This window comes from Brevundimonas sp. SL161, from assembly GCF_049896985.1.
In the GTDB taxonomy this organism is placed as follows: domain Bacteria; phylum Pseudomonadota; class Alphaproteobacteria; order Caulobacterales; family Caulobacteraceae; genus Brevundimonas.
In genome coordinates, this window is the sequence record NZ_JAFCVJ010000005.1 from 55476 (window position 1) to 110525 (window position 55050).

Here is a 55050-nt window from a genome sequence, read left to right on the forward strand (position 1 = left end):
CTCCTTTTCGATGGCGGCGAAGTCGTCGGTCGAGAAGGGCTGCTCGCGGAAGAAGTCGTAATAGAACCCGTCCTCGATGGCCGGACCGATCGTGACCTGGGTTCCGGGGAACAGCGTCTGCACCGCCTCGGCCAGCACGTGGGCCGCATCATGCCGGATGGTGTAGAGCGCCTCCGGGTCGTCGCGCCTGATCAGGCGGAAGTCGCCGCCGGTCTCCAGCACGCGGTTCAGGTCGCGCTGCTTGCCGTTCAGTTCGGCCAGAACGGCCTTCTTGGCCAGCGAAGGCGAGATAGCGTGGGCCACGTCCCAGGCGGTCGATCCGGCTGCATACTCGCGCACGGCGCCGTCGGGGAATTTCAGTTCGATCATCATGGGGTGTTCGTCACTTTTCGCTTTCGCGCGTCGGGGCGACGACGCTGCGTGGCGGAACCGGATCATATCCCGACCCGCCGAAGGGGTGGCATTTACAGAGCCGACGCAGGGTGAGCCATCCCCCCTTGCGTAAACCATGCTGGATCAGGGCGTCGCGGCCATAGTCCGAACAGGTGGGCAAGAACCGGCACGACTGGCCGAAGAAGGGGCTGAGCGTCACCTTGTAGCCCCGATGGGCCGCGCGGACGCCGCGTTCGTAGAGAGTGCCGGGCGCCATCAGATTCTACCGCTCATCCCGCGAGGGCGAGACGAGTTCGTGCATCTAACGCCTGTGAGACCGCGTCCAGCGTCGCTTCAATGGCGACCATGGTGGAGGCATGCCGCGCCGGATAGTCGGCGACCTGCTTCAGGGCGCGCAGGCCTTCGAACCGGCCGTCCGGGCCTTCGCCGCCGGATTTCAACATCGACAGCATGGCGTCGCGGGCGGACTGCAGCTCTTCGGTCGTCGCGCCGATGACGACCTCGCCGACCACGCCCGCCGCAGCCTGGCCCAGCGCACAGGCCTTCACGTCCTGGGCGAAGTCGGCGATGCGGCCGTCCGCATCCAGCACGACATCGACCGTCGCCTTCGATCCGCACAGCTTCGCGACCCTCTCGCCCGTGCCTTCGGGCTCGGCCAGCCGGCCGGCGTGCGGCAGGTTGGCCGCCAGCGTCAGGATGCGCGTGCTGTAAAGATCGTCGATCATGCCCGCGATATAGGCGCTGGACGCCACGGGGAGAAGACGGCGACATCACGCCGACGTCAGACCGGGTGATTTGCCACCGGAACGATTGCCGGGTTACCGTTCTTTCCGTCCCCGACGCTTATGTCTTCAGATTGCCAAGGATTTTTCATGCGCCTGACCCTGATCGCCGCCGTTTCCGCCGTCGCCTTGCTGGGCGGAGCCGCCCAGGCTTCCGCCGCCGCGTCGTTGACGACCGCAACCCGGGCGACCGAATATTCCGACGCCCAGCTTCAGGCCTTCAGCACAGCCATGGTCACCGTGCGCGCCGCCGCCCCGACCGACGGTACGGCGCCGAACGCTGACCAGCAGGCCGCCATGGCCGCCGCTATCGAGGCCGCCGGCATGGACATCACCTCGTTCAACGCCCTGGCCACGGCGGTCTCGACCGATGACGTGCTGAAAGCTCGTCTGGCCGTCCTCGCCACCCCGGACTCGCCGGCCGGTTCGGTCGCCGCCTCGGTGACCGACGCTGAGGTCGTCCAGTTCGGGGCCGCCATGGTTCAGGTCCGCGCGGCGGCTCCGTCCGGCGGCACGGCCCCGACCACGGAACAGCAGGCCGCCATGGCCGCCGCCGTCTCGGCCTCGGGTCTGGCCCTGGATCGCTTCAATGCGATCGCCGGCGCCGTCTCGACCGACGAACGCCTGCGCGCCCGTCTCGAGCTCGCCGACGCCAAGGGCGGCTGAAGCCTATTGACCCTGTAGCGAGGACCAGGTCCGGACCAGGGCGGGGGAGGCGGTGTCGGTTTCGCCCCCCGCCGTCGCCGGCCGGACCTGGTTCCTCAGCCATTCCAGATTGCGCTCGGCGGCTTCGGGCGGCAGGTCGCGGCGGATGATCTGTTCGGCTTCCGGGATCCTGCCCTGAAGTCCCAGGGCCATGGCGAGGTTCAGCCGCATCTGCAGCGAAGCGCCCGGCTGCGCCACCGCTCGACGCAGCAGCGTCTCGGCGCCGGCCGGATCGCCGCCGGTCATCTGGGCCATGGCGGCGTTGTTCATCACCTCGGCATTGTCCGGCGACAGGCGCAGGGCCTCGTTCCAGACGGCGCGCGCGTCGTCGGCGCGCCGCACCTGCTGATAGGCGACGCCCAGCAGCGACAGAGGCCGCCAGTCGTTGGGCGCCAGAGCCTTCGCCTGTTCCAGGGCCGCTATGCCGTAGAAGGCCTGACCCCGCGCGATATGGGCCCGCCCGATCTCCAGCATGGCGTCGACGTTCTGCGGCTGGGTCACCAGCACCTGCTGGGCGACGGTCGCGGCCTGTTCGTGCTGGCCAAGCTGACGCAAGGCCTCGGCCAGTTTCACCCCGGCGACCGGATCGGCCGGATTGACCTCGACCTCTCGCGACCAGAAGACCGAACGCGCCAGCGGATCGAGCCGGCCGTAGGCGGCGCGCTGCTCGGCCGTGGCGGCCACGCGCGGGGCGGCGGCCTGTTCGGCCTGGGCCGAGGCGGGGCCGGTCAGGGCCAGGCCACCCAGGAGGGTCAGGGCGATCAGTGCGATTGAGCTTGAGGCCCGGGTGCGCGACATGGGACGATCCGATCGGATTTCTGCCCCTCAAGAATCGGCGCTTCGCGTCAAGCATTGGTTAATAGTCGCCCCATGTCCGTGATCTCGCCCGACGCCCTCGTCCCCTCCGACAGCCCCAGCGCGGCGACCGCCACACCCGTCCGTTTCGTCGGGCCTAAGGCTGCGCTCGACGGCCCGGCCCAGGCCTGGGCCGCGCGGATGGGGTTCAGGGGCAAGGCGGGCGAGGTGCTGGTCGTACCCGGCGCGGACGGCGGCATCGATCACGTGCTGGTCAGGGCGGGCAAGACCTTCGATCCGATGAGCGCCCGCGCCCTTTCGGCCAGACTGCCCGAGGGCCTCTATCGGCTCGAGGCGGAACCCGAAGACGCCCGCGTCGCGGCCCTGGCTTTCCTCCTCGGGCGCTACGTCTTCGATCGTTACAAGACCCGGGAGCGGCCCGAGGTGCGGCTGGTCGCGCCGGACGGGCTGGATGTCGCCGAGGCTCTGCGCATCGCCTCGGCCTGCGCCCTGGCCCGAGAAATGGTCGATACCCCGCCCGCCGACATGGGCCCGCTGCAGATGGAGACCATCGCCCGCGAGATCGCCGAGGCCCACGGCGCCTCGATCTCGGTCATCACCGGCGATGACCTGCTAGAGGAGAACTATCCGGCCATTCACGCCGTCGGCCGCGCCGCCGCCCCGCATCGTGCGCCCCGGATCATCGAGATCGGCTGGAATCTGGACAAGACGGACCGGCCGTTGGTCGCCCTGGTCGGCAAGGGGGTGGCGTTCGATACCGGCGGGCTCGACATCAAGTCGGCGGCCGGCATGCGCAACATGAAGAAGGACATGGGCGGCGCGGCCCATGCGCTCGCGCTGGCGCGACTGGTCCTGCAGGCGGGCCTTGATGTGCGCCTCGTCGTGCTTGTCGCAGCGGTCGAGAACGCCATCTCCGGCGACGCTTTCCGGCCAGGCGACGTGCTGCAGAGCCGCAAGGGCCTGACCATCGAGATCGGCAATACGGACGCCGAGGGTCGGCTGATCCTCGCCGACGCCCTTGCGCGGGCCGGCGAGCACGATCCCGACCTGACCCTGGACTTCGCCACCCTGACCGGCGCGGCGCGCATCGCGCTCGGCCCGGAGTTGCCGCCCCTCTACACCGACGACGAGGCGCTGGCGGCCGACCTCCTGGCGGCGGCGGACGCCGTGCGCGATCCCCTGTGGCGGATGCCGCTGTGGCCCGGCTATCGCGCAGCGATCGACTCGGACATCGCCGATGTTCGCAACGACTCCGCGGCCTGGGCTCAAGGCGGGTCGATCACCGCCGCCCTGTTCCTGCAGAAATTCGCCCCGACCAGCGGTGCCTGGGCCCATCTGGACGTCTTCGCCTGGAACAGCCGTGGCCGCCCGGGTCATCCCGAGGGTGGAGAGGCGCAGAGCCTCCGTGCCGCCTACGCCATGCTGAAGGCGCGGTACGCGGGCTGACCCGCCCATCCCGGGCCGTCCTCGTCGGCGGTCGTTCCGGTCGGACGTGATGACGGCCTGATGGCCCGGCGGGCTCGGGCGGCGCGCCTGCGCAGGAGCGCCAAAACCTGTCGGGGCAAGGCGGTCGCCTGCGCCCGGATCGCTCTGAGCCCGTTCGTGGCCAGAATCGCGCCCGTGATCAGCAGGGCGTCGACGAACACCCCCACGTCAAACATCGCGAACCAAACCAGCGTATCGGGCAGCAGGAAGCCGAACAGCCGCATCCCGTCCGCCTCGAACAACAGGACCAGGACGAAACCGATCACCGCCAGCACGGCATAGAAGGCGGCCTTGCCGCGATGGATCCGGTTCAACCGCCGCGCCGGCTCCTCGACCAGCCAGCGTTTCAGACCTCGCCCGATCCCGGTGTCCGGAAACGCGAGCATCACGATGACCACCGCCGACATCAAACCCAGCACCAGCGGCATCGGCCCCTCCGCCATCACGTCGAACTGAACTGGCGTTCCTGGCCCGCGATTCAAGATGTCCACGGATCGGGCTCAGGCCGCGAGCCGGCGCCTGTCCTCCGGCCGATCGGAGATCGGACCGCGGCGCGGCGAGCGGTCGCGCACAAAAAAGCGTGCCATTAACGGGACTTTTGCCTTCGTCTGGCAGACGTATGGGCCAACCGTCAGGGCCTTCGCTTGAACGACCTCCCGACCGACTTCGACGCCCGCACCACCCTCGCCCGGCCCGATCTGGCCGCGCAGGCGTTGGAAGGCCGCGTTCGGGCCGAGACCTTCCGCGCGACCGAGCCGATGCGCGGCGCCGTTCCGGTCGCGGATATCCACGCCGAGCCCGACACCGCCTCCGAACGGATCGACCAGCTTCTGCACGGTGAAATCTTCGACGTCCTCGACCGGCGCGGCGGACGCGTCTGGGGCCAGGCTCGTCGGGACGGGACCGTGGGCTGGATGGACGCCTCGGCGCTGGTTCCGCATGTCGGCCTTCCGACCCGACGGATCGCTTCGGCCACGGCCGCCCTGCCGCTCAATGCCCTCGTCGACGACGCCTCAGCCGAAAGCGCGCCCATCGGTGAGTTCGAGACCGATCCCGTCGCCGTGGCCGAACGCCTGCTGGGCGTGCCGCATAGCCTCGGCGCCCGCTCGTCTCTGGCCACGGATTGCTCCGGCATGGTGCAGCAGGCCCTGTTCGCCTGCGGTCTCGCCGGTCCGCGCCATTCCGACGGTCAGGCCCAGCTCGGCGTCGCGGTTTCACGTGACCAGGTCCGGCGTGGCGACATCGTCGTCTGGCTGAACGTCTCCAGCGACCACAGCTGGACCGGTCATTCGGCCTTCCTGCTGGACGAGACCCGCGTCATCCACGCCACCGGCTTCCACGGCGCGGTGACGCTTGAGGCTTTCGCCGAGGCCGACGCCCGCTATCTGGCCGACGGCTTCGAGCCCGCCGTCTTCCGGCGTCTCTGATCCAACGTCGGCGCACCCCGGCGAGAAGGGTGTCCCGAACGAAACAGGCGGCCCCGGAGGACCGCCTGCTCGAAGCCTGAATATCCGACCGGCTTACTGCGCTGGAGCGCTCGTCGCGGCCGGCGGAGCGACCGGGGTCGCCTGGGTCGGCGAAGCGCCTGCGGCCGTGGCGTCGGTCGGAGCCGCGCCGGCGGGGCCGCCCGATCCGGCGGTGGCCGTTTCGGCGCCCGGGGCGACGGCGCCCTCGGCGGGAACTTCACCCTCGGCCGGCGCGGCGCCGGGCTGACGCGCGGGATCCGACGCGGGGATCGCAAAGCCGGCCGAACCCTGGCTGCGCAGATAGGCGATCAGGTTGATACGGGTTGGGGTGTCGCGCAGGCCTGCGAACGACATCTTGGTGCCCGGGACATAACGGTTCGGCGCGGTGATGAACTGGTCCAGCTGGTCGTAGCCCCAGTTCGGAGCCTCGGCCTTGTGCGCGGCCATGGCGTCCGAATAGGCGAAGCCGGCGCGGTGCATGACCGGACCACCCACGACGCCGAACAGGTTCGGGCCGATGCCGTCGGGACCGCCCGCTGCGATGTTGTGGCAGGCCTGGCAGCGCGCGAAGGCGGCTTCACCGGCGGCCAGGTCGGCGGCCGGCAGGACCATGCCCCAGTCCGGCGCCAGCTCGACCTCGGCGGGGCCGCTGGCGGCTTCTTCGGGCGCGTCGACGAAATAGCCCATCTTCTCAGGCGCGTGCGTCGTATAGACCGCGCTCGAAACCTGCTGGACCACCAGGATGGCGAACACCGTCCCCAGGCCCGCACCAAATATCTTGTTCAACTTCAGATCGCCGCTCATCGCGTCGTCGCATCCCGCTTCTAGAGGCCCGGCCGGCTCGGCAAACCGGGCGAAATCTTGATTGGCGGTCTCTTACACGCTAGCGCCGCCTTCGCAACCGGCCCCGGACCTCACTTTGAGCGTCCGGACGCCGCATGACCGGAAGGCCTGCCGTGACGCCTTTGATACTGATACCGACTCGCATGTCAGCGACCCGCCTTCCGGGCAAGCCGCTGGCCGATATCGGCGGCAAACCCATGGTGATCCGGGCCTGGGAGCAGGCCGTCCTGTCCGGGCTGCCGGTCGCCGTGGCGGCGGGGGATCAGGAGATCGTCGATGTGATCGAGGCCGCGGGCGGTCGCGCCGTCCTGACCGATCCCGACCTGCCGAGCGGCTCCGACCGGGTGCTGGCGGCGCTGGAGACACTGGATCCCGACGGCGAATATGATTCGGTCATCAACCTGCAAGGCGACATGCCGTTCGCGGACCCTGGCATCGCCACCGCCTGCGCGGCCCTGCTGCACGGCGAGCCGAGCTGCGACATCGCCACCCTGGTCGCGCCCGAAGCCGATGTCTCGGACCGGTCCAACGTCGATGTAGTCAAGGCGGTGCTGGCGATCGTGCAAGGCGAGAAACATGGTCGCGCCCTGTATTTCACCCGCTCGATCCTGTTCGGCGACGCGCCGGTCTGGCGCCACATCGGCGTCTATGGCTACCGCCGCGAGGCCCTGAAACGCTTCTGCGCGGCCCCGCCGTCACCGCTGGAGCAGCGCGAGAAGCTGGAACAGTTGCGGGCGCTGGAGCTGGGCCTGTCGATCTGGGCCGGGGTGATCGACGCGGCGCCGATCTCGGTGGACAATCCGGCGGATCTCGAGGCGGCCAGAAGGTTGGTCTGAGACGCAGTTTTCTCCCTCCCCCTCGGGGGAGGGTGGTCGGAGCGCAGCGGAGACCGGGTGGGGGCGGCAAGGCAATCCAGCCTTGGCCGGCACTCGCATCGCCGGCCCTTCCCACCCCGTCGCTGCGCGACGCCCCTCCCCCGAGGAGGAGTGAGAACGCGGCGCCCTATTCCACCTCGAACCCGTCCACCCAAGCCTGGATCAAGGTCCGGGCGATGGCGAATTTCGGCGGCGTTTTCACCTCGTGAGCGCCGGCCAGCACCGCTCGCGCCTCGTCCTTCGTCAGCCAGCGGACCTCTTCCAATTCGGTCATGTCCGGGGTCGCGTTCGCGTCCGACACTTCGGCGATCAGGCCGATCATCAGCTGCGACGGAAAGGGCCAGGGCTGGCTGGAGTGATATCGGACGGCCGTCACCGTCAGCCCCGCCTCCTCCTTGATCTCGCGGGCGCAGGCCTCCTCGATCGTCTCACCAGGCTCTAGAAAGCCCGCCAGAGCCGACATCCGTCCCGCCGGCCAGGCCGCCTGACGCCCCAGCAAACAGCGCCCCTCGAACACCGGCAGCATGATGGTCACCGGATCGACACGCGGGAAATGCTCGGCCGTGCAGGCCGGACAGACCCGTCGCCAGCCACCGGCCGTCGATTTCGTTTCATGCCCGCAGTTGGCGCAGAACCCGTGCTTCCGCCGCCAGTCGAACAGGGACTTGGCCCCGCCCGCCATGGCCGCCTCGGCGCCTGACAGGACCGCCGCCGCCTCCCGCATCCCGGTGAAGGCGCCCAGCCCCTTGATCGGCCCCTCGGCCGGATCCGACGGTCCCTCGAACTCGACGGCGAACACCGGCGCCGATTTCCACAGCCCCAGGAAGACCTCGCGATCGGCGTCGCGGATCACGTCGCGCGCATGGGTCAGGGCCAGCCAGGCCAGGCGCGGCCCGTCCGCATGATCCTCCAGCAGCGGCTGCCCCTCCCAGAACACCATGGCGAGCGCATCCGCGCTTTCGCCCTGTTCGACCAGCCATTCGGGCGTGTTGCGGAAGTCTCCGGCGCGGTCCAGCGGATTGCCGGCGAAGGTATTGAGGAGAGGGAGGGCCATGGCGGCTTCCTACTCGCCTTCTTCGCCGCCGGGGAGAGGCGCCTTGATCTCGCCGTCGCGATTCGCGATATGGACCTCGGAGATCGCGGGCGAAGGCTTCGCCAACCTGGTCAGGGCCGGAAGGCAGCAGCCACAACGAATTCCCCTTCGGGTCGCGGTCTCCACTCTCCCTCACTTTACAGTGCGCTAACGCTCGACGCGCGGCGTCTCGCTGCTTGAGCAGCATTATAGTGCGCTAACGCTCGCGACGCGGTCGCTTGCTGCTTGAGCGCGGGAACCTCTGCCGGTCCCGCTCGCTCCCTTGGCCAGTTCAACCGGAGCGACCCCATGAGCATTCTCGGCAATATCCTCGGCAAGATCTTCAACCGCGACAAGCCGGCGCCCAGCGCTCCACCCCAGCCCGCCCCGACCGCGACGCCCGTCCAGCCGCCGATCACGACCGCCGCCGCCGTCGCACCCCAGCCCGCCGAGCCCGTCGATGTCGCCGGCATCCTCGACTGCAAGAACAGCGTCCGCGACGAGACGCTGAACTGGCGCACCTCGATCGTCGATCTGATGAAGCTGCTGGGGATGGAAAGCTCGCTGGCCGAACGCAAGGAACTGGCCGACGAGCTCGGCTACACCGGCGACACGTCTGACAGCGCGACCATGAACATCTGGCTCCACAAGCAGGTGATCCAGAAGATCGTCGACAACGGCGGCCAGCTGCCCCGCGATATGACGTCCTGATCGCACAAGGACTCTACGGACCGTCTTACACGCGGTAAGACGGTCCCATGACCGACGTCGACCTTGATTCCGGAGATCCGCCTTGGGCGGATGACGACGCTCCCGAGCGCGACGAGAACACCGACGACATGTTCGGCGCCCCCGCGCCTGCGCCCGAATCGAAGCCCGCCGCAGAGGCCAGGCCGGTCGAGCCCATCCCCGTCTCCACCCCCGCCGCGGTCGAGGGGGACGGCGAGGCCTACACCGTCCTCGCCCGCAAATACCGGCCCAGGACCTTCGAGGACCTGATCGGCCAGGAGGCCATGGTCCGCACCCTGACCAACGCCTTCGCCACCGGCCGCATCGCCCACGCCTTCATGCTCACCGGCGTTCGCGGCGTCGGCAAGACCACGACAGCCCGTTTGCTGGCCCGGGCCCTGAACAACGAGACTGACGTCATCGACAAGCCGTCGCTGACCCTGACCGCCTTCGGCCGCCACGACGCGGCGATCATGGCCGGCCAGCACATGGACGTCATGGAGATGGACGCGGCGTCCCACACCGGCGTCAACGACATTCGCGACATCCTGGAGAGCGTCCGCTACGCGCCGGTCGAGGCCCGCTACAAGGTCTATGTCCTCGACGAAGTCCACATGCTGTCGAACCAGGCCTTCAATGCGCTGCTGAAGACGCTGGAAGAGCCGCCGCCCCACGCCAAATTCATCTTTGCCACCACCGAGATCCGCAAGGTCCCGGTGACGATCCTGTCGCGCTGCCAGCGTTTCGACCTGCGCCGTGTCGAGCCGGAAATCCTGGTCGAGCACCTCGCCCGGATCGCCGGCAAGGAGGGGATGAAGGTCGAGGACGACGCCCTGGCCCTGATCGCCCGCGCCGCCGAGGGCTCGGTCCGCGACGGCCTGTCTCTGCTGGACCAGGCCCTCGTCCAGGGCGAAAAGGGCGAACCGGTCGCCACCGATGTCGTCCGCGACATGCTGGGCCTGGCCGATCGCAGCCAGACCATCGTCCTGTTCGAACAGATCATGGCCGGGCGCACGCCCGAGGCCATCGAGACCTTCCGCACCCTCTACGGCTACGGCGCCGACCCGGTTCAGGTGACCAACGACCTGCTGGAACACTGCCACGCCGCCTCGGTCGCCAAGATGCTGGGCCCCAACGCCACCCGCCTGCCCAATGATCAGGCCCAGCGTCTGGCCGCCATGGGCGCGGCGGTCTCGGCCGGGACCCTGTCGCGGACCTGGTCGATGCTGCTGAAGGGGCTTGACGAGGTGCGCCGCGCACCCTCGCCCGCCGATGCGGTGGAGATGGTGATCGTCCGCCTCGCCTACGCCGCCGACCTGCCCGGCCCGGAAGAGGCGCTGAAGAAGCTGCAGAACGGCGAGGCTCCAGGCGGCGGTTCAGGCGCGCCGCGCGGCGGCGGGGGAGGGGGCGGCGTCTCGGCCCAGCTGGCCATGCGTCCGGCGGCCCAGCCCAGCCTGCCGGATCCCCAGACCTTCGAGGCCGTCGTCGCCCTGATCGGCGAGAAGCGCGAGATCGCCCTGCAGATGGACGTGCAGCGCTACGTCCGTCCCGTGTCGTTCAAGCCCGGGACCCTGACCTACGAGCCGGTTGACGGCGCCCCGGCCAACCTCGCCACCCGCCTGTCGTCGCGGCTCAAGGACTGGACCGGCCGCCAGTGGTTCGTGGTCGCCAACGGCCAGGGCGGCGGCGAGACCCTGATCGAGGTCGAGAAACGCGGCCGCGCCGAGGAGCGCGCCGAGGTCGAGGCCGATCCTTTTGTCATGGCGGTGCTGGCCGCCTTCCCCGGCGCCGTCGTCGGCGAGATCAAGACCCTGGCGCCCTCCGTCGAGATGCCGGCCATCCCGGATGAGGCGGACGAGGACAACGACTGACCCCTGTCTCTTTCCGTCATCCTCGGGTTCGCTTCGCGCCCCAAGGATGACGGAGGTGATAAAGGTCGGGGTGAAATCGCGAGTGAAAGGTCCTATCTAGAGCCTATGAAAGATCTCAACGCCCTGATGCAGCAGGCCCAGGCGATGCAGCAAAAGCTGCAGGACGCCCAGGCGAAAATGGCCGAAACCACTGCGGAGGGGACCTCCGGCGGCGGCCTCGTCACGATCGCCCTCAAGGGCGCCGGCGAGGTGACCTCGGTGAAGATCGACGACAGTCTGATGGTCCCGGGCGACACCGAGATTCTGTCCGACCTGATCGTCGCCGCCCACGCCGACGCCAAGCGCAGGCTGGACGCCGTCAATGGCGAGCTGATGCGTGAGGCCGCCGGCCCGATGGCGGGGATGAACATCCCCGGCATGCCCAAGCTGTTCTAGACCTTGGCGGGGATGAGCCGAGTTTGTGGTTCGGCCACGACTGGAACGGGACAGGTCTGAGTGGCCGCCTCCGCCGGACCCGAGATCGAGCGACTGATTTCGCTCCTGGCCAAGCTTCCGGGGCTCGGGCCCCGTTCGGCCCGGCGCGCGGCCCTGGCCCTGTTGAAGAAGCGCGAACAGCTGCTCGAACCCCTCGCCGCCTCTCTGGCGGAGACCGCGGCCAAGGTCGTGTCCTGCTCGGTCTGCGGCGCCCCCGACACCCGCGACCCCTGCTCGATCTGTTCCGACCCGGGCCGGGACAACGCCCTGATCTGCGTGGTCGAGGAGGCGGGTTCGCTGTGGGCCATGGAACGGTCCGGCGCCTTCCGCGGCAAATATCATGTGCTGGGCGGGCTCCTGTCGGCGCTCGACGGCGTCGGCCCCGAGGCCCTGCGCGTCTCCGAACTGGTCGGCCGGGTGAAGGGCGGCGAGGTGCGAGAGGTCGTCCTGGCCCTGCCCGCCACCGTCGACGGCCAGACCACCGCCCACTATCTCGCCGACCGGATCGGGGCGACGGGGGCCGGGAACGCGGTCGAGATCACCTCCCTGGCTCGAGGCGTCCCCGTCGGCGGCGACCTCGACTGGCTCGACGACGGCACCATCGTCCAGGCGCTGCGGGCGCGACGACCGGCGTGACGAAACGCGGGGGTTGAACGGCCCTGCCAAACACGCTCTGATCCAGTCTGGGGAGGGCCGTGCGATGGGACGTGAAATCAGGGTGGCCCTCGGAGCCTCCGCCGGCATCGCCGCCCTCGTGATCGGCTTCATCTTCCTGATCCGCTACGCTGTGCCGGCGATCCTGGAAGCCCATTTCGCGGGCAGTCTGATCACCGCCTCGATCGTCGGCATCGCCGGGGTTCTGGCCCTCGTCTGGGCCGCATGGAAATTGTTCGTCTGGGCGTCGCGTGCGCTCGGCGCTGGGGGAAGCGACCAATGACATTCGGCGCCGGCGTGACCCGCTTGAAGCCCTCTCTCCCCGGCGCATCGGCGGGGCGGACCATCGCCCTGATCGTCCTGATCCTCGGACTGATAACGGTTGGCGGCATCAGCGTTTCATCGTGCAGCGTCACGGTCGAGAGCGGCTATATGGGCATCAAGACCACCAAGTTTGGCCCCAACCCCGGCGTCCAGCGCGATGAACTCGGCCCGGGCTTCCACTGGGAAGGCATCGGCGAGAAAATCCGCACCTACCAGACGCTCCAGCGCACCTATTCCTACACGCGCGAGGCCAATGCCGACGGGCGCGAGAACGAGGAGATCATGTTCTCTGACGTCCTTGGCCTGCCGATGACCGCCGACGTCGCCCTGACCTTCAAGGTCCGTGAAGACAAGGCTGCGGACCTCTATGCGACCTGGCGTCAGGAGTTCGACGCCTTCATCGACGGGCCCCTGCGGACCTCGGTGCGCGCCGCCATCGCCCGCGAGACGGAAAAGCTTCCCGTCGCCTGCAACGCCGAGATGGGGGCTCCGGGCCGCGCGCCCATCGTCGCCGTCGCCCCGGTCGAGGGTGCGCCTCTTCCTGTCGGAACCCAGGACGCCGAGGACTGCCCCGGCCAGCTGATCGGCCCCGGCCGCCAGATCGTCCTGCAACGCGCCATGGAGGCGCTCCAGCGGGAGTGGACGCCCCAGGGGCTCGACATCATTCGCATGGAATGGGTCGGTTCGATCCGCTACCCGGAGAGCGTGGTCGCCGCCATCCAGTCGCGCACGACGGCCGAACAGAACACCCGCGCCGCCCTCGAACGCGTGAACCTCGAACGCGCCAATGCCGAGGCCCGCATCGCCCAGGCGCGCGGTCAGGCCGGGGCCAACCGCCTTCTCGCCGAATCCATCCGTTCCAACCCCGAGGTGGTGCGACTGCGCGAGGTTGAGCGGACGCTCGGCATCTGCCCTCTCAGCGCCGACACCTGCGTGGTCGGGGCAGACGTCAACATCTCCGCCCTGATCGCCTCGCGCGACGGTGCGGCGGCGGCGCAATAGGAAATATCGTTCCGGAGAAAACCTGCGTCCGATTTTGACGCAGGGGCATGTCAGGATCGGCCGTGATGCTCCACGCTCTCCTGATACCAAACCCGACTCAACAGACTATCTCGACTCCCGTTTTCCGGAACCGGGTCAGGCCGATCGGGACTCAATGGACTATGTGGACTCTGTTAGTCGGAGTCGGCTGGTCCTCGGCTCGGAGCGACTCTGTCGACTCTGTCGAGTCCATTTCTGGAGTCGCTCCGATCTGTGGCCTACCTCGGCGACTCCCGCTAAGGAACGGAGCATGAACACGCTTTCGATCGTCCTCGCCATCGTTTCGCTGGCTCTCGCGGCCGGTTTCCTGTGGGCCTTTCTCGGCTGGCAGAAGGCGATGGGCGCCCTGTCTTCGGCCCACGAGAAGGTCGCCCTGATCGAGGAAAGCCGCACCACGATGGGAGACCTGTTGCGCGCCCAGGCGGCCCAGTCGGCCCAGGTCATCGCCGACCAGATGGTCACCCGCGCGACCGAGACCTTCCAGGCCCAGGACCGCGTCGCCCGCGAGCGGATGGAGGCCCAGCTGAAACCTGTCGCCGAGACCCTGGCCAAGTTCGAAACCCAGGTCGCCGCGCTTGAGAAGGCGCGGGCGGAGGAGACCGGCACGCTCAAGGAACAGCTCTCGGCCCTGATGATCGCCTCGACCGCCACCCGCGACGAGGCCAAACGGCTCACCGAGGTCCTGCGCGGCAACACCGGCCGGCGCGGCCGCTGGGGCGAACAGACCTGCCGCAATGTGCTTGAGGCCGCGGGTATGGCCGGCCGGTTCGATTTCACCGAACAGTCGTCCAGCGCCAATGACGAGGGTCGCCAGATGCGGCCGGACTTCCTGGTGCGTTTGCCGGGCGGGGGCCTGTTCGTCATCGACGCCAAGGTGCCGCTGGCCTTCCCCGACGCCGCCGAGCCGGACGACGAGGCGCGCGATGCAGCCATGTCGGCGCGCAACGCCGCCAGCATCAAGAACCATGTCAGGGATCTGGCGGCCAAGGCCTATCAGGACCAGTTTAAGCCCAGCCCCGACTTCGTCGCCCTGTTCGTACCCTCTGACGCCTTCCTGTCGGCGGCGCTGGATCGCGAGCCGGAACTGATGACCGACGCCATGGCCCGGCGCGTCATCATCGTCACACCCTCGACCCTGTTCGCCCTGTGCAAGGCCGTCGCCTATGGCTGGCGGGCCGAGGAGCAGTCGAGAAACGCGGACGAGGTCGCGAAACTGGGCAAGGAACTCTACAAACGCCTCTCGGTCATGGGCGGCCATGTCTTCGGCGTCGGCCGGGCGCTGGAACAGGCCGTCGGCAAGTACAACCAGTTCGTCGGTTCGCTGGAGAGCCAGGTCATGGTCTCGGCCAAACGGTTCGAGGATCTGCAGGTCGATCACGAGGGCAAGGAACTGCCCCAGTTGACCGCCATCGACCAGGCGCCGCGCGCCCTCAGCCGTCCGGAACTGATCCACGACAAGGCCGCCGGGGCCTGATTCCGCCGGCGCTCTGACGTCTGACAAGGTCGCTTGACATCCACGGCCGCGGGTGTAAAACAGCCTTGTCATATCGACAAGGATGCGTGTCTTGGCTCTGGAGGCTCGAGTGTCGGAACATCCCTTGAGGCGCTACGGGGCCGTCATGGGCATCTGCGTCCTGGCAGGCATGGCCGCCGGCGCAGTGGCCGGCGTCGTCAGCGCGACCTCCGACGAGGCCAGCCTCGGCGGCGCGGCCATGGCCACGGCCGTCGCCCTGGCCATGGCCGCCGCCCTCTGGGCCTGTTTCCGGTGGTGGAAGGGTCTCGATGAAGCCGCGCAGGAAGCGCACAAATGGGCCTGGTGGTGGGGCTCCACCGTCGGCCTGTGCTTCGCCGGCGTCGTCCTGCTGACCCTGCTCTACGGCGCTGGCGATCTCGGAGAGGCGCCGATCAAATCCATCCTGATGTTGGGCACCGCCATCGTCACAGGCTGCCAGATGGTCGGCTACGGCGTCGCCTGGGCCGCCTGGTGGCTCAGGCGGCGGTGACCGCATGAACAACCATCTCAGGACCCTGCGCGCCGACCGGGGTTGGAGCCAGGCCGACCTGGCCGCCGCCCTGGGCGTCTCGCGCCAGACCGTCAATGCCCTGGAGACGGGCCGCTACGACCCCTCGCTGCCGCTCGCCTTCAAGATCGCACGCGTCTTTGAACAACCGATCGAAGCCATCTTTTCGGACACAGGAGCCTGAGCCTCATGTCGCGTTCTGAAATCTCGACCCAGCCGCTCGTCGTCAAGATCCTCGGCGGTCTGGCCCTGGCCGCCGTCGGCGCCCTGACAGGCGCTGGCCTCGCCAACGCCATCGAGGGTCGCAACATGCCGTGGGCCGACAGCCTGGCCCTGGCCATGGCGGTTGCCCTGATCACCATCGGCGTCCTGAGCGCCAACACCATGGCCCTGCGTCCATCGACCGTGCCCAAGGGCTGCGGGGTTCTGCAGATTATCGTCTTCATGCTCGCCGGGGCGATGTTCCTGGCGCCCATGTACGCCTCGGCGTTCGTTACGGCCGACACTGTGTTTGCAGGCATCGCGGTCCTCCTGGCCGTCCAGACCGTGGCCAACGTCATGCTCTGGCGACGCGCGGACGAGATGCTGCGACAGGTCATGGCCGAGACCAGCGCCATCGCCTTCTGGGCCCTGCAGACCGCCCTTTTCCTCTACGCCGCCGCCGAACGGCTGGGACTCGTCGACACGATCAGCGGCTGGGGCCTGACCGGCATCCTGATGGCCGTATACCTCGTGTCTTCCATCGCCGCCGCCGCTCGCCGCGGCATTCACTGAACGCCCTTACCGAACCACAGGATTTTGCAGCATGACGCTCAGCAGCCGCCTGAAGACCACCACCGTCTCCATGGGGAGGACCGCCGTCGGCGTCGCTCTCGGGATCAGCCTCGCTGCAGTCCTGCTGGCCGGCGCGCCCAAGGCCTTCGCTCAGGACGCCGCCCCGGCTCACGACCACGCCGTCATCGTTCAGGCGGTTGGCGACGGCCCCGCGCTGTGGTCCATTTCTGACGCCGATTCGACCATCTACCTGTTCGGCACGGTCCATGTGCTGCGTCCCGACACGCCCTGGGGCTCGGCCATGGTCGACGCCGCCTTCGACGCCAGCCGGAACGTCATTTTCGAGATATCCAATCCCGACGATCAGTCCGCGCTGATGCCTCTGATCCAGCAATACGGCCTGTCGCCCCAGACCCCGCTGTCCAGCCTGCTGACGGCCGAGGAACTGGCCCATCTCGATGTTGCCGCGCGCTCCATCGGCGGTAGCGCCGCCCAGTTCGACCCGCTCCGTCCCTGGCTGGTGGCCCTGTCCCTGTCGGTCGCCCCGCTGGTGAAGGCCGGCTACGATCCCGCGTCGGGCGTTGAACTGATCCTCAAGCATCGCGCCGAGGAGGCCGGCAAGCCGGTCACGGGTCTGGAGACCATCGACCGGCAGGTCGAGATTCTGGCCGGCCTGTCGCAGGACACCCAGCTGGCCTTCCTGCGTTCGACGCTGGAGGATTTCGACGAGGCCACGACCGAGCTCGACGCCCTCGTCGATGCCTGGGCCACCGGTGATGTAGAGGCGATCGACCGTATCGGCGTGGCCGAGATGAAGGCGGAATCGCAGGAGGTCTATGACGCGCTGCTGGTCCGCCGCAACACCGCCTGGGCCGACCAGATCCAGACCCTGCTCGCCGGGTCGGGCACAACCTTCATCGCCGTCGGCAGCGCCCATCTCGCCGGCGACGACAGCGTCCAGGAAATCCTGGAAGCGCGCGGCGTCGAGGTCGCGCGCCGGTAGCGGACTTCAGCGACAGGGGCAGGCCGGCGACGATCAGCACGGCCTCGTCTGCTGCCCGGGCGCCGCGAGGACGAGAGTGGTCGCCATGCAGCGCTCCATTGCCGAGCTTCGCACAATGGCCTAATTGTCCCTTTGCGACAGGTTCCCCAGTAATGGGGATGAAAAGGGAACTCAGGTGTGAAACCTGGGCTGCCCACGCAACTGTAAGCGGCGAGTCCGCGCACCAATAGCCACTGGGTCCGAAGGCGAAAGCCGGAGAGCCTGGGAAGGCGGTGCGCACCGGCATTGACCCGCGAGCCAGGAGACCTGCCCGTCGTGGTCGTCCTTCGCGCGGACGTGGTGTGCCGAGCGAAACGGGGTCTATCCCGAATGGCGACGTCTGTTGGGCCGTGCATCGCTGCGCGGTCGCGACCGGGCGCGTCTCCATGTCCGATCGCGGCCGTTCTGCGCGCCGGCTCGTTGTCAAACGAGGGATTGGACCCATGAGAAACGCACTGATCACAAGCGCCGCCACGGCTGTTCTCCTGCTCGCCGCCAACGCCGCGAGCGCACAAAACGCGACATCCGTCACCGACCCCAGCCTGCTGGACGATGTGGTGGTCACCGCCAACCGCTCGGCCCAGTCGGCCGCTCGCGTCGGCCAGTCGGTCACCGTCCTGACGACGGAAGACATCAGGACCAGCCAGGCCGTCGGCGTCGCCGATCTTCTGGTCCGCACGCCGGGCGTGACCCTGTCGCGCAACGGCGGGATCGGCTCCCCAACCTCTCTGCGTATCCGCGGTGCCGAGACGGACCAGACGGTCGCGGTCATCGACGGCGTCAAGCTGAACGATCCCTCGGGCACCGGCGGCGGCTACAATTTCGGCAACCTGCTCGTCGGCGACATCGCGCGCATCGAGGTGCTGCGCGGCGCCCAGTCGACCCTGTGGGGCTCCCAGGCCATCGGCGGGGTGGTCAATATCGTGACCGCCGGACCGACCCGCCCGTTCCAGGCCGGCATCGACGCCGAGGTCGGTTCGCGCGGCACGACATATCTGCGCGGCAACATAGGCGGGGCCAACGAGCGCGCGACCTGGCGGCTGGCTGCGTCGCACTACGAGACGGAGGGTTTCTCGGCCTTCGCGCGCGGAAGCGAGACGGACGGTTACGAGAACTTCGGGCTGAGCGGCCGAGCCAACGTCCGCATCCTGGAAGGCGTCTCGCTCGACTTGAGCGCCGTCTATTCGGACGGAACCGTCGACGCAGATGGCTTCCCCGCGCCCCTGTTCGCCTTCGGAGACACGCGCGAGACAGCGAGCACCAAGGAGCTGGTCACCTACACGGGCCTGAACGTCGACCTGTTCGACGGTCGCCTGAGCAACCGGATCGCCTATGCCTACACCCGCACGGACCGGGCGCTGCTCAATCCCGATCAGGCGGCGACCAACGTCACCTTCGACGCCGAGGGTCTGAACAGGCGCTACGAGTACCAGGGCGTGCTGGACCTTCGCGAAGGCTGGACGGCCACCTTCGGGGCCGAGCACGAGGACAGCGCGTTCAGCTCCGCCTCGCCATCCTCCTTCACCCCGAACCCTGTGCCGGCGACGGCCGAGGTCGGTCTCGACGGCGTTTATGCTCAACTACAGGCGGAGGTCATCGACGGCCTGACCCTGACGGGCGGCGTGCGTCGCGACGAGCACGACACCTTCGGCGGCAAGACCCTGGGCCAGGCTGCCGCGGCCTGGTCTCTGAACAACGGCTCGACCGTCGTGCGGGCCAGCTTCGGCCAGGGCTTCAAGGCGCCGAGCCTGTATCAGCTCTACAGCGACTACGGGAACACGGCCCTGGCGCCGGAAGAAGCGGACGGTTGGGATGCCGGCGTCGAGCAGCACCTGCTGGACGATAATCTTATCCTGTCGGCGACCTTGTTCGCGCGCGAGACGACGAACCAGATCGACTTCGTGTCCTGCTCCGGCACGGCGACGCCGGCGGCGGCTCCCCTGTGCTTCCACAACGGGGTGCGCCGCTTCGGCTACTACAACAACGTCGCCCTGACCGAGGCGGATGGCTTCGAACTCGCGGCGGATTATGAGATCGGGTCATTCCGGGTCAACGCCAACTACACCCGGACCAACACCGAGAACCGCACCCCGGGCGCCAACCTGGGTCGTGAACTGGCGCGCCGTCCCAAGGATGCGGCCAACCTGACGCTCGGCTATGTCTGGCCGTTCGGACTGTCGACCTCGGTCGCGGTCCAGCACGCGGGCGACAGCTTCGACAACGCCTCGAACGCCGCGCGTCTGAAGGGTTACACCCTGGTCGATCTGCGCGCGTCCTACCCGATCAACGAGACGCTGGAGGTCTATGGCCGGGTCGAGAACGTCGGCGACGAGGTCTATGAGACCACCCGCAACTACGGCGTCGCGGGGCGCGGGACCTTCGTCGGCGTGCGCGCCCGGTTCTAGGCGATGTCGGGCGCCATTCATCACGGCGGGCGACTGGCCGAGGCGCGGAGGGACCCGGCGGGGGTGGCCGCGCTGGAGGCCGCCGCCGCCCGGCTTCGTCGTTGGATCGGTAAATGGCCTGTCGGGACGGACGCCATCGCCATGGGGATCGACTTCTGATGATGCTGGACCGGCGGATGGTGATGGGGGGCGGGCTGGCGATGACGGTCGGGTGCAGCGTCGCGCCCGGGCCGCCCGCGCCGGTCTCGCCCGGTCGGCCGCAGCGGATCGTGTCGCTGAACCCCTGTCTCGACGTCATCCTGGTGCGGGTGGCGGATCGGGCCCAGATCGGGGCGCTGAGCCACTATGCGCGCCAGGACTATGGCTCGACCATCGCCGACATCGCCCGCACCCTGCCGTTTACCTACGAGACGACGGAGGAGGTGATCGCCCTGCGGCCGGACCTCGTCATGACGGGCAGGCTCTCCTCGCTGGCGATGCGCAACGCACTGGATCGGCTCACTATCCCAACCGCGCTGTTCGACGTGCCCGAGACTGTCGCCGCCAGCCTCGAACAGGTGCAGGAGGTCGCCCGGCGGGTCGGCCATCCCGAACGGGGCGAGGCGCTGGTCGCTGAGATCGGGGCCGCCCTGGCCGCCGCCGCGCCCGCGTCCGGAATGCGGCCTGTGTCGGCGCTGGTCTTCATGCCGGGCGGGTTCGCCTCCGGGCCGGGGACTCTGATGGACGAGATGATGACCCGGACCGGCCTGACCAACGCAGCGTCGCGCTACGGCCTTCAGCGCACGATGAACGTGCCGCTCGAAATGGTCGTTGCCGACCCGCCGGACATCTTGCTGTCCGGCGAAGCCTATCCCGGCGCACCGAGCCGGGCCGAGCGGGTGATGGAGCATCCGGCCCTGGCGCGCGTCGCCGGCGACATGCAGCGGGCTGTGTTCCCCGAACGTCTGCTGTTCTGCGGCGGCCCGGTTCTGATCCAAACGGCGGCGGCCTTGTCGCGCGCCCGCGACTCCGCATTGGCCAACCAGGTGGGGGCGAGGCAAGCATGAAGCCGATCAGCCGATCTTTTCTCTATGCGGGGCTGCTCGCGCTGCTGGTGATCCTGTTGGGGATCAGCCTCATCGCCGGCAAGGTCTGGGTGCCGTTCAGCGCCTGGACCCAGCCTGACATTGATCCGCGCTGGGCCATCGTCTTCGAACTGCGTCTGCCGAGGACGATCCTCGGCATCTTGGTTGGGGCGGCCCTGGGTCTCTCGGGTGCCGTGCTGCAGGGCTATACGCGCAACCCGCTCGCCGATCCGGGGGTGCTCGGCGTCTCGGCCATGGCGGCGCTGGGGGCGGTGCTGACCCTTTATTATGGCGTAACGGCCTACGCGCCCTGGGCCCTGCCGGTCGCGGCGATCAGCGGGGCGCTGATCGGGGTCGCCATCCTGATGCTGCTGTCGGGGTCGGCGTCGAGTCTGGTGACCTTCATTCTGGCGGGAGCCATTCTCAACATCCTGTCCAGTGCGGGCGTGTCGCTGGCCCTGTCGTTGGCGCCCAACCCGTGGGCGGTGAACGAGATCGTCGACTGGCTGATGGGATCGCTGGCGGATCGCAGCTTCGAGGAGGTGAAGATGGCGCTGCCGCTCATCGCCATCGGCTGCGGTCTCCTGCTGACCACCGGGCGAGCGTTGGATGCGCTGACGCTCGGCGAAATCGGAGCGCGGTCGCTGGGCATCTCCATGTCGAAGACGCGCTGGGTGCTGGCGCTCGGCGTGGGTCTGGCTGCGGGGGCCAGTGTCGCGGTGACGGGCGTGATCGGTTTCGTCGGACTGGTGACGCCGCATCTGCTGCGTCCGTTGGTCGGCGCCCGACCAGGTGCGTTGCTTGTTCCAAGCATCCTCGGCGGGGCGGTCATTGTGCTGGCCGGAGACATTCTGGTGCGGATGACCCCGGCGGCGGGCGAGGTGAAGCTGGGGGTCGCCATGGCCGCGCTCGGCGCGCCGTTCTTTCTCGTTCTGTTGCTGAGCCTGAGGAGGAAGATCGCATGAGCGTCCTGTCCTGCACCGACCTGAATGTCCACATCGGCGGCAAGTCGATCCTGGCGGCCGTCAGCCTGTCGATCGAGGCCGGCAAGGTCACAGCCGTCGTCGGCCCCAACGGCGCCGGCAAGTCGACCCTGCTGGCCTGCCTCGCGGGGTTGCGGGAGCCGACCTCGGGCGGGCCCCTGCTGGATAGCGTCCCCCTTTCCGGCATGAAGTCCTACAACCGGGCAAAGCGCCTCGCCTTCCTGCCCCAGACTCCGGAGATCGCCTGGGCGGTCGAGGCGCGGACCTTGGTCGAGCTGGGCCGCACCCCCTTCATCGGCGCGCGCGGTCAGTCCGAGGAGGACCATGCGGCCGTGGATCGCGCGATGGCCGCCGCCAATGTCATCGCGTTCGAACACCGTATCGTCGACACCCTGTCAGGCGGCGAGCGGGCGCGGGTGCTGATTGCGAGAGCGCTGGCCGGAGAGCCCGAATGGCTGCTGGCCGACGAGCCCCTGACCGGCCTCGACCCGGCGCATCAGCTTGGCGCCGCGGCTCTGTTCCGCCGGTTGGCGGACGACGGTGTCGGCATAGTGGTGACCCTGCACGACCTGTCGATGGCGTTGCGCATGTCTGACCGGATCATCGTCCTGGCCGAGGGCGGCGTCCTGTCCGACGAGCCGTCCGCGACCGCCCTGTCTCCCGAGGTACTGAGGCGCGCCTATGGCGTCGAGGCGACTCTCACCCAGGGGCCGGGGGGGGCTCTGATCGACGTGATCCGCCGTGTGACCCTGCCTCATTAGAAGGGAGGCTCCTCTCCAGCTCCGAAAAGCCAGCATGGGTGTCCACTGAAACGGGGAGGATTAAAACTGCACCGCCCTGAAGGGCCAGGTGCTGGAGCGGGCGGCGGGAATCGAACCCGCACGAAAAGCTTGGGAAGCTTTCATTTTCGGTTACAAAACAGCCTCTTGGATGCAAAATGATCCTGGCGCTTTACGACGCCCATGCTTCGGCAACGTAATGCCTGCCGCTTGAACGGCCGAGCCATCCAGGGCCTTAAACAATCCGGTAAATGTCTGAGTCTGACTCTTTGCTGCGGTTCGGAAGGTCCGCTTTGCGGTCCGAAGCCGATGACTGCTCCCGACCCTAATCAGACATTTGAAGCGGGATTGACGTCATGCCCTGTCCCCACAGGGGGTCGCTCCCTTCCTCAGACCGGTTATCGTCGGATGCCCGCATGCCGCTAAAATCTGGTGTTGCTAATGATAATGGGTCTCAGTATCAGGGGCGATCTTTCCATTTCTGGGCGTTCGACTGCGATGCGTTTTCTTCTGGCCTCTGCTGTTCTGACCATAGCTGTGCCGACAGGGGCGAATGCGCAGGAAACACCCTCCGACTTGGGTGTTATCATAGTGACCGGTCAGACAAGGGGCTATGTCGCGATCAACTCCGTGACGGCGACGAAGACCGACACGCCGCTGATTAATGTGCCCCAAAGCGTCAGCGTGATAACCCGAGAACAGCTGGACGATCAGGCCGCCCATAGCCTGTCGGACGTCCTTCGTTATGTGCCAGGGGTGACTGTGGGTCAGGGCGAAGGAAACCGCGACCAGATTACGCTGCGCGGGCAGAACACGACCGCAGACTTCTTCCTGGATGGTGTTCGCGATGACGTTCAATACTATCGTGGGCTCTACAACCTAGAACGTGTCGATGTGCTCAAGGGGCCTTACGCCCTGATCTTCGGTAGGGGGGGCGGGGGCGGCATCGTGAACCGGGTCCAGAAGACACCGAACGACGCAGGCTCGTTTGCATCTGGGCGGCTATCGGCCAACACCTTCGGTGCCTTCGATCTGTCGGCCGACGTCAACACGCCTATCGGAGGCAAGGCAGCTTTTCGTCTGAACGCGGTTTACGAAGAACTGAACAACCATCGGGATTTCTATGATGGCCGGCGGTTCGCGGTGAATCCCCATCTGGCGGCTGACCTCGGGGGTAGCTGGCGTGCCGGCCTATCGTATGAATACATCGACGACACCCGGGTCACCGACCGCGGGGTGCCCTCACTGAACAGTCGACCGATCGAGGGCTACCGCGACCAGTTCTTTGGCGTGCCCGGCGTCAACCGGACAACACTTCAAGCCCATATCCTGAAGGCGAGGATCGATGGGGACATTGCGCCCGGCCTGTCGGTATCGACGATGGCTCTGTATGGCGATTTCGACAAGGTCTATGCTAATGTGTTCCCCAACGGTCCGGCGACGGGCCAGACTGGAAGCGTCCCGCTGGCGGCCTATACAGATCCGACGGCCCGCGAGAACCTGCTGGTCCAGAGCAATCTGCTTTGGGAAACGCGCACCGGCCCGGTTGATCATCGCATCCTGTTCGGCTTGGAATACGGCGATCAGACGTCTGCCAACCAGCGCCGCAATGGGGTCCTGTCCACTTCCAGCCTGAACCTTGTCAATCCCGTGTTTCCGACGGTGACCTTCGGTGCTCTTGTGCGTGATACAGCTTCGACGGTCGAAACCGTTTCGGCCTATGTTCAGGACCAGATAAGCCTCGGGGAGCGGTTCGACGCCGTCGCAGGTCTGCGCTTCGACCGGTTCGACATCAAGGGCACTGATTTCCAGCCAACCCCTGATCGGCCCTTTTCACGCACGGATGAAAAAGTGTCGCCGCGTGTTGGCCTGATCTACAAGGCGCGGCCGGATCTGTCGCTCTATGCCAGCTACAGCCGGTCCTTCCTCCCCCGTTCCGGCGACCAGTTTCTCAGCCTGTCCACGACGCAGGAGAATCTCGAGCCAGAGCTTTTCACCAACACCGAGGTCGGCGTGAAATGGCAGGCATGGCCGAACCTGATCCTGACTGCAGCCCTGTTCCAGCTTGACCGGACCAATGCCACCACGCCGGATCCAAGCAACCCGACGCTCACCATCAATGTCGGCAAGACCCGGACCCAAGGGTTGGAGTTGTCGGCGACCGGCAACATCACCGACCGCTGGCAAATCAGTGCCGGCTATGCGTGGCAGGATGCGGTGCTTGCAGGCAACGATTTCGTGCGCCTTGCCCAGGTGCCCGAGCAGCAGTTCAGCCTATGGACCCGTTACGACGTCAACGAGCGGCTAGGCTTGGGCCTGGGCGTTACGCATCAGTCCGACCAGTTCGCAGCGATACGGACCAACAATGCGACCACTCGACTGCCCGGATTTGTGCGGGGCGATGCCGCTGCATTCTATGACCTATCGGACACTGTGAAGTTGCAGGTAAACGTCGAGAACCTGTTCGATGAGACTTATTTCCCGGACGCACACAACAACGCCAACATATCGACGGGTGCGCCGCGCAATGCCCGGCTGACGGTTAGTGCGCGGTTCTAAAGTGCAACTTGGCTTATTTCTGACGGCGTGGTGCAAGGCTTCCGTCCAGACCGTTGTGACAATCTGGGGGCGTCGTCTGGCCCCTCAGCGCGAGCATTATCCTATTCAGATTGTTGATCGGCGTTGAAGGCGGCACCCCACCCGATATGAAACAATATATTGAATTAGCTCAATATTTCGGGGCGAGACGGGGTCCCGACAGACGCCTGTCAGAATGCGCGCCACGTATTGTTATATAGCGAATTCAACCAACTAGGCTGCCTCTCGATGGGGTCTGATTTCGACGCCGATCCACAACGTTGGGCCGCAGTTGGAAGTATTCGGGCCTCTCAACTCGGGTGAGCGACACAAAGAAGGCATCGAAGCCCCCGGTCACAAAACACCTGCATGATGCTCGTGGCACATTCGCTACGCGTCTAAGGCGGGCAGGGCTAAGCGCTCCAGAGATCGCTGACGTGCTCGGATGGGACGAAGAGCGGGTGGAAAAGCTGCTGGCGGTCTACGTCGATCGTCAGACGGTTGTCATGGGCATAGCCGAACGGATCCAAAGGCTCGAAGCCGAAGCCCGAATCGCGCAGGAACGCCGGTCGGCGGAACGCGAGGACGCTGTATTGGTAGTAGGTGCGTCGGTCGATGCCATTATGTCGACCACAGGCCGGAACGAAGAAGCGCTCAGTCACCCACCACGCCGCCGAACGGGCCACAAGCGAGAACTTCAGCCGGCCGCGTTCCGTGAGAAGGTGACAGCCAGCAACGAGGAGCGCAGCAGCATGAAATATCCCTTGATCGGGCTCTGTGCCGTAATGGGCCCCCAAGGCGTTGAACGTCGCAGCCCATGGGTAAGCGACGAATGGCTCGGCTCCGAGATCGCTCGCGATCCCTGGCTGTTCCGCGAAGTTGAGTTCGAAGTCGGCTACTTTGGTTTGCCGTCCGACGTTGACGCTCTGCGCTGGCCGATCCCCGGATCAACGGCCGAAGAGATGGGCCGCCAACTGTCAGCCTCCTACCGCTGATCCAAACGGCGATAGACGAACGTGTCACGCCACGCTTATCGATGCGCCCCGTAGCCGCGCGTTCTGTGAGCTCACGAAGCCAATCCAACCAAAATCGCGTCGAAATGATTTGGGAATCGCTCGTCCAAAATGTCCAAATATGATCCGTGTCCGGATCACTAAGATCCCAGATTGTAGTTCAAAAACAACCGGTTATTGGAGCGGGCGGCGGGAATCGAACCCGCACGAAAAGCTTGGGAAGCTTTCAGGCTACCACTACATCACGCCCGCGGAAGCTGGCGCCAGCCTAGCGGAATGCGCGGGACGCTCAAGCGCGGACTGACGCACGGCCGATTTCTCCAATCCTGTGACATTCACTCCGACATCAGAGTCTTTGTCATCTGCGCGACGTAAAGTATTCGTAGCAAATGTTTGGAGAACATCAGTCCGTATCCGGATCGACTGTAATAATTGCACGTTTTTCTGTCATTTGAACTTTGCATTGAAGTCCTAAAGGCGGCGACGGGATCGCCAGATCGTGTCGGAACGATGCGGCGGCGATCAACCCGTTTCCAACCCGAGGGGATATCGATGCTTCGTCTGACCAAGGTTCTGATGGCCGGTGCGGCCGTGATGGCGCTGGCCGCCTGCGGCTCCGCCGAAGTGGCGTCCCCCGGCGAGGGTGATTTCGGCTCCGGCGGCGGCACGGGTGGCGGCACAGGCCCCACCCCGCTTCCGCCCGGCACCCCGGCCGCTGACTGCCCCACGGGTCTGACCAATGTCGGCACCGTCGCCGCCGGCACCCTGCGCGCCTGCCAGCTGCCCGAGACGATCTCGGGCTCGCTGACCCTGTCGGTCCGCGCCGGCACTATCTACGCCATCTCGGGCCGCACCCAGGTCGGCACCGATCGCGGCGCCGACCCGGCCGCTCCGGTCGCCGGCAGCGTCCAGGGTATCCTGACCATCGATCCGGGCGTGAAGGTCTTCGCCTCGGGCGGTTCAGACTACCTGCTGGTCAACCGCGGTTCGCAGATCTTCGCCGAAGGCACCGGGACCCAGCCGATCATCTTCACCAGCCGCCAGAACGTCGAAGGCGCCACCAACCTGAGCTCGCAAGGCCAGTGGGGCGGCCTCGTCATCGCCGGCCGCGCGCCGACCGCCGTCTGCCCGGCGGGCGTCACGGCCCCGAACGCCTCGTGCGTCGGTCAGGTCGAGGGCACCAGCGCCAACTACGGCGGCAACACCCTCGCCGACAACTCGGGCCGCCTGCGCTACGTTCAGGTCAACTTCTCGGGCTTCGAACTGTCGCCGAACAACGAACTGCAGGCCCTGACCCTGGCCGGCGTCGGTTCGGGCACCACGGTCGAGTTCTTCCAGTCCTACAACTCGTCGGACGATGGCATCGAAATCTTCGGCGGCACCGTCAACCTGCGCAACATCGTCATCAACGGCGCTGATGACGACGGTCTGGACACCGACACGGGCTGGCGCGGTGGAGCCCAGTTCGGCATCATCACCCAGAAGCCGACGGCCGTGACCAACGGCAGCCGTGGCCTGGAATGGTCGGCCGCTCCGTCGGGCACCGCCTTCTTCGCCCAGCCCAAGGTCTCGAACTTCACCATCGTCGGCCGTAACGCCGCTGTGGCCGCTGACGCGCTCATCACGATGAACACCGGCACCCAGCCGACGGTCATCAACTCGGTGTTCACCAACCCGACGACCTCGGCCGCCGCCTGTCTGGACATCGACGACGCCCAGACGGTCACTAATGCCCCGATCTTCCGCTCGGTCTACTTCGCCTGCTCGCGGCCCTATGAGGACGACTCGAACGTGAACGCGGCGGCCACCGCCGCAGTGTTCATCTCGGCCACCAACGTGAACAACACGGCCGCCGGAACCTCGACGATGACGGCCCCGGCCGGCGCGACGATGACCAACAACGGCCTGACCTTCATCAACGGCGCCAACGAGACGGCCGTCGTGGCGACCAACGGCAACGCCCTCTACCCGTTCTTCACGTCGGTGACCTACATCGGCGCCGTGCGGAACACCGCCGACACCTGGTACCTCGGCTGGACCTGCGGTCTGGCGGCCGGTTCGACCTGCTGATGACGAAGACCGGGGCGGCCCTTGCGGGCCGCCCCGGTCTCGCCGTCCCTTTCGTTGAACCCCTTCAAGGCGCAGATCATGAAGACGCTTTCCCTGACCCTGAGCGGGGTCCTGCTGGCCACCAGCGCGTTGATCGCGCCGGGGCTCGCCTACGCTCAATCCGCTCCTGCCGAAGCTCCCGCCCAGGTCGCGGCGGCGGCTGAACCGCAGGACGACTCGACCCAGGTCGACGAGATCGTCGTCCTCGGCCGCTACATTCCCGAACCGAACCGCGAGAGCCCGGAAGTCGCAGCCTTCCTGACCGCGGAAGACCTGACTCGCACCGGCGATTCCAACGCCGCGGAGGCCCTGACCCGCGTGACCGGCCTGTCGATCGTGGAAGGCCGATTCATCTATGTGCGCGGCCTGGGCGAGCGCTACTCCTCGGCCATGCTGAACGGCTCGCCCCTGCCGAGCCCCGAGCCGCTGCAGCGCGTGATTCCGCTGGATCTGTTCCCGTCCGACATTCTGGCCGGCGTAACCGTCCAGAAGACCTACTCGGCCAACTATCCCGGCGAGTTCGGCGGCGGTCTGATCGACCTGCAGACGATCTCGACCCCGTCGGATCCCTTCTTCACCTTCAAGGCCTCGCTCGGCGCCAACACTGAGACTACGGCGCAGGAGGGCCTGATCTATTTCGGCGCCCGCACGGACTTCCTCGGCTTCGACGACGGTACTCGTGACATTCCCGGTCCGATCGATCTTGCCTTCGGTTCGGGCAAGCGCATCAACGCCAACAACTACACGGCCGCCGAACTGCGCCGCATGGGCCAGTCGCTGATCAATTCGCCGCTGCGCCTGCTGCAGCGCGAGCAAAGCCCGGTCAACTTCGGCCTCGGCATGACCGCCGGCGCGGCCATGGATACCGAGATCGGCACTGTCGGCGCCGTCTTCGTCGCCGGCTACGACAACGCCTGGAAGAGCCGCGAGGGCGTGCGCCAGACCGGTCGCCTCGATGCGGGCCGCCTCGTCATCGCCAATGACTTCGGGTTCCAGTCGACCCAGAACGACATCGGCCTGAACTTCCTCGGCGGCCTCAGCCTCGTCAACGGCGACAATGAGATCAAGTGGACGAACCTCTACGTCCGCAACGTGACCAAGGAAGCCCGCAGCCAGGAAGGCTTCGACGACGCCGCCGGCTCGACCCGTCGCACGGATCTGACCGCCTGGTACGTTCGCCAGTTGCTGTCGACCCAGCTGACCGGCGAGCATTTCTTCGGCGAAAGCTGGGAGTTCAACTGGCGCGCGGCCTACGCCCAGACGTCACGTGACGCGCCCTACGAGACCCAGTTTGGCTACGGCAAGAACGCCGCCGGCGCCTATATCCACTCGATCCAGTCGAACTCCACCGCCTTCAGCGAACTGAATGACGACGTCGTCTCGGGCGGCGCGGACCTCAGCTACATTCTGCCGCTGTCGGACTATCGCGAAGCCAAGTTCACGGTCGGGGCCTCGGCCTATGACAACAACCGCGACTCGGCCGAGCGGCGCCTGCGCTTCAACGCCATCAACACGCTTTCGGCCGACCAGCTGGAATCGCGCGTCGACTATCTGTTCTCGGACTTCAACATCGGCCCCTACCTCCAGCTCGAGGAAGTGACCGGGTCGAACGGCGCCTCCGCCTACGAAGGCCAGTTGACGGTCAACGCCGTCTACGCCCAGGTCGAGGCCGAGGTGATCCCGCTGGTTAACCTGACCGTCGGCGTCCGCTACGAGGACGGCGAACAGACCGTCAGCCCGATGGATCTGTTCGGCGCCACGACGGGCCTGCGTCGCACCACGATCGACGAGCAGTACGTCCTGCCCGCCGCCACGGTGACCTGGAACTTTGCCGAGGACATGCAGCTGCGTCTGGCTGCGTCCAAGACCATCGGCCGTCCGCAGTTCCGCGAACTGGCCCCGCAGCAGTACCGCGATATCGAGACGGACCGGACCTTCATCGGCAACCAGTTCCTGGTCGATACCGAGATCACGAACCTGGACGCCCGCTTCGAATGGTATTTCGCCCGCCAGCAGTTCATCACGGCCGGTGTCTTCTACAAGGACCTCGAAAATCCGGTTGAATCCAGCGTCGTCGACCAGGGCTCGAACATCTCGCAGACCTTCCTGAACGCGCCCCGTGCGCGGATCGTAGGCGCCGAGATCGAGGCCAAGAAGTATCTCGAGTTCCCCGACAACGGCATGGACTTCATCGCCAACAAGCGCTGGTTGATCCAGGCGAACTACACCTACTCGGACTCTGAAGTGACCGTTGAGGCCGGCGACAAGGTCCTGACGCAGAGCGGGCTGGGCGTGGCGGAAAACGCGTCCTTCTACGTGGTCGACGGCAGCCGTCTGCAAGGCCAGTCGGACCACGTCGCCAACGTGCAACTGGGCTGGGAAGATGACGTGGCTCGCTCGCAGGCGACCTTCATCATCAACTATGTGTCCGAGCGGACCTCGGCCCGGAACATCGCCGGCAATCCGGACCTGATCCAGGATCCCGGTACGTTCCTGGACTTCGTCTACCGCAAGGACTTCGACGTCATCGGCCGTGAACTGGGCTTCGCCCTGGAACTGCGGAACCTGCTCGGCACCAGCTACTCGGAGTACGAAGAGCTGGGTTCGACCAAGATCGACGTCAACTCTTATGACCTGGGCCAGAGCGCCTCGATCAGCCTGACCGCCCGCTTCTAAAGGGGGCTTACGATTTCAAAGACCGGGGCCGTCCACCGCGAGGTGGGCGGCCCTTTTCTGTTCAATCCTCCCCCGTTGGGGGAGGGGGACCGCGAAGCGGTGGAAGGGGCCCGAACCAAACATCGAGTTCGTGGTTGGCCCCCTCCGTCACGTCGCGAAGTGCGCCGCGCCACCTCCCCCGTTGGGGGAGGATCTAGTCCGCCCGGTAGACCACCTCCCCGTCCACGATGGTCAGCACCGCGTGCCCTTTGGGGATGTCTGCCTCGGAGACGGTCATCAGGTCGATGTCGAAGGCGGTGAAGTCGGCGCGTTTGCCGACCTCGATGGTGCCCAGCTCGTTTTCGCGGAACGAGGCGAACGCCGGCCACAGGGTGAACATCTTCAGGGCCGTGGCGCGGTCCACGGCCTCGTTCGGGCGCCAGTCGGGCCCCTGGAAGCCTTCCAGATCGCGGCGGGCGACTGCGGCGTAGAATTCGATCAGTGGATCGCCGCGCTCGACCGGGGCGTCGGAGCCGCCGACCACGACGACGCCGAGATCCACCAGACTGTGCCAGGCATAGGCGCCGTCCAGGCGAGCGTCGCCGAGGCGGGCCGATGCGAAGTGGAAGTCGCCGATGGCGTGGCTGGGTTGCATCGAGGCGATGACGTGCAGGTCCCGGAACATCGGCTCGTCCCCGGGGCGCAGGATCTGGGAGTGCTCGACGCGCCAGCGGGGTTGGGCAAGGCCGCGTTCACCGGCGGGCACGGCGGCCATGGCGTCGCGGTACCAGGTCAGGACCTCGGTATTGCCCCGGTCGCCGATGGCGTGGGTGGCGACCTGGATGCCGCTGCGCAGCGCGTTCTCGTAGAGCGGGGCCATTTCCTCGCGCGTCGTCTGCATCAGGCCCGACGTGTGGGGGGCGTCGCTGTAGGGTTCATGCAGGGCGGCGCCGCGCGAGCCGAGAGCGCCGTCGACATAGTATTTGATGGCGCGGGTGATGATCCGTCCGTCGGCGACGCTGCGGGGCCCCGAGGCGATCAGGGCGGCGCCGCCGTCAGGGGTGACCGAGTTGTAGACTCGCAACGGCGCCTCCCCGGCCTCGGCCATCTGCTCCAGCAGGGGGATGTCGGACCAGGGCGCGCTCATGAAATGGATCCCGGTCCAGCCGTAGCGGGCCTCGACCCGGAAGCCGGCGCGATAGGCGTTCCGCTTCGCCTCGGGATCGGCCTGGGGCATCAGGGGCGCGAGCAGGGACATGGCGGCGTCGACGATGAAGCCGGTCGGTTGTCCATCGGCGCCCTTGGCGATCTCTCCGCCCGAGGGGGCGACCGTCGAGGCATCGATCCGGGCGGCGGCGAGAGCGGGCGAGGAGGCGGTGATGGCGTGGCCGTCGGCGCGCTCCAGCAGAACGACGCGGCCGGGTGCGGCGGCGTCGAGGTCGGCGGCGGTCAGGAAGCGGGCGCCGTTGGCACTTTCGGGCCAGCGGGTCTCGATCCAGCCGCGACCGATGATCGGACCGTCGGGGTGGGCCTCGGCCCAGGCGGTCAGCCTGGCCATGGCGTCGACGACGGAGGACGAGCCCTCGAGGTTCAGCGTCAGCTCGCGCCAGCCGATGCCGTCGAGGTGGGCATGGCCGTCGGTGAAGCCCGGGAACAGGGTCGCGCCGTCAAGATCGATGACGGTCAGACCCTCGGTCGAGGGTGCATCGGCGGCGGCCCCGACCCAGGCGATGCGGCCGTCGCGGGCGATCACGACCTCGGCCGTCGGGGCGGCGTCATTGCCGGTGTGGATGGTTCCGCCCCGGATGAGCAGGTCCTGGGCCTGTGCGGGGAGGGCGAGGGCGGCGAGGGCGGCGGCGGTCAGGAACGAACGGAACATGGGGTCACCGGGCTGGCGGAAATCGGACGGCGGAGTTGCGGGGATCGCGCGGCGAAGGTCAAGGTTTGGTCGAGCGGAGATCGGCCCGGTCTCCAAAACACCGTCCGAAGCGTCCGAAGCGTGCGGGGAAGACGTCCAGACTCAGGAAATTGGAGTCCAGATAGTCCGTAGAGTCTACTCGGCTGGGGGGCGTGATGGCGATGTCAAAGACCGCGACCAGTGTCTCACGGTTTTCGGGAGCGGTTGGGATAAGGCCTCTGAATAATTCCGACCGTTGATTTCAAAGGCGGATTCGGCCGATCCGTTGATGGGTATGGGGTGCCGAACCTTCTCCCTCTGGGAGAGGGCTTGAGGCTCGCAGAGCGAAGCGATGCGCCAGCCGAAAGGGTGAGGGTCGTCCCTCACCGGTTTGCATCCGACCCTCACCCTTTCGCGCAAGTCCGATCGCCTGACGGCTCCCGGGCGCTCAAGCCCTCCCCCACCGGGAGAGGGAAGATTAACCTGCGACCGGAGACGGAACGCCCACCACCCCGTCCACCGATCCTGTGGTGACCGGGTGATAGCCCGGCCGCGCCGTCGCATAGACGCGCGTCGCGATGGGACGGCCCCAGTCGCCCTGGCCCCACAGCGAGGTGTAGAGCGGCAGGACGAATTTTCGGCGGCCCTGCGAGGTCAGGAAGCGTTCCAGCGTCGGCACGGCCGGCTGGTAGCGATGGGCGACGGCGATCTGGAGCCACTGGAACAGGACCTCGGCATTGCCCTCGGCGCGCAGGTTGAGGGTGGTCTCGAGGTCGGCGAGCTGGGCGCTGGTCAGCCACGGGCGCGTGGCGGCGGCGCCTTCAGGACGCCAGGCGAGGAAATGCTGGCGTTCCTGCGTCGACCAGCCGGACCAGGGGATGGCCGAGGCCGGGCCCTTGTCGGCGAAGAAGGCGTCGGCGGCCGTGTCCACGGCGGTCAGGGCGGTCGAGACCGGCGCCTGGGCATTCGACGGCAGGCCCGGCTGATAGACCCAGTTGTCGAGCTGCAGCTCGCGCTCCAGCGCGGAATCGCCACGCACCAGGTTGGCGCGAATATCGATCAGGAAGCCGCCGGCGGTCATGGGCCTGAAGGCGTTGCGTTCAAAATAACCCTTCAGCCAGGCGTCGAAGCGCTCACGGCCGACGATCCGCTCGATCGTGCGCAGGAAGGCGGCGCCTTTCTCATAGGGGATGTCGTTCAGACCGTCGTCGGGATCGCGACCGTCGAGGTCGACGTGCAGGCGGGTATCGAGCGGGGCCATGTCGGCCAGCGACGACTGCAGGTCGTTCCAGCCCAGGACCTGGAGCATCAGGGCGCGGTCGCGGCCGTAGACCGCCTCCATGATGCGGTTCTCGAAATAGGTGGTCGTGCCCTCGTTGAGCCAGATGTCGGCCCAGGTGGCGTTGGTGACGAGGTTGCCGGACCAGGAGTGGGCCAGTTCGTGGGCGACCAGCGAGACCAGCGACTTGTCGCCGGCGACGACGGTCGGGGTGGCGAAGGTGAGGCGCGGGTTCTCCATCCCGCCGAACGGGAAGGACGGCGGCAGGATCAGCAGGTCGTAGCGGCCCCAGCGGTAAGGACCGTAGAGGGCCTCGGCGGCGTCGACCAGTTGGCCCATTTCGGAGAATTCGGCCTTGGCGGCGTCGAGACGGCCGGGCTCGGTCCAGACGCCGACGCGGGCGCCTTCGGACGCAAACTTCAGGTCGCCGACCGCCAGGGCGATCAGATAGGGCGGGACCGGGTTGGTCATGCGGAAGCGGTAGCTGTGCATCTTGCCGCCGGGGCCCTCGGCGGCGCGCTCGCCGTCGGGGGTCAGCATCTCGGCGGACATGACCGCGGTCAGGGCCTCGGGGACGGTGATCTTCGCCGAATAGGTCTGGCGGATGCCGGGGCTGTCCTGGGTCGGGACCCAAGTACGGGTCAGGATGGCCTGGCCCTGGCTGAACAGGAAGGGTTGCTGGCCGCCGGCCGTCTGGGCCGGGGTCAGCCACTGGAGGGCCGCGGCGTCGGGGCGGGTGGAATAGGTCACCACGATCTTCTCCACCTTGCCGGGCTCGAAGGCGGGGACGGTGACCGTCAGGGCCTGGCCCTTGATCGGATCCTCGGCGCCGAGGGCGAACTGAAGCGCATTGCCCTTGTCGTCGGCGACGGAGCGGATCTCGAGGTTCTTGATGTCGAGGATGATCTGGGTCGCGCCGGGCTCGCCCGTGACGTCGAGCGTCGCCGTGCCCGACAGGGTCTTTGTGGCGAAGTCGGCGGTCAGGTCGAGATCGACGTGTCTGACCCGCGCGATCTGGGGCTGGGCCCAGGAGTGGACGTCCCGCTCATAGGTCACCGGCGCCGTGGCCGAGGCGGGCAGGGGCGGCATGTCGGACTTCGTGTCGCCCTGACCGCAGGCGGCGAGCAGGGCGAGGGTGGAAGCCATCACGGCGAGGCGGGCGCGGGACATCAAGGCGTACTCCGAAACGTTTCGGCGCGGAGGGAGCCCTGAAAGCGTGGCGAGATCAAGGGGGCGTCGCGCCCCGCGGCCTACTCGGCGGCGACCGGGACCGGATTGCGGGCCACGAACAGCCTGCCGCGTTCGGCCAGCAGAACGAAGCCCAGGGCGGCGATCCCGCAGGCGGTGATGCCCAGGGTCATGGGCACGACCGTGCCGTTGAACGACTGGCCGATGGCGAAGCCGATCAGCGAGCCGATGATGGTCGAGATGAAGCCCTGGGCCGAGGAGGCGGTGCCGGCGATATGGCCCATCGGCTCCATCGCCATGGCGCCGAAGTTGCCGGCCAGAAGGCCGAAGCAGAACATGGTGCAGGCCTGCAGGATGCCGAAGGTCCAGATGGTCTCGTGGCCGCTGAGCGTGACCATCAGGTGGAGGGCGCCGAAGGTGATGAAGCCCAGGAGCGCCGTGTGGCCGATCATGCGCGAGCCCAGCTTCTCGACCAGTTTCGCGTTGACGACGGAGGCGATGGCGATGCCGCCGGCGATCAGGGCGAAGACGGTGGTGAACAGGGCCGGGGCCTCGAACACGTCGAAGAAGATCTGCTGCGACGAGTTGATGAAGGCGAACAGGGCGCCCGTGATCGCCGTCATGGCCAGGGTGTAGCCGATGGAGACGCGGTTGGTGACGGCCTCCCTGAACGCCAGGACGATGCGTTTCGCCTCGATCGGAAGGCGATCCCGGGGGTGAAGCGTCTCGGGCAGGCGCAGGCCGGCCCAGATCATCAGGGCGACGCCTGCGAAGGCGAGAACGCCGAAGATCGCCTCCCACGGCGCGACCAGAAGGATGGCCTGACCGAGGGAGGGGGCGATGACGGGGACGCCGAGGAAGACGAGGAAGCTGAGGCTCATCACCCGCGCCATTGTCCGGCCCGTGAAGCGGTCACGTACGATGGAGACGGCCAGAACGCGGGTCGCGGCCGAGCCGAGACCCTGACCGACGCGGGCCAGGATCAGGGTCTCGAACGTCGGGGCCAGCATGGCGACCAGGCTGAAGACGACATAGATGCCGACGCCGATCATCAGGATCGGCTTCCGGCCGAACCGGTCGGCGAGCGGGCCGTAGACGATCTGCATGCCGCCGAAGCCGAGCAGATAGGCGGTGATGACCCACTGGCGGCTGTTGTCGGAGGCAACGCCCAAGGCATCGCCGATATCCGGCAGGGCCGGCAGCATGGAGTCGATGGCCAGGGCATTGAGCGCCATCATCAGGGCGATCATGCAGACGAACTCCTGGCGATTTCGTCCGTGGTTGAGGTCATCATGTCCAGATGCGTGTTGGGTCGCCGCCCCGCAACCGGCCAGCCTGTAACTTTTCGCAACTGCGAGATGACGGTTGCGACGCAGGGACTAGGGCATGAACTGGATGGTGCGGGCGAACGTGTGATCGACCGCGGACCGGTCGGTCGTCGCATCCGCCATCAGGGCGATGGCGGCGTCACCGAAGCCCATGCCGGGATGGGTCTCTTCCAGAACGGCGCATTCACCGACGCGGCCGTCGGCGAAGGCCGTGCATTCGAGGGTCACCGCAACGCTCTGGAGCAGCGGCGCCGGAGCGGATTCGAGCGCCGTCATCGACGCGGGTTCGACGGTGAGCGCCGCGCGGGTGAGGGTGGGCCGGCCCAGCGAGGGGTCGGCGAACAGGGCGAGGGCGAGGGTCAGAGCAATCATGGGACGGGCCTTTGGACTGCCGGATTAATGATCGGCGGACCGGAGCGTTCCCGCTGCGCGGCAGACGACATCGGACCTATCGCTGATGTGACCCGTTCGGCACACTGTGTGATCCTGACGGAAGGCGATCCATGGCGAAGAGACCGGCGACGGCGAAGAAGACCCTGTCGGCGGCGAACCTGAAGGCGCTCGGGGACGCGCGTCTGGCCGATCTGCTGATGGAGATGGCGGGCGAGGACGCGGGCTGGAAGCGGCGGCTGCGCATGGAGCTGGCGGCCGAGGTCGGGGCGGCCGATCTGGCGCTGGAGATCGACAAGCGGCTGAACACCCTGGCGGGCAGCCGGACCCGGGTGTCGTGGCGGAAGCGGCCGGAGTTGCTGGCCGACCTGACGACCGTCCGCCGGATCATTGTGGACAGGCTGGCGGCCATGGATGCGCGGCTGGGGCTGGACCGTCTGGTGGCCTGGTTCGACCTCTATCCGGGGCTGGCCGCGCGGGTGAAGGATCCAAAGGGCGAGCTGGCCCTGCTGTTCGACGGGTCATCGACGGAACTGGCCGCGACGGCCTCGCTGGCGGGGGCGGAGGTGGCGGCGCCGATCCTGATCGAGGCGCTGAATACGCGACTGTCGGAATGGGGAAGCTGGATCGGGCGCGGGGCGGCGGGGCTGAGCAGGCCCCTGGCGCGGGCGTTGCTGCTCGGGATCACCCAGGGGAGGCCCAGGCCCACTGGGCGGCTGGCGCTGGTGGTGAGGAAGCTGGCGGACCGGGCGGGCGACCTGGACGCCTGGGTCTCCTCGCTGCCGGAGGAGGATCGGGTCAAGCCGGAGATCGGCGCCGAGATCGCGCGACGGCTGGCCGAGGCCGGGCGTTCGGTCGAGGCCCGGGCGGCGCTGGAGGCGTCGCGGCCGAGGTTGGTCGAGGCGTCACGCTCGGGCCGGCGCGAACCGGAACCGCCGCCGCCTCCGCCGGAAAACTGGCTGACCGCCGAGATCGCCGTGCTGGAAACCGAGGGCGATGCGAAGGGCGCCAGCGATGCGCGCTGGATGCTGTTCGAACGGACCCTGGCCGAGGCGCCGCTGCGGGCCGAGATCGCCAAACTGTCCGACTTCGAGGACGTCGTCGCCCTGGACCGCGCCTTCGCCCACGCCGCCGCCTACCCTGACGCGACGGCGGGCCTGAGGTTCCTGATGACCTGGCCGGCGCTGCGCGAGGCGGGAGAGATGGTCGTGGCGCGGGCCGGCGACCTGCGCGGCTCGGCCGATGAGGTTCCGCTGTGGGCGTCGCGGCTGGAGGGACGGCATCCGGCGGCGGCCCTGGCGTTGATCCGGGCGCGAGCCGTGGCCCTGGCCCGCCTCGCGCTTGGCAGCGGTGGCGAGGAGATCGACCATCTGGTCCAGCAGGCCGCAGCGCTGGCGGCCCAGACCGGCGACGACGGGCAGGACGGGTTTCTGCTGGCTCTGGAGGAGGCGGCGCGGCCGGTAAGGCGCGGCTGGCGCTGAGAATGTGGTGCCCCGGGCCGGGGTCGAACCGGCACTCCTTTCGGAACCGGATTTTGAGTCCGGCGCGTCTACCAGTTCCACCACCGGGGCCCGCAGGGTTGCTGTAGAGCGAGGGAAGGCCTCGCGCTACAGCAGCCCTGCCATTTTTTGTGGGCTACTGCTCGCGACGCGGTCGCTCGCTGCTTGAGCCAGATTCTCAGCTGCGCCCCTTGCGTTCCATCATGGTGTAACGCACATCCCCGCCATGACCGAGCCTCTCCCCGACCTCGCCATCGTCTATGAGCATCCCGAATGGTTCGAGCCGCTGTTCGCGGCCCTGAACCGGCACGGGGTCAGCCATGTGAAGGTCCCGCTGGGCGACAGCACCTTCGATCCGGCCGGGTCGCCGGCGCCGGCGACGGTGGTGTTCTCAAGGGTGGCGATGTCGTCCTTCCTGCGCGAGCCGGAGCATCCGATCTTCTACGCCCAGAGCCTGTTCGAGCACTGGCAGGGACAGGGGACGCGGGTGGTCAACGCCTCGGCCCTGAACATCGACACCTCCAAGGCGCGGCAGATGTCCCTGATCGCCCGTCTGGGCCTGAAGGGGCCGGCGACGCGGGTGGCGCACCGGCAGGCGGACATTCCGGGGGCGGCCGAGGGGCTGCGCTATCCGGTGCTGGTCAAGGCCGATATCGGCGGGGCCGGGGCCGGCATCACCCGCTATGAGACGCCTGAGGCGCTGGCCGAGGCGGCCGGTGAAAAATGGTGCCCGGTAGGGGTCAACGGCATCTCCCTGATCCAGGAATATGCGCCGCGCCAGGACGGCAAGATCACCCGCGTCGAGACGCTGAACGGCAAGTATCTTTACGCCATCGATATCGAGAGCCCGGGCGACGCCTTTGATCTGTGCCCCGCCGACGCCTGTCTGGTGCGGCCGGGCGCGCCGACCCTGACCATGACGAAGACGACGCCGCCGCCGGAGATCATCGAGGCGGTCGAGCGGCTGGCCGTCGCGGGCCAACTGGAGATCGGGGGCGTCGAATATCTGATCGACGACCGGGACGGGTCGGTCCTGTTTTACGACATCAACGGACTATCGAACTTCGTGGCCAGACCGGTCGAGGTGCTGGGCTTCGACCCGCACGACGATCTGGTCGACTGGCTCAAGGGTATTGTGGCGGAAGAAAAGGCGAAGCGCGCATGAGGTATGGATACTGGGCCCCCGTCTTCGGCGGCTGGCTGCGCAACGTCGCCGATGAGCGGGAGGCGTCGTGGGAGAATGCGTCGCGGCTGGTCAAGCGGTCCGAGGCCCTGGGCTATGACCTGACCCTGATCGCCGAGCTCAACCTGAACGACATCAAGGGGATCGAGGCGCCGGCGCTGGACGCCTGGTCCACGGCGGCGGCGCTGGCGGCGGTGACCGAGACGATCGAGCTGATGGTCGCGGTGCGTCCGAACTTCCACCAGCCGGCCCTGTTCGCGAAACAGGCGGCCAATATCGACCGGATCTCGAACGGACGTCTGGCCCTGAACGTCGTCTCGTCGTGGTGGGCCAAGGAGGCGGAGAGCTACGGCCTGCAGTTCGACCAGCACGACGATCGCTATGGCCGGACGGCGGAGTGGCTGACCGTGCTGTCGCGCCTGTGGACCGAGAAGCGCGTCGACTTCGAGGGTAAATACTACACGCTGCAGGACGCGATCGTGGAGCCGAAGCCGACCTCCACCCCCGAACGGCCACGCCCGGTCATTTATGCCGGCGGGGAATCCGAGGCGGCCAAGACGCTGATCGCGAAACACTGCGACGCCTATGTCATGCACGGCGACGAGCCCGAGCATATCGCGGCGAAGATCGCCGACATGCGCGAACGGCGCGAGAGTTTCGGCCTGCCGCCGATGTCGTACGGCATGGCCGCTTATGCCATCGTGCGCGACACCCAGGTCGAGGCCGAACGCGAGCTGGAGCGGATCACGACCATTCCCGGTCTGGCGGACGGCACGCCCCCGGCGGGCTTCGCCAACTTCGACCAGTGGCTGTCGGGGACCGAGCTGGAGCGGGAGCTGAAGATCCGCGAATACAGCGTCTCCAACCGGGGTCTGCGCCCCGGCTTCGTGGGGACGCCTGAGACCGTCCGTGGACGGATGGAAGAGTTCGAGGCCGCCGGTCTGGACCTCGTGCTGCTGCAGATGTCGCCGCAGGAGGAAGAGATGGAGCGGTTCTCGGCCCAGGTGATCCGGCCGAACTGAGCGTCAGCGGGAACGCAGACGGCTCGGGATGGGCGGCAGGTCGAGGCCGAGGCCGTAGCGGACGTAGAATGAGACCCGGCGGTCCTCCATCGCCCCCGTCTCACCGTCCTTCATCTCGACGCGTCCGGTCCGGTGCGCGCCCAGCACGGCCGCGCGGCCGAAGCCGCCGCCTTCCGGAAACTCGCTCTCGACGCGGCACTGGCGGAGCGCCCCGCTGCTCGCGACCCCGCAGATCAGGGCCGTGACGCCCGTTTTGGAATCAGTCCGCGCGGGGAAGCTCGGCGTCGGCCTGTCACGCCACTGGAGCCCGGCGAGGTTCTCGCGGTCGGGCGCAGCGGTGCTGTCCTCCGGCATTTCGCGACCGCAGGCCTCGAAGACGCGTCCGATCGCCGAGGGCGAGGCTGGCAGGTCGACAGCGATCCGTCGCACCCGCTCGCCGTCAGGAACCCCGAGGGCGAAGCGGCCGCCGCGATCGAAGATCGCGCGCGACGTGGGCCGGCCATAGGGCGAAGGCGGACTGATTTCGACCGCCGCTGACCCAGAGGCTGTCGTCGTCGGTTCGCTCGCCCATCTGGTAGTCGAAGGTCTGGATCCCTTCGCGCGTCGGTAGACCGGAGACGACCACGCTCAGCGTCTCGCCCAGACAGCGGACGGCGACGCCGAAACTGTCGAAAGTGACGGCGGCGATGGTCAGATCCCGATCGGCGTCGTGGCCGAAGTCCCAGTCCTCGCCGTCCTGGGTTGAGGCGGGGGCGGCGAGCAGTAGCGCCAGTGCGCCGGCGATGACGGCTCTGGGCATGCAGGTTCCGATCACCGGCTATCGCATTCGAAAGACGTTGCGGAAGGCGATCATGCGGGGCGCGTACTGGCCCGGCGTTTCGCCCGGGCTGACGATGCGGGCGTTGTCGATCGCGGCGAGGGCGGCGCGTCCGAAGGCGCCGTCGACCGGGAACTCGGATTCGACGACGCATTGTTCCAGCCCGCCGTCGGGCTGGACCACGCAGGACAGTATGGCCGAGCCCTCGGCGTAGTTGGTTCGGGGATAACGCGGACGAGGCTCGCGCGCCCAGGTCACGCCGCGCGGCAGGCCGTCCTCCTCGATCTCGGGCAGAAGTTCGTCGCGCGGATCGACCGTAGGCCGGTCACAGGCGGTCAGGGTCTCATCGATGGCGGTCGGAGAGGCAGGCAGCTCGAGATCGTGGCGAAGGTTGCGACCGTCGCCCGCGCCGTTGGGGATGAGGATGCTGACGCGCCCCCCCCCCCGGACTTCCCGCGCCAGAGGGGCGGGATAGTCGGCCACGGCCACCGTGAGATCGGTGGTCACGTTCCAGATGGTCTCGTGGGGCTCGTCGTCGCCGATGCCGATCCGCGGCACACGGGTCCGGGCGCCGCGGGACGCCGCAGGCAGGCCGGCGATCACCGCGCCATAGACCCCGTCGACGCACCGGAAGGCCACGGTCAGACCGGAGTCCATCGGCATGAAGGCCATTACCGACTTCTGGTCCGGCCGGCGGACCATTTCCCAGTCGGTGGTCGCGTCCTAGGCCAGGGCGGACCCGGCGCCGGCGAGGGCGATCAGGGAGGCAAGGGCTTTTAGACGCATACGCTCACTCTCGACTGGGGAACGGATCAGGCGGCAGGGGCGGCCGCGACGTGGCTGTCGGTTCCGCCGGCGAGGACGCGACGGGCGCGGATGAACATCTCGATCCGCTGGACCACGATCATGCCGACGACGAAGACCAGGAAGGCGTCGGCGATGGCCAACGCATTCAAATGCCAGGCGGCAGCGTGGGGTTCCAGCACCGACCGCAGGGTGCTGCGGCCGAGGAAAAGGCCGATGATCAGGATGATGCCGAGAGGCGAGGCCTGGGCCTTCAGCGTGCCGTCGGGGTGGCGCTGGATGGTGGTCATCTTGCCGCGCCACCAGCCCGCCGCGCAGCCGAGGAGGAAGCCGAGGGCGAGCATGGCCCAGGCGGTCACGTCAAACGGCGTGTGATCAGCACCCGGCTCCATACTGGTGCCCCAGAGGGCCAGACCCATCAGGGGAACGATGATCGCAGGGGTGACCCACATCCATTTCGGTCGCAGCGTCCGAGGCGCGCGGTTCCTGAGCAGGATAAGCGGCACCATGATCACGAGCGTGATGAGCGGTGCGTACTGTTGCGGCGTCATGGCCGGGCTCTCCGTGACGGCACGTCGCCGTGTAGGTCAGATAAGCACGTTCAGCGTGTGCCGGGAAGCGGTCAAGGATCGCGTCAGACGGGTTGCACGACCTGTTCGATGGCCCCGAAGATCGAGCGGCGCCCGTCGTCGAGCATCTCGATGCGAACGGTGTCGCCGTGCTTCAGGAAAGGGGTCACGGCCGCGCCGCCGGTGATGGTTTCGACGGTGCGGATCTCGGCGATGCAGGAATAGCCCTGGCCGCCCTGATCGACCGGCTTGCCCGGGCCGCCGTCGGCGCCCTTGTTCGACACGGTGCCCGAGCCGATGATCGTGCCCGCGCCCAGGCTGCGGGTTTTCGCGAGGTGGGCGATCAGGACGCCGAAGTCGAAGGTCATGTCGACGCCCGCGTCGGCGGCGCCGAAGTCCTTGCCGTTCAACTGGACTGACAGGGCGCCGGACAGCTTGCCGTCCTTCCAGCGATCGCCGAGGGCCGCGGGGGTGACGAAGACGGGCGACAGGGTCGAGGCCGGCTTGGACTGGACGAAGCCGAACCCCTTGCCGAGCTCGCCGGGGATCAGGTTGCGCAGGGAGACGTCATTGACGAGGCCGACGAGGCGGATACAGCCGCGCGCCTCCTCCGGCGTCACGCCCTGCGGCACGTCGCCGGTGACGACGACGATCTCGGCCTCCAGGTCGCAGCCCCAGCTTTCGTCGGCGAGCAGGATCGGGTCGCGGGCGCCCATGAAGTGGTCGGAGCCGCCCTGGTACATCAGGGGGTCGGTCCAGAAGCTGGCGGGCATCTCGGCGCCGCGCGCCTTACGCACCAGTTCGACGTGGTTCACATAGGCCGAACCGTCCGCCCACTGATAGGCGCGGGGCAGGGGGGCGGCGGCGTCGCGTTCGTGGAAGCGTCCGCGCGGCACGGCCTCGTGATCGAGGCTCTCGGCCAGGGCGCGGAGCCTGGGCTCGCAACGCTCCCAGTCGTCGAGCGCCGCCTGCAGGCTGGGCGCGATCAGGAAGGCGTCGGTGAACCAGGCGAGGTCCGAGGAGACGACCACGAGGCGACCGTCACGGCCGTGCTTGAGCGAGGCGAGTTTCATGAGTTCAGGCTAGGCGTTTTCGGCTCGCCTGCAAACCATCAGGCGCCGCAAGATCAGCGGGAGAACGCTCGTCTCGCCTCACGGAGTTCGCGGATTCGCGCCGTACCGTCGGACCAGTGATCGTGGAATTTGCGCACGGCCCGGCTGAGAGCATCGATCTGTTCGGGCCCGGTCATGTGGCGGGTCCCGTCCGGATGGGCGTCGTCAACGTGGCTTCCGTGATTCGTATTGTCGTGGCCGCCGCCCGGATGATGATGGCCCGCCTCGCCGCAACCTCCAGCCCCGGCGACGGGCAGGCCGCCGACGTAGACCTGATTGATCGTCACCGACGCGGGCTTGCAGGTGCAGTTCCGGGGCGTGGCGCAGGTGCAGCCATGCGAGTTTCTGTCGTCGTGGTCGGCGCTGTGGCCCGCGCCATGGGCGTCCGGGGCCGCCGTGACCTCGCCGGCCAGTGCGTTCTCGAGCGCTTCGAACCGGCCAGCGATACCGCCGGCCAGGTCCAGCACGGGGCCGAGGCGCTCGCGGATGACGGCCTTCAGCGCTTCCGCACGAGACTTGAGGTCGTTGCTGGAGGCGCCCATGGCGGCGTTGGACGCCTTCAGGATGGCCTTGTGTATGTCAGCCGGGGCCTTGTCGGCATCCCGGTCCCCCGACTGTTCCAGATGCCACCGGCCGAGGAAGAACATGCCCGCCGCGACGGCCAGCAGGAGCAGAAAGAGGATCAGGGCCAGCAGTGGCGACAGGCCCAGGAACAGGGGCTCGTCCACGCGGGAATAGACGCCCTCGGCCGCTTCGAAATCCGATGGATACATGCCCATTTCCCGCAATCGCCGAACGCCGTGCGATCATGGCGCAGGGGCGAACGCCTGACCACGGAAAAGGTTAACGGCGGACTGTGAAGGTTGTGGGTGTCGCCGCTCAGCGTCTCAGGGGGCGTGCAGGATGGCGCGGGCTTCTACGCCCTCGCGGGCGGCGGCGGCGGCGTCGCGGACCTCGACCTCGACAATGATCGCGCCCTCGGGATCCAGCGCCCAGAGGTAGCGGCGCTCTATCTCGACCGTGCGGCCGGATGGGGCGAAGCCTTCGAAACTGTCGCCCCAGGGGGTGATCCGCTTGAGTTCGGGCCAGGTCATGGCGCAGGCGGCGTTGAGCTCCTCCTGCGCCATGACCGTCAGTTCGTCCGACATCAGGCCATGACTCCGCCGGGCGCGGTGAACCCGGACACGGGCGCGTCGCCGGTGTTCACGACTTCGGACGGTTCGAAGATCAGGACCTCCGCCTCCTCGTCCGCGCCGGTACGGTGTTCGACGCCCTTGGGCACGACGATGAACTGACCGGGATCGAGGGTGACGATGCGGTCGCGGAACTCGACCCGGAACCGGCCCTTCCAGACCAGGAACATCTCCTCGGCCTCGGCATGGGTGTGCCAGGGGAAGATGCCCTGGACCTTGACCAGCCGCAGGTCCTGACCGTTCAGCTGGGCCGCGATCCGGGGCCGCCAGTGGTCGGAGAAGCCCGCGAACTTTTCGACGAGGTCGACGGCTGAGGTCACGGGCGCGGCTCGTCGCCGTAGATGGCGACCGCGGCGGGGGCGTCGGCGCGGATGGAGCCGCGGTACATGCCGGTGGTGGTCATGGCGAAAGCCGGGCGGCCTTGCGCGTCCATGACGATGACCCCGCCGGATCCGCCCAGCGACAGGGCGTCGTCGACCTCGGCCTGGGCTGCGACCTGACCGGTCGCGCCGTCGGCGATGCGGGAACAGATGTCGCGCGCCACCGAGGCGCGGATGTAGAATTCGCCGTCGCCGGTCGCCGAGACCGCGCAGCCGTCGCGGTTGGAGGCGTAGGTGCCGGCCCCGATCACCGGCACGTCGCCGACCCGGCCCCAGCGCTTGCCGGTCGTGCCGCCGGTCGATGTGCCGGCCGCGAGGCGGCCCTGACTGTCGAGAGCGACGGCGCCGACGGTGCCGAACTTGCGCTCGTTCAGGGGCGGGGCAGGCTCCAGCGAGGCCATGCCGGCGGGCGGGGCGCCGGCGGGCCGTTCGGGGATCGGCAGGTTGTTGTCAGTCAAGAATTTCAGAAGCCCCTGCCAGCGGCGCTCGGTGAAGAAGAAGGACGGGTCGACCTGCTCCAACCCCTGCGAGGCCGCGAAGGCATCGGCGCCCGAGCCGATCAGCATGACGTGGGGGCTCTGCTCCATGACCGCGCGGGCGGCGGCGATCGGGTGGCGGGTGGTGGTCAGGCCCGCTACGGCGCCGGCTGTCAGGTCCGAGCCGTTCATCACAGCGGCGTCCAGTTCGTTGCGGCCGGCGGCGGTGAAGACCGCGCCGCGCCCGGCGTTGAACAGGGGATCGTCCTCCATGAGCTGGATCGCGGCCTCGACAGCGTCGAGCGCCTCGCCGCCGTTGCGAAGGACCTCGGCCCCGGCCTCCAGCGCCCGCGTGAGGGCGGCGCGATAGGCGGCGTCCTGTTCCGGCGACAGGTTCGCGCGCTCGATGACGCCCGCTCCGCCATGGATGGCGAAGGACCACTGGGGGCGGTCCTGCGCGGCGGCGGGAGAGGCGAGAGCCAAGGCGGCGATGAGGGCGGGCAGGAGTTTCATGGGACACACCATATCAATCTGTCTCCTCCCTGTCGCCTTAGGCAATGGGGAGGTGGCTCGAAGCGAAGCGGAGAGACCGAGAGGTTCTGGACGGTGGCGAAAACCCCTCCGTCGGCTCGCATAGAGGCTCGCTGCCACCTCCCCATCGCTTCGCGACAGGGAGGAGACACCAGTCAGGGCTCACGCTTGTGATGCGACCATTTCCAGACGCGATAGGCCAGGATCGGAGCGAAGCCGCCGATCAGGGCGCCGGCCAGGACGGGCCAGAAGCCCATCTGGAGCCACTGTCCGATCAGGCCGCCGACCACGGCCGCGACGAGCGGGCCGAGGAACGGCAGCCAGGAGGGAGGCGCGATCTTAATTGGCGTCGACCTTGATGACCCCGCGACGGATCTGGTCCAGCTCGATGGAATCGAACAGGGCCTGGAAATTGCCGTTGCCGAAGCCCTCGTTGCCCTTGCGCTGGATGATCTCGAAGAAGATCGGCCCGAAGGTGTCCTGGGTGAAGATCTGGAGCAACAGGCCCTCCTCGTCCGAGCCGTCGATCAGGATGCGGTTCTTGCGCATGCGTTCGACGTCATGACCGTGGTTGGGCAGGCGTTTATCGATCAGTTCGAAATAGGTCTCGATCGTGTCCTGGAACACCACGCCGCGCTCACGCATGGTTTCCACGGTGGCGAAGATGTCGTCGGTGGCCAGGGCGATGTGCTGGATGCCCTCGCCGTTATAGCGACGCAGGTATTCCTCGATCTGCGAGTTGTCGTCCTGGCTCTCGTTCAGGGGGATGCGGATCGCGCGGTCGGGCGCGATCATCGCCTGGGAGAAGAGGCCCGTCGCCTTGCCCTTGATGTCGAAATATTTCTGCTCCTCGAAGGCGAAGATGTCGCCGTAGAAGCCGGACCACGTCCGCATCTGGCCGCGCTTCACATTGTGGGTCAGGTGATCCAGCAGGTGCAGGCCGACGTTGTTCTTGCGCTCGGCCTCCTCCCAGCCCTCGATCTCGTCCCAGCTGTCGTAGAGGGAGCCGGTCTCGCCATAGGCGTCGATGATGTAGAGCAGGCTCCCGCCGATGCCGCGCAGCGCATAGGCGCCCTCGCCCAGCGCCCCGCCGCCATGCATGTCGGCCGGATGGGCGCCGCGCGCCACGGCCTCGTCATAGGCCTTCTTGGCATCGTTGACCCGGAAGGCCATGCCGTTGGCCGAGGGGCCGTGGTCGCGCGCGAATTCGCCGGCGTGACCATCGGGCCTCGTATGGACGAGGAAGGTGATGTCGCCCTGCTTCATGCGCACGACGCCATTCTTCGGATTCACATGCGTCTGGACGAAGCCCATCACCTCGATCTGTTTGATCATGGCCTGGGGATCGGGGCCGGTGAACTCGACGAATTCAAAGCCGTCGACGCCCAGCGGGTTCTCGTAGGCGGGAATGGTGGCGTCAGCCGTGCGTGCGGTCAGGTCGTCCATGGGGCGTCTCCTGCAATGTTGCGGGACCGGAGCATGCTTTTTGAGGGCGGGGCCGGTCGATTGGCGCGGAACCTAGTGGTGCCGGGACGACAAGCCAAGTCGGGTATGATCACGATGGAAAGACCGACGCTGCGGCGCCGAGGCGGATGGACCGGCGATCCCGTTCGTTGCTAGGGCTGGAGACGATCTCCGGGGACGCTCATGCTGCGCAAACTCTACGACTGGGTCTTCGAACAGGCGCGCAAGCCCTATGCCGAGAAGACCATGGCGATGGTGTCCTTCGCCGAGGCGTCGTTCTTCCCCATCCCGCCGGACGTGATGCTGGCGCCGATGATCCTGTCGCGGCCGGATCGGGCCTATCGCTATGCGGCGGTCTGTTCGATCGCATCGCTGCTGGGCGGGCTGCTGGGCTATGCGATCGGCGTCTTCCTGGAGCCGGTGGCCGTGCGGCTGCTCGAGTTCTTCGGCCACGGCATGGACATGAGCGTCTATCAGTCATGGTTCGCGTCGAACGGCTTCCTCGTCATCCTCGGCAAGGGGCTGACGCCGATCCCGTTCAAGCTGGTGACCATCGCCGCCGGCATGGCCCATTTCCATCTGGGTCTGTTCATCCTGGCCGTGGCGATCACGCGATCGGGCCGGTTCTTCCTCGAGGCCTGGATTCTCAAGACCTGGGGACCGTCCATGCTGGCGATCGTCGAGAAGCGGCTGGTCCTGTCGTTCGTGATCGCCCTTGTCTTGCTGGTCGGCGGATTCCTTGCGCTGAAGCTTCTGTGATCCTTCCCCATCGGGGGAGGGGGACCATGCAGTGGTGGAGGAGGCCGACTCCAGTCGCCGAGTGTGGCGTTAGCCCCCTCCGTCACGTCGCGAAGGCGCGCTGCGCCACCTCCCCCGATGGGGAGGATTGGATCGACGGACGCTCAGGGTCGGTCTAAGAACGAAATCATGAGAAGCGCCTATCGTCTCCTGACCCGTTGGTGGACCGCCTTCGCCCTGGCGATTTCGCTGGCGATGCTAGGCGCAGCCCATGCGTTCGAGCGGTTCGCCGGCCTCAGCCCCTGCAACCTCTGCCTCAAACAGCGCGAGGTGTTCTGGGGCGCGGTGGCCATCTCACTCGTGGCCACGCTCTGGGCCCTCATCAGTCAGTCGCGCCGGGGCACGCCGCGCATCGCCGCCTTCCTGCTGTTCGCCGTCTTTGCCACCGGCGCGATCACCGCCGGCTTTCATGCCGGGGGTGAGCTGAAGTGGTGGGACCTGCCGGCGCTTTGCGCCGGCGGCGGCGCGGGCGCGGACCTGGAAGGCCTGACCTCGCTGGCGCTGGGCACCGGTCCGGCCGTTCGGATCGCCCTGTGCGACGCGGTGACGTGGAGCTTCCTCGGCCTGTCCATGGCAGGATGGAATGCCCTGATCTCCGCTGCGCTTGCAGGGATCAGCCTGCTCGCCGCCAAGAGACCCAAGGATGCCAGAGCCCCTCGCAACTGAACCCCGCCGCACGCCTTTGCCCCGTCCGGGGCGGGGAGCGATGCGCGCTCGGATGGCCCAGATCCTGCGCGTCGATCACGCCGGGGAGTTTGGGGCCGTGAAGATCTACGAGGCGCAAGCGCGGATCTTCGGGGGCGTGCGCGGCAAGGCGACGATTACTGCCGACATGGTCGAGATGCAGGCCGGCGAAGCGGTGCACAAGGCGCGCTTCGATGCCTTGTTGACACGACACGGCGTGCGGCCGACGGCCATACTGCCGCTATGGTCCCTGGCGGCGACCGGGCTGGGGGCTGTAACAGCCCTGATGGGCGAGAAGGCGGCGCATGCCTGCACCGAGGCGGTGGAGAGCGTGATCGAGCAACACTACGCCGATCAGATCGCCGAGCTGGCGGACCGCGAGCCGGAACTGGCGGCGGAGCTGACGAAATTCCGCGACGAGGAGCTGGAACACCACGACCACGCGGTTGCGCATGGCAGCCGGGAGGCACCGGGGTATCGGTTGCTCAGCGCCGTGATCAAGGCGGGATGCCGGGTGGCGATCAAGGTGTCGGAGCGGGTCTAGCCTGCCTTCTCCGGTTGCGGGAGCAGGAAGCGGTCACAGCTCGAACGTCACCACCCCACGCTTCGCCGACCGCTCGTGCGGCCCACGACGGTCGCGGATGACCGCCTGGATAGAATCGATCCGTCGACGCTGATGCAGCGACTGGGTCTCCATGGCGGTCTGCCTTCGCTGATCGGATCAGAACGGCCGCACCACGATGACGATGACGATGCCGTTCTGTGAGCGGCGCGGCAGCTTGCCGCCGAATTGTTCCAGCCCCATATCCGCCCGTCTTAACGCCTATTGCTCAGGCAGACGTTCCGGACTCTACAGACTATCCAGACTCCGTTTCGGGGAGTCCGGTTGTCCCGACCTCCTGGACTATTCGGACTTCATTTCCCGTTTGCTCGCCAAAGGCCACGATGACCGACGCTCCGCCGATCCGCCACAAACGCTCCGGTCTGTTCGCGCCGATCGGCCTGTTCCTGATCGTGCTGATCGCTTGGTCCATCTGGTGGTTCGTCCTGGCCGGTCAGGTCCGCAACCAGCTGGACCAGCGGGTCGAGGCGATGCGCGCCGGCGGATGGGATGTGACCTATACTGCGCTGGGAACCTCGGGCTGGCCGTTCCGCGTCCGGCTGGGCGCCGGGAACGTCTCCATCACCGCGCCGTCGGGCCTGGCCGTCGCCGCGCCTGAATTGGCCGCCGAGGCCAACGCGTGGAATCCCGACAAATGGGTGCTCGTCGTCGGCGAAGGCCTGGTCCTGACCCGCCCGGGCAAGGGCAAGGTCGCCGTACGTGGCCAGTTCATCCGCGCCAGCGTCCACGGCCTGACCCAGCGCTGGCCCAATGTCGCCATCGAGTTGGCGAAGCCGGAATTCACCTCGCATGAGGGGGCCGAGGTCTTCCCCATCTCCCGCGCGGAGAAGGCCGAACTCTATCTGCGGCCACATCTGGCGCCCGCCGGTTCCCCCGGCGTCGACACCAGTATTGACGTCCTGTTCCGCCTGATCGACGCGGAGGGTCGCCCCGGCGGCCCGGTCGAGGGCATGGCCCGCAACGGCAAGCTGACCGCGCAGATCGAGACGGTCATCGAAGACGCCGACCGCCTCCAGGGCGCGGATGCGGCCGGGGTCTTCGCCGCCTGGACCCGTGCGGGTGGACGCTTCACCGCCGTGCGTGGCGAACTGTCGGCGGGCGAGAGCCGCGCCACCCTGTCCAGCGAGGTCCTGTCCGCCAATGCCGACGGCCGTCTGCAGGGCGTGGTCTCACTCCAGGCGGTCAAGCCGATGGCCGCCATCGCCGGGCTGGCGCGTTCGGGATCTGACTCTGTCAATCGCGTGGGCGCGGCCGGGGCCGCCGCGGCCACCGCCGTGCGGGGCGACGACGACATGGCGCTGGAGCTGACCTTCCGCGACGGCCGCACCTTCCTCGGACCCTTCGCCATCGTCCCGGCGCCCAAGCTGTTCTGATGGCGAGAAAGCACGGAGCCCTGCTGGAGGAGCCCAAGGTCGATGCCGACCGGCTGGTGCTCGATCAGGCCCTGATCGAGGCCCTGACCGACCGGCTGGCTGCCGGGCCCGACCCCTCGCCCGATGCATCCACCCTCGCGCTGCGCGCCCTGCTGGCCGAGGCCTACGATCCTCATCAAGCCGCCATGCTACGCGCCCTCTGGGGGCGGATCGAGACCCGCACCGGTCCGGCCATGGTCGTCGCCGGCGCCGCCGCCCAACTGCTGGCCGCCGACCGGTTCGGACTGTCGGCCCAGGCGGTCGCCGACCCCGAGGCCGCCCTGGCCCGGGCCGCGTCCGGCGCCCGCGCCCTGATCGACCTCGCGACCGGCCATCCCTGGTGGGGCAAGCTGCTGGCCCGGCCAGGGTTGCGGGTCATCGCCGCCCTGCCTGACGACCGCCACGGCCTCCCTTCGACGCTCATGATCGCCGCCGCGCCAACCGGCCCGACCGGCGCGGACCGCACCTTCTGGGTGACCGATTCCGCCCTGTCCGACGGACGAATCATCGAGGCGCTGGCCGCTTGCGGCTTCGTCGGCAAACCGCTTGCCTCCGTCAGCGGCTTGAAGCTGTTCATGTTGGCGGGCTATGTGCAGGCCGAAGACGGGCGGCTGCACCATGCGCCCGGTTCGCTGTCCGGCATAATCGGCTCAGCTCCTCTGTTCTGACGTCTCCCCGAGTTCCGAAAGACCGCCTCATGACCGAGATCAACGCGCCCGCGCCCAAGCCGGGCATCCTCGACATCGCCCCCTATGTCGGCGGCAAGTCGTCGATCGTCGGCATCGCCGAGCCGATCAAGCTGTCGTCGAACGAGAACGCCCTGGGCGCAGGGTCGAAGGCGCGCGAAGCCTATGAGGCCGCGATCAAGAACATCCACATCTACCCCGACGGCCGCGCCACCAAGCTGCGCACGGCGGTCGCCGAACACCACGGTCTGGAGCCCGAGCGGCTGATCTTCGGCAACGGGTCTGACGAGGTCTTCGCCCTGCTGAACCAGGCCTATCTGACGCCGGGCGACAATATCGTCACCGGCCAGTACGGCTTCCTCGCCTACCGGATCAGCGCCCTTGGCTGCGAGGCCCAGGTCAAGCTGGCGCCGGAACCGGGCTACAAGGCCGAGGTCGACGCGCTGCTGGCCGAGGTCGATGAACGGACCAGGATCGTCTACGTCTCCAACCCCTCGAACCCGACCGGCAGCTACAATTCGGGCGAGGAAATCCGCCGCCTGCACGAGGCCCTGCCGCCACACATCGTGCTGGTCATTGACGAGGCCTATGCCGAGTTCGTCACGGAGGCCGACTGGGAGACCGCCTTCCCGCTGGCCCGCGAGGCGGCCAACGTGGTCGTCACCCGCACTTTCTCCAAGATCCACGGCCTCGGCGGACTGCGCGTCGGCTTCGGCTACGCGCCGATTGGCGTGGCCGAGGCGGTGGACCGCATCCGCCTGCCGTTCAACGTGTCCATCCCCGGCATCGAGGCGGCGACCGCCGCCCTTGGCGACGAGGCGCACCAGAAAGCGTCGCGCGAGATGGTCCAGACCTGGCGCCCGCGCCTGACCCAGGCCATCCGCGGCTTCGGTTTCGAGGTCCTGCCGAGCGCCGGCAACTTCGTCCTGATCCTTTTCAAGGACGAGAAGCGCAACGCGGCGGCCGCCAGCGACTACCTGAACTCCAGGGGCATCATCGTTCGCCCGGTCGGGGGCTACGGCATCCACGACGGCCTGCGCATCACCGTCGGCACGGAAGACCAGAACCGCGCCGTCATCGACGCCCTGAGCGAGTTCGCAGCGAGCTGATCGACCTTGCGGCTAGAGGCGGGGCGCCACCGCGCTTTGGGACAGCAGGGCTTTCGAGGCCGACTCGATTCGCCCCTCCAGTTCCGCCATGAAGGGCGCGCGCTTCAGTCCGGCGGGGATGGGCTCGAGGAATTCGAAGGTGGCCACGCCCTGCGGAATGGACCCTTCCGCCGGCCACCAGACGCCGGAGTCTGTCGCGACCGGAATGCAGGAGACCTCCAGATCGCGGTAGAGGGCGGCGATCCCGGGCTTGTACTCGGGCACGGCGCCCACTTCGGCTCGGGTGCCTTCGGGAAAGATGATGACCTGACGGCCCTCGGCGATCCGCTCGCGGGCCTGACGCACCATGTCCTTCAGCGCCTTGGCGTGGCCGTCGCGATCCACGGCGATCATTCTGGTCTTCACGCCGAACCAGCCGAGGAAGGGCATGTGCGTCAGTTCCTTCTTCAGCACGAAACAGGGGTCCGGCAGGACCGCGATCAGGGCGACGAAATCCAGCAGCCCCTGATGCTTGGACGCGACAAGGGCGCCGCCGGTCGGCAGATGCTCACGGCCCAGGGTCTGAACCTTCACGCCCGCAATCCAGCGGTAACCCCAAAGAGCCGTCCGGGCCCAGATATGGACCACGCCCATCGCCTGGCGGTGACCCATCAGCAGAGCTGGCGACAGGCCTACGGCGACGGCGGCCATCGACAGGTAGAACCAGACAACGAACAGGAATGTGCGGAGGCTCTTCACGCGGGCGCCGCTTCCTTCTCGGCCGTCGGCCGCTCGTCGTGGCCGGTGACCTTGTGCAAGGTCTCCCGACCGAGGACGGCGAGGTATTTGACGTATTCCAGCGTCATCCGTCTCGCCGTGACGGCCGCCCGCCACCAGCGCGAGTTGTCCAGCGACGGCGTCGAGACGGCGTAGGGCGTCAGCTCCAGATCCGGCGCTGCGCTACGCAGTTCCAGAATGGAACGGGGCATATGATAGTCCGAGGTGACCACGATCAGGCTGTCATAACCCCTGGCGCGGGCCCAGGCGGCGATCTCCTGGGCGTTGCCATTCGTGGTCTCGGCCTCGAAGCCCAGGTCGACGCAGCAGTTGAACAGGCGGTTGGACCCCGGCGTCAGTTCACGCAGTTCCTTGCGGCGGACCTCGCGGTTGACGCCTGAGATCAGGACCCGCTCGCCTTTGTCCTGTTCCAGCAGGCGGATGGCGGCGTTGACCCGCTCGGCGGAAGGGCCGGTCAGGGCGACGATGCCGTCGGCGCGCGCGGGCTCCGGTGCGGGCGTGAAGCCGCGCACCCGGTCGGCGAAGGCGAAAAGCCCCACCAGCCAGATCAGGGCCACGATCCCGACAAGCGCCAGAAACTTCATGCTTAATCTCTAGCCGCCGACCTGGGACGCGCCAAGTCTCGCCATCGCCCGTCCGGCGCCAAGTCGCGCCGCGACAAGCGCCACCGTAGCGGCGACCAGCGGGCAAGGCGAGAGCATCAGGATATCGGCCCAGGCGACGGGCAGGGCGGGGGTCAGGCCTTTGGATCCGCCGAGCGCCCGCAGGAGGGCGAGCAGGGCGATGGCTGTCGCCGTTCCCGCCGCGCCGGCGACCAGGGCCAGCAGGGCGTAGCGGCGCTGGAACAACCAGGCGATGGCGGCGTCGGTGGCGCCGGA

At 67.6% G+C, this 55050-nt stretch carries 56 protein-coding genes, 2 tRNA genes, 1 other RNA gene, 1 pseudogene and 1 riboswitch (2 of these 61 running past the window's edge); of the genes and pseudogenes, 34 read left to right on the forward strand and 26 right to left on the reverse strand.

The genetic code is table 11. From position 1 onward, the window contains the following. The 3 genes in view from thrS to ACP7AU_RS05940 are tightly spaced (at most 13 nt apart) and all read right to left on the reverse strand, a layout consistent with a single transcriptional unit that may run on beyond the window. A protein-coding gene (gene thrS, locus ACP7AU_RS05930; protein ID WP_426050895.1) for a threonine--tRNA ligase crosses the window boundary here: on the reverse strand, nucleotides 1-369 show its 5' portion. Its footprint begins 1566 nt before the window's first position; the window shows 369 of its 1935 coding nt (coding positions 1-369); its start codon is at nucleotides 367-369; its stop codon lies off the left edge, out of view. Nucleotides 370-382: 13 nt separating this feature from the next. After that, entirely contained in the window at nucleotides 383-649 is a 267-nt protein-coding gene (gene yidD / locus ACP7AU_RS05935; protein WP_426038812.1) for a membrane protein insertion efficiency factor YidD, read from the reverse strand. Nucleotides 650-662: 13 nt separating this feature from the next. Beyond that, nucleotides 663-1118: an iron-sulfur cluster assembly scaffold protein gene (locus tag ACP7AU_RS05940; RefSeq protein WP_426038811.1), complete on the reverse strand. Its 456-nt coding sequence runs from the start codon at nucleotides 1116-1118 to the stop codon at nucleotides 663-665. Nucleotides 1119-1265: 147 nt separating this feature from the next. Between ACP7AU_RS05940 and ACP7AU_RS05945 the strand changes: the two genes are divergently transcribed. After that, entirely contained in the window at nucleotides 1266-1841 is a 576-nt protein-coding gene (locus ACP7AU_RS05945; RefSeq protein ID WP_426050823.1) for a DUF4168 domain-containing protein, read from the forward strand. Between the two features lie 3 nt (nucleotides 1842-1844). Here the strand turns inward: ACP7AU_RS05945 and ACP7AU_RS05950 are convergent, their stop codons facing one another. Beyond that, entirely contained in the window at nucleotides 1845-2678 is an 834-nt protein-coding gene (locus ACP7AU_RS05950) for a tetratricopeptide repeat protein (RefSeq protein WP_426038809.1), read from the reverse strand. A gap of 72 nt (nucleotides 2679-2750) precedes the next feature. On the opposite strand from ACP7AU_RS05950, the gene ACP7AU_RS05955 reads away from it, so the two are divergent. Next, on the forward strand, nucleotides 2751-4142 hold the full coding sequence (locus tag ACP7AU_RS05955) for a leucyl aminopeptidase family protein (RefSeq protein ID WP_426050824.1): 1392 nt from the start codon (nucleotides 2751-2753) through the stop codon (nucleotides 4140-4142). Here ACP7AU_RS05955 and ACP7AU_RS05960 read toward each other — a convergent pair. Continuing rightward, nucleotides 4109-4672, reverse strand: a complete 564-nt coding sequence (locus tag ACP7AU_RS05960) for a hypothetical protein (RefSeq protein ID WP_426050825.1) — start codon at nucleotides 4670-4672, stop codon at nucleotides 4109-4111. The genes ACP7AU_RS05955 and ACP7AU_RS05960 overlap by 34 nt on opposite strands. A gap of 153 nt (nucleotides 4673-4825) precedes the next feature. On the opposite strand from ACP7AU_RS05960, the gene ACP7AU_RS05965 reads away from it, so the two are divergent. After that, nucleotides 4826-5608, forward strand: coding sequence for an NlpC/P60 family protein (locus tag ACP7AU_RS05965; RefSeq protein WP_426038806.1), 783 nt, complete (start codon nucleotides 4826-4828; stop codon nucleotides 5606-5608). Between the two features lie 93 nt (nucleotides 5609-5701). Here the strand turns inward: ACP7AU_RS05965 and ACP7AU_RS05970 are convergent, their stop codons facing one another. Next, the gene (locus ACP7AU_RS05970) at nucleotides 5702-6451 is read right to left on the reverse strand and encodes a c-type cytochrome (RefSeq protein ID WP_426038805.1); all 750 of its coding nucleotides are present in this window, start codon (nucleotides 6449-6451) and stop codon (nucleotides 5702-5704) included. Between the two features lie 152 nt (nucleotides 6452-6603). On the opposite strand from ACP7AU_RS05970, the gene ACP7AU_RS05975 reads away from it, so the two are divergent. Next, nucleotides 6604-7326 carry a 3-deoxy-manno-octulosonate cytidylyltransferase gene (locus tag ACP7AU_RS05975; RefSeq protein ID WP_426038804.1) on the forward strand — a complete coding sequence of 241 codons (723 nt, stop codon included), beginning with the start codon at nucleotides 6604-6606 and terminating at the stop codon, nucleotides 7324-7326. Nucleotides 7327-7492: 166 nt separating this feature from the next. On the opposite strand, the gene nudC is transcribed toward ACP7AU_RS05975, so the two are convergent. Beyond that, nucleotides 7493-8419 carry an NAD(+) diphosphatase gene (nudC, locus tag ACP7AU_RS05980; protein ID WP_426050826.1) on the reverse strand — a complete coding sequence of 309 codons (927 nt, stop codon included), beginning with the start codon at nucleotides 8417-8419 and terminating at the stop codon, nucleotides 7493-7495. Nucleotides 8420-8494: 75 nt separating this feature from the next. Here nudC and ffs point away from each other — a divergent pair. The 19 genes from ffs to ACP7AU_RS06075 all read left to right on the forward strand — a co-directional run bounded on the left by ffs (nucleotide 8495) and on the right by ACP7AU_RS06075 (nucleotide 26170). Then, an RNA gene (gene ffs / locus ACP7AU_RS05985) (signal recognition particle sRNA small type) lies at nucleotides 8495-8588 on the forward strand. A gap of 158 nt (nucleotides 8589-8746) precedes the next feature. Beyond that, nucleotides 8747-9148: a DUF3597 domain-containing protein gene (locus ACP7AU_RS05990; protein WP_426050827.1), complete on the forward strand. Its 402-nt coding sequence runs from the start codon at nucleotides 8747-8749 to the stop codon at nucleotides 9146-9148. 47 nt (nucleotides 9149-9195) lie between these two features. Continuing rightward, nucleotides 9196-11037 carry a DNA polymerase III subunit gamma/tau gene (locus tag ACP7AU_RS05995; RefSeq protein WP_426050828.1) on the forward strand — a complete coding sequence of 614 codons (1842 nt, stop codon included), beginning with the start codon at nucleotides 9196-9198 and terminating at the stop codon, nucleotides 11035-11037. 105 nt (nucleotides 11038-11142) lie between these two features. Further along, complete coding sequence (locus tag ACP7AU_RS06000) at nucleotides 11143-11472, forward strand: YbaB/EbfC family nucleoid-associated protein (RefSeq protein ID WP_426038800.1); 330 nt, start codon at nucleotides 11143-11145, stop codon at nucleotides 11470-11472. 60 nt (nucleotides 11473-11532) lie between these two features. Next, a complete protein-coding gene (gene recR / locus ACP7AU_RS06005) occupies nucleotides 11533-12147 on the forward strand; it encodes a recombination mediator RecR (RefSeq protein WP_426038799.1) in 615 nt (204 codons plus the stop codon). A 64-nt stretch (nucleotides 12148-12211) separates the two neighbouring features. Then, nucleotides 12212-12448: a hypothetical protein gene (locus ACP7AU_RS06010; RefSeq protein WP_426038798.1), complete on the forward strand. Its 237-nt coding sequence runs from the start codon at nucleotides 12212-12214 to the stop codon at nucleotides 12446-12448. Continuing rightward, nucleotides 12445-13491, forward strand: a complete 1047-nt coding sequence (locus ACP7AU_RS06015; RefSeq protein ID WP_426050829.1) for an SPFH domain-containing protein — start codon at nucleotides 12445-12447, stop codon at nucleotides 13489-13491. Before ACP7AU_RS06010 ends, ACP7AU_RS06015 begins: the two co-directional genes overlap by 4 nt. Before the next feature lie 289 nt (nucleotides 13492-13780). Continuing rightward, nucleotides 13781-15004 (forward strand): DNA recombination protein RmuC, encoded by a 1224-nt coding sequence (locus ACP7AU_RS06020; protein WP_426038796.1) that lies wholly within the window; start codon nucleotides 13781-13783, stop codon nucleotides 15002-15004. A gap of 109 nt (nucleotides 15005-15113) precedes the next feature. After that, the gene (locus ACP7AU_RS06025) at nucleotides 15114-15533 is read left to right on the forward strand and encodes a hypothetical protein (RefSeq protein ID WP_426050830.1); all 420 of its coding nucleotides are present in this window, start codon (nucleotides 15114-15116) and stop codon (nucleotides 15531-15533) included. A gap of 4 nt (nucleotides 15534-15537) precedes the next feature. Continuing rightward, complete coding sequence (locus tag ACP7AU_RS06030; protein ID WP_303695961.1) at nucleotides 15538-15735, forward strand: helix-turn-helix transcriptional regulator; 198 nt, start codon at nucleotides 15538-15540, stop codon at nucleotides 15733-15735. Between the two features lie 5 nt (nucleotides 15736-15740). Further along, on the forward strand, nucleotides 15741-16325 hold the full coding sequence (locus ACP7AU_RS06035) for a hypothetical protein (RefSeq protein WP_426050831.1): 585 nt from the start codon (nucleotides 15741-15743) through the stop codon (nucleotides 16323-16325). 31 nt (nucleotides 16326-16356) lie between these two features. Further along, complete coding sequence (locus tag ACP7AU_RS06040; RefSeq protein ID WP_426050832.1) at nucleotides 16357-17328, forward strand: TraB/GumN family protein; 972 nt, start codon at nucleotides 16357-16359, stop codon at nucleotides 17326-17328. Between the two features lie 122 nt (nucleotides 17329-17450). Continuing rightward, a riboswitch (cobalamin riboswitch) is annotated at nucleotides 17451-17656 on the forward strand. Between the two features lie 154 nt (nucleotides 17657-17810). Then, nucleotides 17811-19772 carry a TonB-dependent receptor plug domain-containing protein gene (locus ACP7AU_RS06045; RefSeq protein WP_426050833.1) on the forward strand — a complete coding sequence of 654 codons (1962 nt, stop codon included), beginning with the start codon at nucleotides 17811-17813 and terminating at the stop codon, nucleotides 19770-19772. Nucleotides 19773-19775: 3 nt separating this feature from the next. After that, nucleotides 19776-19931, forward strand: a complete 156-nt coding sequence (locus ACP7AU_RS06050; RefSeq protein ID WP_426038791.1) for a hypothetical protein — start codon at nucleotides 19776-19778, stop codon at nucleotides 19929-19931. Next, a complete protein-coding gene (locus tag ACP7AU_RS06055) occupies nucleotides 19931-20818 on the forward strand; it encodes an ABC transporter substrate-binding protein (protein WP_426050834.1) in 888 nt (295 codons plus the stop codon). Before ACP7AU_RS06050 ends, ACP7AU_RS06055 begins: the two co-directional genes overlap by 1 nt. Further along, on the forward strand, nucleotides 20815-21801 hold the full coding sequence (locus tag ACP7AU_RS06060) for a FecCD family ABC transporter permease (protein WP_426038789.1): 987 nt from the start codon (nucleotides 20815-20817) through the stop codon (nucleotides 21799-21801). The genes ACP7AU_RS06055 and ACP7AU_RS06060 overlap by 4 nt, the downstream gene beginning before the upstream one ends. After that, entirely contained in the window at nucleotides 21798-22580 is a 783-nt protein-coding gene (locus ACP7AU_RS06065; RefSeq protein ID WP_426038788.1) for an ABC transporter ATP-binding protein, read from the forward strand. Before ACP7AU_RS06060 ends, ACP7AU_RS06065 begins: the two co-directional genes overlap by 4 nt. Nucleotides 22581-23096: 516 nt before the next feature. Further along, nucleotides 23097-25157, forward strand: a complete 2061-nt coding sequence (locus ACP7AU_RS06070) for a TonB-dependent receptor (RefSeq protein WP_426050835.1) — start codon at nucleotides 23097-23099, stop codon at nucleotides 25155-25157. Between the two features lie 455 nt (nucleotides 25158-25612). Next, nucleotides 25613-26170, forward strand: coding sequence for a hypothetical protein (locus tag ACP7AU_RS06075; RefSeq protein ID WP_426050836.1), 558 nt, complete (start codon nucleotides 25613-25615; stop codon nucleotides 26168-26170). Between the two features lie 196 nt (nucleotides 26171-26366). Here the strand turns inward: ACP7AU_RS06075 and ACP7AU_RS06080 are convergent. Then, nucleotides 26367-26440: transfer RNA gene (locus ACP7AU_RS06080), tRNA-Gly, on the reverse strand. Nucleotides 26441-26740: 300 nt separating this feature from the next. On the opposite strand from ACP7AU_RS06080, the gene ACP7AU_RS06085 reads away from it, so the two are divergent. Together ACP7AU_RS06085 and ACP7AU_RS06090 are read left to right on the forward strand one after the other, a co-directional pair. Next, complete coding sequence (locus ACP7AU_RS06085) at nucleotides 26741-28258, forward strand: hypothetical protein (protein ID WP_426050837.1); 1518 nt, start codon at nucleotides 26741-26743, stop codon at nucleotides 28256-28258. A gap of 78 nt (nucleotides 28259-28336) precedes the next feature. Beyond that, complete coding sequence (locus ACP7AU_RS06090; protein WP_426050838.1) at nucleotides 28337-30973, forward strand: TonB-dependent receptor domain-containing protein; 2637 nt, start codon at nucleotides 28337-28339, stop codon at nucleotides 30971-30973. Between the two features lie 193 nt (nucleotides 30974-31166). On the opposite strand, the gene ACP7AU_RS06095 is transcribed toward ACP7AU_RS06090, so the two are convergent. From ACP7AU_RS06095 to ACP7AU_RS06110, 4 genes and pseudogenes are all read right to left on the reverse strand, one after another. Further along, nucleotides 31167-32831 carry an amidohydrolase gene (locus ACP7AU_RS06095; protein WP_426050839.1) on the reverse strand — a complete coding sequence of 555 codons (1665 nt, stop codon included), beginning with the start codon at nucleotides 32829-32831 and terminating at the stop codon, nucleotides 31167-31169. Between the two features lie 496 nt (nucleotides 32832-33327). Continuing rightward, complete coding sequence (locus tag ACP7AU_RS06100; RefSeq protein WP_426038780.1) at nucleotides 33328-35298, reverse strand: M1 family metallopeptidase; 1971 nt, start codon at nucleotides 35296-35298, stop codon at nucleotides 33328-33330. 80 nt (nucleotides 35299-35378) lie between these two features. Next, nucleotides 35379-36578, reverse strand: a pseudogene (locus tag ACP7AU_RS06105) (multidrug effflux MFS transporter); the annotation flags it as partial. Nucleotides 36579-36695: 117 nt separating this feature from the next. Then, nucleotides 36696-37016 (reverse strand): hypothetical protein, encoded by a 321-nt coding sequence (locus ACP7AU_RS06110; protein ID WP_426050840.1) that lies wholly within the window; start codon nucleotides 37014-37016, stop codon nucleotides 36696-36698. Nucleotides 37017-37147: 131 nt separating this feature from the next. Between ACP7AU_RS06110 and ACP7AU_RS06115 the strand changes: the two genes are divergently transcribed. Continuing rightward, nucleotides 37148-38515: a DUF6880 family protein gene (locus ACP7AU_RS06115; RefSeq protein ID WP_426050841.1), complete on the forward strand. Its 1368-nt coding sequence runs from the start codon at nucleotides 37148-37150 to the stop codon at nucleotides 38513-38515. Nucleotides 38516-38520: 5 nt separating this feature from the next. On the opposite strand, the gene ACP7AU_RS06120 is transcribed toward ACP7AU_RS06115, so the two are convergent. Next, nucleotides 38521-38605 (reverse strand) — tRNA-Leu (locus ACP7AU_RS06120). A 154-nt stretch (nucleotides 38606-38759) separates the two neighbouring features. Between ACP7AU_RS06120 and ACP7AU_RS06125 the strand changes: the two genes are divergently transcribed. Beyond that, nucleotides 38760-39698: an ATP-grasp domain-containing protein gene (locus ACP7AU_RS06125; protein ID WP_426050842.1), complete on the forward strand. Its 939-nt coding sequence runs from the start codon at nucleotides 38760-38762 to the stop codon at nucleotides 39696-39698. Beyond that, entirely contained in the window at nucleotides 39695-40738 is a 1044-nt protein-coding gene (locus tag ACP7AU_RS06130) for an LLM class flavin-dependent oxidoreductase (RefSeq protein WP_426050843.1), read from the forward strand. The genes ACP7AU_RS06125 and ACP7AU_RS06130 overlap by 4 nt, the downstream gene beginning before the upstream one ends. A 3-nt stretch (nucleotides 40739-40741) precedes the next feature. Here the strand turns inward: ACP7AU_RS06130 and ACP7AU_RS06135 are convergent, their stop codons facing one another. The 10 genes from ACP7AU_RS06135 to hppD form a co-directional block, all read right to left on the reverse strand. Continuing rightward, a complete protein-coding gene (locus ACP7AU_RS06135) occupies nucleotides 40742-41167 on the reverse strand; it encodes a hypothetical protein (protein ID WP_426050844.1) in 426 nt (141 codons plus the stop codon). A gap of 10 nt (nucleotides 41168-41177) precedes the next feature. Further along, nucleotides 41178-41537, reverse strand: a complete 360-nt coding sequence (locus ACP7AU_RS06140) for a hypothetical protein (protein ID WP_426050845.1) — start codon at nucleotides 41535-41537, stop codon at nucleotides 41178-41180. 18 nt (nucleotides 41538-41555) lie between these two features. After that, the gene (locus tag ACP7AU_RS06145) at nucleotides 41556-42257 is read right to left on the reverse strand and encodes a hypothetical protein (RefSeq protein WP_426050846.1); all 702 of its coding nucleotides are present in this window, start codon (nucleotides 42255-42257) and stop codon (nucleotides 41556-41558) included. A gap of 110 nt (nucleotides 42258-42367) precedes the next feature. After that, a complete protein-coding gene (locus tag ACP7AU_RS06150) occupies nucleotides 42368-42910 on the reverse strand; it encodes a CcdC protein domain-containing protein (RefSeq protein WP_426050847.1) in 543 nt (180 codons plus the stop codon). An 83-nt stretch (nucleotides 42911-42993) separates the two neighbouring features. Further along, nucleotides 42994-44001, reverse strand: a complete 1008-nt coding sequence (locus tag ACP7AU_RS06155) for a fumarylacetoacetate hydrolase family protein (protein ID WP_426038771.1) — start codon at nucleotides 43999-44001, stop codon at nucleotides 42994-42996. Nucleotides 44002-44054: 53 nt separating this feature from the next. Beyond that, nucleotides 44055-44813 carry a hypothetical protein gene (locus ACP7AU_RS06160; protein ID WP_426038770.1) on the reverse strand — a complete coding sequence of 253 codons (759 nt, stop codon included), beginning with the start codon at nucleotides 44811-44813 and terminating at the stop codon, nucleotides 44055-44057. A 114-nt stretch (nucleotides 44814-44927) separates the two neighbouring features. After that, nucleotides 44928-45188 carry a hypothetical protein gene (locus tag ACP7AU_RS06165; protein WP_426038769.1) on the reverse strand — a complete coding sequence of 87 codons (261 nt, stop codon included), beginning with the start codon at nucleotides 45186-45188 and terminating at the stop codon, nucleotides 44928-44930. Further along, on the reverse strand, nucleotides 45188-45553 hold the full coding sequence (locus ACP7AU_RS06170) for a cupin domain-containing protein (RefSeq protein ID WP_426038768.1): 366 nt from the start codon (nucleotides 45551-45553) through the stop codon (nucleotides 45188-45190). The genes ACP7AU_RS06165 and ACP7AU_RS06170 overlap by 1 nt, the downstream gene beginning before the upstream one ends. Next, a complete protein-coding gene (locus tag ACP7AU_RS06175) occupies nucleotides 45550-46602 on the reverse strand; it encodes an isoaspartyl peptidase/L-asparaginase family protein (RefSeq protein ID WP_426038767.1) in 1053 nt (350 codons plus the stop codon). The genes ACP7AU_RS06170 and ACP7AU_RS06175 overlap by 4 nt, the downstream gene beginning before the upstream one ends. A gap of 357 nt (nucleotides 46603-46959) precedes the next feature. Further along, complete coding sequence (gene hppD / locus ACP7AU_RS06180; protein WP_426038766.1) at nucleotides 46960-48066, reverse strand: 4-hydroxyphenylpyruvate dioxygenase; 1107 nt, start codon at nucleotides 48064-48066, stop codon at nucleotides 46960-46962. Between the two features lie 201 nt (nucleotides 48067-48267). Between hppD and ACP7AU_RS06185 the strand changes: the two genes are divergently transcribed. The 6 genes from ACP7AU_RS06185 to hisC all read left to right on the forward strand — a co-directional run bounded on the left by ACP7AU_RS06185 (nucleotide 48268) and on the right by hisC (nucleotide 53395). Then, the gene (locus ACP7AU_RS06185; RefSeq protein WP_426050848.1) at nucleotides 48268-48843 is read left to right on the forward strand and encodes a YqaA family protein; all 576 of its coding nucleotides are present in this window, start codon (nucleotides 48268-48270) and stop codon (nucleotides 48841-48843) included. A 168-nt stretch (nucleotides 48844-49011) separates the two neighbouring features. Then, nucleotides 49012-49548, forward strand: a complete 537-nt coding sequence (locus ACP7AU_RS06190) for a disulfide bond formation protein B (protein WP_426038764.1) — start codon at nucleotides 49012-49014, stop codon at nucleotides 49546-49548. Next, the gene (locus tag ACP7AU_RS06195) at nucleotides 49526-50110 is read left to right on the forward strand and encodes a demethoxyubiquinone hydroxylase family protein (protein WP_426050849.1); all 585 of its coding nucleotides are present in this window, start codon (nucleotides 49526-49528) and stop codon (nucleotides 50108-50110) included. Before ACP7AU_RS06190 ends, ACP7AU_RS06195 begins: the two co-directional genes overlap by 23 nt. A gap of 401 nt (nucleotides 50111-50511) precedes the next feature. After that, entirely contained in the window at nucleotides 50512-51561 is a 1050-nt protein-coding gene (locus ACP7AU_RS06200) for a DUF2125 domain-containing protein (RefSeq protein WP_426050850.1), read from the forward strand. Further along, nucleotides 51561-52268 (forward strand): hypothetical protein, encoded by a 708-nt coding sequence (locus ACP7AU_RS06205; protein ID WP_426050851.1) that lies wholly within the window; start codon nucleotides 51561-51563, stop codon nucleotides 52266-52268. The genes ACP7AU_RS06200 and ACP7AU_RS06205 overlap by 1 nt, the downstream gene beginning before the upstream one ends. Nucleotides 52269-52297: 29 nt before the next feature. Next, nucleotides 52298-53395: a histidinol-phosphate transaminase gene (gene hisC / locus ACP7AU_RS06210; RefSeq protein WP_426050852.1), complete on the forward strand. Its 1098-nt coding sequence runs from the start codon at nucleotides 52298-52300 to the stop codon at nucleotides 53393-53395. 12 nt (nucleotides 53396-53407) lie between these two features. Here hisC and ACP7AU_RS06215 read toward each other — a convergent pair whose 3' ends face one another. The 3 genes in view from ACP7AU_RS06215 to ACP7AU_RS06225 are tightly spaced (at most 9 nt apart) and all read right to left on the reverse strand, a layout consistent with a single transcriptional unit that may run on beyond the window. Further along, entirely contained in the window at nucleotides 53408-54133 is a 726-nt protein-coding gene (locus tag ACP7AU_RS06215; RefSeq protein ID WP_426038759.1) for a lysophospholipid acyltransferase family protein, read from the reverse strand. Beyond that, on the reverse strand, nucleotides 54130-54756 hold the full coding sequence (locus ACP7AU_RS06220) for a YdcF family protein (RefSeq protein WP_426038758.1): 627 nt from the start codon (nucleotides 54754-54756) through the stop codon (nucleotides 54130-54132). The genes ACP7AU_RS06215 and ACP7AU_RS06220 overlap by 4 nt, the downstream gene beginning before the upstream one ends. A gap of 9 nt (nucleotides 54757-54765) precedes the next feature. Continuing rightward, nucleotides 54766-55050 carry the 3' end of a cell division protein FtsX gene (locus tag ACP7AU_RS06225; RefSeq protein ID WP_426038757.1) on the reverse strand. The gene runs 648 nt beyond the window's last position, so only the last 285 of its 933 coding nucleotides appear in the window; its start codon lies beyond the right edge, outside the window; its stop codon occupies nucleotides 54766-54768.

Bases quoted from the DNA above. Each gene is read 5' to 3' on its own strand.
- yidD (WP_426038812.1), bottom strand. From the start codon at position 649: ATGGCGCCCGGCACTCTCTACGAACGCGGCGTCCGCGCGGCCCATCGG.
- ACP7AU_RS05940 (WP_426038811.1), bottom strand. From the start codon at position 1,118: ATGATCGACGATCTTTACAGCACGCGCATCCTGACGCTGGCGGCCAAC.
- ACP7AU_RS05945 (WP_426050823.1), top strand. From the start codon at position 1,266: ATGCGCCTGACCCTGATCGCCGCCGTTTCCGCCGTCGCCTTGCTGGGC.
- ACP7AU_RS05950 (WP_426038809.1), bottom strand. From the start codon at position 2,678: ATGTCGCGCACCCGGGCCTCAAGCTCAATCGCACTGATCGCCCTGACC.
- ACP7AU_RS05955 (WP_426050824.1), top strand. From the start codon at position 2,751: ATGTCCGTGATCTCGCCCGACGCCCTCGTCCCCTCCGACAGCCCCAGC.
- ACP7AU_RS05970 (WP_426038805.1), bottom strand. From the start codon at position 6,451: ATGAGCGGCGATCTGAAGTTGAACAAGATATTTGGTGCGGGCCTGGGG.
- nudC (WP_426050826.1), bottom strand. From the start codon at position 8,419: ATGGCCCTCCCTCTCCTCAATACCTTCGCCGGCAATCCGCTGGACCGC.
- ACP7AU_RS05990 (WP_426050827.1), top strand. From the start codon at position 8,747: ATGAGCATTCTCGGCAATATCCTCGGCAAGATCTTCAACCGCGACAAG.
- ACP7AU_RS05995 (WP_426050828.1), top strand. From the start codon at position 9,196: ATGACCGACGTCGACCTTGATTCCGGAGATCCGCCTTGGGCGGATGAC.
- ACP7AU_RS06000 (WP_426038800.1), top strand. From the start codon at position 11,143: ATGAAAGATCTCAACGCCCTGATGCAGCAGGCCCAGGCGATGCAGCAA.
- ACP7AU_RS06010 (WP_426038798.1), top strand. From the start codon at position 12,212: ATGGGACGTGAAATCAGGGTGGCCCTCGGAGCCTCCGCCGGCATCGCC.
- ACP7AU_RS06015 (WP_426050829.1), top strand. From the start codon at position 12,445: ATGACATTCGGCGCCGGCGTGACCCGCTTGAAGCCCTCTCTCCCCGGC.
- ACP7AU_RS06020 (WP_426038796.1), top strand. From the start codon at position 13,781: ATGAACACGCTTTCGATCGTCCTCGCCATCGTTTCGCTGGCTCTCGCG.
- ACP7AU_RS06030 (WP_303695961.1), top strand. From the start codon at position 15,538: ATGAACAACCATCTCAGGACCCTGCGCGCCGACCGGGGTTGGAGCCAG.
- ACP7AU_RS06035 (WP_426050831.1), top strand. From the start codon at position 15,741: ATGTCGCGTTCTGAAATCTCGACCCAGCCGCTCGTCGTCAAGATCCTC.
- ACP7AU_RS06040 (WP_426050832.1), top strand. From the start codon at position 16,357: ATGACGCTCAGCAGCCGCCTGAAGACCACCACCGTCTCCATGGGGAGG.
- ACP7AU_RS06045 (WP_426050833.1), top strand. From the start codon at position 17,811: ATGAGAAACGCACTGATCACAAGCGCCGCCACGGCTGTTCTCCTGCTC.
- ACP7AU_RS06050 (WP_426038791.1), top strand. From the start codon at position 19,776: ATGTCGGGCGCCATTCATCACGGCGGGCGACTGGCCGAGGCGCGGAGG.
- ACP7AU_RS06055 (WP_426050834.1), top strand. From the start codon at position 19,931: ATGATGCTGGACCGGCGGATGGTGATGGGGGGCGGGCTGGCGATGACG.
- ACP7AU_RS06060 (WP_426038789.1), top strand. From the start codon at position 20,815: ATGAAGCCGATCAGCCGATCTTTTCTCTATGCGGGGCTGCTCGCGCTG.
- ACP7AU_RS06065 (WP_426038788.1), top strand. From the start codon at position 21,798: ATGAGCGTCCTGTCCTGCACCGACCTGAATGTCCACATCGGCGGCAAG.
- ACP7AU_RS06070 (WP_426050835.1), top strand. From the start codon at position 23,097: ATGCGTTTTCTTCTGGCCTCTGCTGTTCTGACCATAGCTGTGCCGACA.
- ACP7AU_RS06085 (WP_426050837.1), top strand. From the start codon at position 26,741: ATGCTTCGTCTGACCAAGGTTCTGATGGCCGGTGCGGCCGTGATGGCG.
- ACP7AU_RS06090 (WP_426050838.1), top strand. From the start codon at position 28,337: ATGAAGACGCTTTCCCTGACCCTGAGCGGGGTCCTGCTGGCCACCAGC.
- ACP7AU_RS06095 (WP_426050839.1), bottom strand. From the start codon at position 32,831: ATGTTCCGTTCGTTCCTGACCGCCGCCGCCCTCGCCGCCCTCGCCCTC.
- ACP7AU_RS06100 (WP_426038780.1), bottom strand. From the start codon at position 35,298: ATGTCCCGCGCCCGCCTCGCCGTGATGGCTTCCACCCTCGCCCTGCTC.
- ACP7AU_RS06110 (WP_426050840.1), bottom strand. From the start codon at position 37,016: ATGATTGCTCTGACCCTCGCCCTCGCCCTGTTCGCCGACCCCTCGCTG.
- ACP7AU_RS06115 (WP_426050841.1), top strand. From the start codon at position 37,148: ATGGCGAAGAGACCGGCGACGGCGAAGAAGACCCTGTCGGCGGCGAAC.
- ACP7AU_RS06125 (WP_426050842.1), top strand. From the start codon at position 38,760: ATGACCGAGCCTCTCCCCGACCTCGCCATCGTCTATGAGCATCCCGAA.
- ACP7AU_RS06130 (WP_426050843.1), top strand. From the start codon at position 39,695: ATGAGGTATGGATACTGGGCCCCCGTCTTCGGCGGCTGGCTGCGCAAC.
- ACP7AU_RS06140 (WP_426050845.1), bottom strand. From the start codon at position 41,537: ATGCCCAGAGCCGTCATCGCCGGCGCACTGGCGCTACTGCTCGCCGCC.
- ACP7AU_RS06145 (WP_426050846.1), bottom strand. From the start codon at position 42,257: ATGGTCCGCCGGCCGGACCAGAAGTCGGTAATGGCCTTCATGCCGATG.
- ACP7AU_RS06150 (WP_426050847.1), bottom strand. From the start codon at position 42,910: ATGACGCCGCAACAGTACGCACCGCTCATCACGCTCGTGATCATGGTG.
- ACP7AU_RS06155 (WP_426038771.1), bottom strand. From the start codon at position 44,001: ATGAAACTCGCCTCGCTCAAGCACGGCCGTGACGGTCGCCTCGTGGTC.
- ACP7AU_RS06160 (WP_426038770.1), bottom strand. From the start codon at position 44,813: ATGTATCCATCGGATTTCGAAGCGGCCGAGGGCGTCTATTCCCGCGTG.
- ACP7AU_RS06165 (WP_426038769.1), bottom strand. From the start codon at position 45,188: ATGTCGGACGAACTGACGGTCATGGCGCAGGAGGAGCTCAACGCCGCC.
- ACP7AU_RS06175 (WP_426038767.1), bottom strand. From the start codon at position 46,602: ATGAAACTCCTGCCCGCCCTCATCGCCGCCTTGGCTCTCGCCTCTCCC.
- hppD (WP_426038766.1), bottom strand. From the start codon at position 48,066: ATGGACGACCTGACCGCACGCACGGCTGACGCCACCATTCCCGCCTAC.
- ACP7AU_RS06185 (WP_426050848.1), top strand. From the start codon at position 48,268: ATGCTGCGCAAACTCTACGACTGGGTCTTCGAACAGGCGCGCAAGCCC.
- ACP7AU_RS06190 (WP_426038764.1), top strand. From the start codon at position 49,012: ATGAGAAGCGCCTATCGTCTCCTGACCCGTTGGTGGACCGCCTTCGCC.
- ACP7AU_RS06195 (WP_426050849.1), top strand. From the start codon at position 49,526: ATGCCAGAGCCCCTCGCAACTGAACCCCGCCGCACGCCTTTGCCCCGT.
- ACP7AU_RS06200 (WP_426050850.1), top strand. From the start codon at position 50,512: ATGACCGACGCTCCGCCGATCCGCCACAAACGCTCCGGTCTGTTCGCG.
- ACP7AU_RS06205 (WP_426050851.1), top strand. From the start codon at position 51,561: ATGGCGAGAAAGCACGGAGCCCTGCTGGAGGAGCCCAAGGTCGATGCC.
- hisC (WP_426050852.1), top strand. From the start codon at position 52,298: ATGACCGAGATCAACGCGCCCGCGCCCAAGCCGGGCATCCTCGACATC.
- ACP7AU_RS06220 (WP_426038758.1), bottom strand. From the start codon at position 54,756: ATGAAGTTTCTGGCGCTTGTCGGGATCGTGGCCCTGATCTGGCTGGTG.